This window comes from Mangrovibacillus sp. Mu-81 (assembly GCF_036867415.1).
GTDB lineage: Bacteria > Bacillota > Bacilli > Bacillales > Bacillaceae_B > Rossellomorea.
This window is the reverse complement of the sequence record NZ_JBAJHU010000008.1, coordinates 57672-115071: the sequence shown is the minus strand read 5'-3', so window position 1 is coordinate 115071 and position 57400 is coordinate 57672. Positions and strand designations below refer to the sequence as shown.

65 protein-coding genes, 1 other RNA gene and 1 pseudogene (1 of these 67 running past the window's edge) are annotated in these 57400 nt (G+C 41.1%); 13 read left to right on the top strand and 54 right to left on the bottom strand.

Annotation, left to right across the window (positions count from 1 at the left end; translation table 11 throughout):
- A protein-coding gene (locus V6B33_RS16055) for an aspartate aminotransferase family protein (protein WP_334218764.1) crosses the window boundary here: on the bottom strand, positions 1-646 show its start. The gene continues 674 nt to the left of window position 1, outside the view; the window shows 646 of its 1320 coding nt (coding positions 1-646); its start codon is at positions 644-646; its stop codon lies off the left edge, out of view.
- Between the two features lie 457 nt (positions 647-1103).
- Between V6B33_RS16055 and V6B33_RS16050 the strand changes: the two genes are divergently transcribed.
- A complete protein-coding gene (locus V6B33_RS16050; RefSeq protein ID WP_334218763.1) occupies positions 1104-2903 on the top strand; it encodes a methyl-accepting chemotaxis protein in 1800 nt (599 codons plus the stop codon).
- A gap of 74 nt (positions 2904-2977) precedes the next feature.
- Here the strand turns inward: V6B33_RS16050 and V6B33_RS16045 are convergent, their stop codons facing one another.
- The 5 genes from V6B33_RS16045 to rsgA all read right to left on the bottom strand — a co-directional run bounded on the left by V6B33_RS16045 (position 2978) and on the right by rsgA (position 6321).
- The gene (locus V6B33_RS16045) at positions 2978-3133 is read right to left on the bottom strand and encodes a YjcZ family sporulation protein (protein ID WP_334218762.1); all 156 of its coding nucleotides are present in this window, start codon (positions 3131-3133) and stop codon (positions 2978-2980) included.
- A 175-nt stretch (positions 3134-3308) separates the two neighbouring features.
- Entirely contained in the window at positions 3309-3809 is a 501-nt protein-coding gene (locus tag V6B33_RS16040; RefSeq protein WP_334218761.1) for a PTS sugar transporter subunit IIA, read from the bottom strand.
- Between the two features lie 108 nt (positions 3810-3917).
- A complete protein-coding gene (gene msrB, locus V6B33_RS16035) occupies positions 3918-4343 on the bottom strand; it encodes a peptide-methionine (R)-S-oxide reductase MsrB (protein WP_334218760.1) in 426 nt (141 codons plus the stop codon).
- The gene (msrA, locus tag V6B33_RS16030; RefSeq protein ID WP_334218759.1) at positions 4333-4881 is read right to left on the bottom strand and encodes a peptide-methionine (S)-S-oxide reductase MsrA; all 549 of its coding nucleotides are present in this window, start codon (positions 4879-4881) and stop codon (positions 4333-4335) included. Before msrA ends, msrB begins: the two co-directional genes overlap by 11 nt.
- Before the next feature lie 390 nt (positions 4882-5271).
- On the bottom strand, positions 5272-6321 hold the full coding sequence (gene rsgA, locus V6B33_RS16025) for a ribosome small subunit-dependent GTPase A (RefSeq protein WP_334218758.1): 1050 nt from the start codon (positions 6319-6321) through the stop codon (positions 5272-5274).
- A 355-nt stretch (positions 6322-6676) separates the two neighbouring features.
- Here rsgA and V6B33_RS16020 point away from each other — a divergent pair, with 355 nt between their 5' ends.
- Positions 6677-7420, top strand: a complete 744-nt coding sequence (locus V6B33_RS16020; protein ID WP_334218757.1) for a DUF4397 domain-containing protein — start codon at positions 6677-6679, stop codon at positions 7418-7420.
- Between the two features lie 436 nt (positions 7421-7856).
- Here V6B33_RS16020 and V6B33_RS16015 read toward each other — a convergent pair whose 3' ends face one another.
- The 5 genes from V6B33_RS16015 to V6B33_RS15995 form a co-directional block, all read right to left on the bottom strand.
- Positions 7857-8444, bottom strand: coding sequence for a YpmS family protein (locus V6B33_RS16015; protein ID WP_334218756.1), 588 nt, complete (start codon positions 8442-8444; stop codon positions 7857-7859).
- A gap of 30 nt (positions 8445-8474) precedes the next feature.
- Positions 8475-9269: an SGNH/GDSL hydrolase family protein gene (locus V6B33_RS16010; RefSeq protein WP_334218755.1), complete on the bottom strand. Its 795-nt coding sequence runs from the start codon at positions 9267-9269 to the stop codon at positions 8475-8477.
- Between the two features lie 255 nt (positions 9270-9524).
- On the bottom strand, positions 9525-10367 hold the full coding sequence (locus V6B33_RS16005) for a DegV family protein (RefSeq protein ID WP_334218754.1): 843 nt from the start codon (positions 10365-10367) through the stop codon (positions 9525-9527).
- Positions 10368-10526: 159 nt separating this feature from the next.
- On the bottom strand, positions 10527-10778 hold the full coding sequence (locus V6B33_RS16000) for a DUF2535 family protein (RefSeq protein WP_334218753.1): 252 nt from the start codon (positions 10776-10778) through the stop codon (positions 10527-10529).
- A 202-nt stretch (positions 10779-10980) separates the two neighbouring features.
- The gene (locus V6B33_RS15995; protein ID WP_334218752.1) at positions 10981-11634 is read right to left on the bottom strand and encodes an SOS response-associated peptidase; all 654 of its coding nucleotides are present in this window, start codon (positions 11632-11634) and stop codon (positions 10981-10983) included.
- Positions 11635-11790: 156 nt separating this feature from the next.
- On the opposite strand from V6B33_RS15995, the gene trhA reads away from it, so the two are divergent.
- Positions 11791-12429 carry a PAQR family membrane homeostasis protein TrhA gene (gene trhA / locus V6B33_RS15990; RefSeq protein ID WP_334218751.1) on the top strand — a complete coding sequence of 213 codons (639 nt, stop codon included), beginning with the start codon at positions 11791-11793 and terminating at the stop codon, positions 12427-12429.
- Between the two features lie 47 nt (positions 12430-12476).
- Here trhA and V6B33_RS15985 read toward each other — a convergent pair whose 3' ends face one another.
- The 12 genes from V6B33_RS15985 to V6B33_RS15930 form a co-directional block, all read right to left on the bottom strand.
- Positions 12477-12965: a dihydrofolate reductase gene (locus V6B33_RS15985; protein WP_334218750.1), complete on the bottom strand. Its 489-nt coding sequence runs from the start codon at positions 12963-12965 to the stop codon at positions 12477-12479.
- An 81-nt stretch (positions 12966-13046) separates the two neighbouring features.
- A complete protein-coding gene (locus V6B33_RS15980) occupies positions 13047-14000 on the bottom strand; it encodes a thymidylate synthase (RefSeq protein WP_334218827.1) in 954 nt (317 codons plus the stop codon).
- Positions 14001-14109: 109 nt separating this feature from the next.
- Positions 14110-14802 carry an anthrax toxin lethal factor-related metalloendopeptidase gene (locus V6B33_RS15975; RefSeq protein WP_334218749.1) on the bottom strand — a complete coding sequence of 231 codons (693 nt, stop codon included), beginning with the start codon at positions 14800-14802 and terminating at the stop codon, positions 14110-14112.
- 288 nt (positions 14803-15090) lie between these two features.
- Positions 15091-15681: a YpjP family protein gene (locus V6B33_RS15970; protein WP_334218748.1), complete on the bottom strand. Its 591-nt coding sequence runs from the start codon at positions 15679-15681 to the stop codon at positions 15091-15093.
- A 271-nt stretch (positions 15682-15952) separates the two neighbouring features.
- Positions 15953-16729, bottom strand: a complete 777-nt coding sequence (locus V6B33_RS15965; protein WP_334218747.1) for a class I SAM-dependent methyltransferase — start codon at positions 16727-16729, stop codon at positions 15953-15955.
- Between the two features lie 93 nt (positions 16730-16822).
- Entirely contained in the window at positions 16823-17257 is a 435-nt protein-coding gene (locus tag V6B33_RS15960; protein ID WP_334218746.1) for a BrxA/BrxB family bacilliredoxin, read from the bottom strand.
- A gap of 39 nt (positions 17258-17296) precedes the next feature.
- Complete coding sequence (locus tag V6B33_RS15955; protein WP_334218745.1) at positions 17297-18424, bottom strand: conserved virulence factor C family protein; 1128 nt, start codon at positions 18422-18424, stop codon at positions 17297-17299.
- An 80-nt stretch (positions 18425-18504) separates the two neighbouring features.
- Positions 18505-20397 (bottom strand): ABC-F family ATP-binding cassette domain-containing protein, encoded by a 1893-nt coding sequence (locus tag V6B33_RS15950; RefSeq protein ID WP_334218744.1) that lies wholly within the window; start codon positions 20395-20397, stop codon positions 18505-18507.
- Positions 20394-21041: an HD domain-containing protein gene (locus V6B33_RS15945; RefSeq protein WP_334218743.1), complete on the bottom strand. Its 648-nt coding sequence runs from the start codon at positions 21039-21041 to the stop codon at positions 20394-20396. The genes V6B33_RS15950 and V6B33_RS15945 overlap by 4 nt, the downstream gene beginning before the upstream one ends.
- A 103-nt stretch (positions 21042-21144) precedes the next feature.
- Positions 21145-22005, bottom strand: a complete 861-nt coding sequence (locus V6B33_RS15940) for a DegV family protein (RefSeq protein ID WP_334218742.1) — start codon at positions 22003-22005, stop codon at positions 21145-21147.
- A gap of 63 nt (positions 22006-22068) precedes the next feature.
- A complete protein-coding gene (locus tag V6B33_RS15935) occupies positions 22069-22554 on the bottom strand; it encodes a hypothetical protein (RefSeq protein WP_334218741.1) in 486 nt (161 codons plus the stop codon).
- 87 nt (positions 22555-22641) lie between these two features.
- Positions 22642-23316 carry a class I SAM-dependent methyltransferase gene (locus V6B33_RS15930; RefSeq protein WP_334218740.1) on the bottom strand — a complete coding sequence of 225 codons (675 nt, stop codon included), beginning with the start codon at positions 23314-23316 and terminating at the stop codon, positions 22642-22644.
- A gap of 162 nt (positions 23317-23478) precedes the next feature.
- Here V6B33_RS15930 and V6B33_RS15925 point away from each other — a divergent pair, with 162 nt between their 5' ends.
- Entirely contained in the window at positions 23479-23697 is a 219-nt protein-coding gene (locus V6B33_RS15925) for a DUF3892 domain-containing protein (RefSeq protein WP_334218739.1), read from the top strand.
- A gap of 55 nt (positions 23698-23752) precedes the next feature.
- On the opposite strand, the gene mntR is transcribed toward V6B33_RS15925, so the two are convergent.
- From mntR to V6B33_RS15900, 5 genes are all read right to left on the bottom strand, one after another.
- Positions 23753-24169 carry a transcriptional regulator MntR gene (gene mntR / locus V6B33_RS15920; protein ID WP_334218738.1) on the bottom strand — a complete coding sequence of 139 codons (417 nt, stop codon included), beginning with the start codon at positions 24167-24169 and terminating at the stop codon, positions 23753-23755.
- A gap of 79 nt (positions 24170-24248) precedes the next feature.
- Positions 24249-25127 carry a metal ABC transporter permease gene (locus V6B33_RS15915; protein WP_334218737.1) on the bottom strand — a complete coding sequence of 293 codons (879 nt, stop codon included), beginning with the start codon at positions 25125-25127 and terminating at the stop codon, positions 24249-24251.
- The gene (locus V6B33_RS15910) at positions 25117-26415 is read right to left on the bottom strand and encodes a metal ABC transporter permease (protein ID WP_334218736.1); all 1299 of its coding nucleotides are present in this window, start codon (positions 26413-26415) and stop codon (positions 25117-25119) included. The genes V6B33_RS15915 and V6B33_RS15910 overlap by 11 nt, the downstream gene beginning before the upstream one ends.
- 16 nt (positions 26416-26431) lie before the next feature.
- On the bottom strand, positions 26432-27178 hold the full coding sequence (locus V6B33_RS15905; RefSeq protein WP_334218735.1) for a metal ABC transporter ATP-binding protein: 747 nt from the start codon (positions 27176-27178) through the stop codon (positions 26432-26434).
- A 20-nt stretch (positions 27179-27198) separates the two neighbouring features.
- Positions 27199-28134: a metal ABC transporter solute-binding protein, Zn/Mn family gene (locus tag V6B33_RS15900; RefSeq protein ID WP_334218734.1), complete on the bottom strand. Its 936-nt coding sequence runs from the start codon at positions 28132-28134 to the stop codon at positions 27199-27201.
- 413 nt (positions 28135-28547) lie between these two features.
- Here V6B33_RS15900 and cspD point away from each other — a divergent pair, with 413 nt between their 5' ends.
- The gene (gene cspD / locus V6B33_RS15895) at positions 28548-28748 is read left to right on the top strand and encodes a cold-shock protein CspD (RefSeq protein ID WP_071459908.1); all 201 of its coding nucleotides are present in this window, start codon (positions 28548-28550) and stop codon (positions 28746-28748) included.
- A 70-nt stretch (positions 28749-28818) separates the two neighbouring features.
- On the opposite strand, the gene V6B33_RS15890 is transcribed toward cspD, so the two are convergent.
- Positions 28819-28995, bottom strand: coding sequence for a zinc-finger domain-containing protein (locus V6B33_RS15890; RefSeq protein WP_334218733.1), 177 nt, complete (start codon positions 28993-28995; stop codon positions 28819-28821).
- A gap of 70 nt (positions 28996-29065) precedes the next feature.
- Entirely contained in the window at positions 29066-29722 is a 657-nt protein-coding gene (locus tag V6B33_RS15885) for a reverse transcriptase-like protein (protein WP_334218732.1), read from the bottom strand.
- Between the two features lie 232 nt (positions 29723-29954).
- Here V6B33_RS15885 and V6B33_RS15880 point away from each other — a divergent pair, with 232 nt between their 5' ends.
- Entirely contained in the window at positions 29955-30344 is a 390-nt protein-coding gene (locus V6B33_RS15880) for a reverse transcriptase-like protein (protein ID WP_334218826.1), read from the top strand.
- A 77-nt stretch (positions 30345-30421) separates the two neighbouring features.
- On the opposite strand, the gene V6B33_RS15875 is transcribed toward V6B33_RS15880, so the two are convergent.
- The gene (locus V6B33_RS15875) at positions 30422-30688 is read right to left on the bottom strand and encodes a DUF6123 family protein (protein WP_334218731.1); all 267 of its coding nucleotides are present in this window, start codon (positions 30686-30688) and stop codon (positions 30422-30424) included.
- Positions 30689-30722: 34 nt separating this feature from the next.
- Entirely contained in the window at positions 30723-31211 is a 489-nt protein-coding gene (locus V6B33_RS15870) for a divergent PAP2 family protein (RefSeq protein WP_334218730.1), read from the bottom strand.
- A gap of 112 nt (positions 31212-31323) precedes the next feature.
- Between V6B33_RS15870 and V6B33_RS15865 the strand changes: the two genes are divergently transcribed.
- The gene (locus tag V6B33_RS15865; RefSeq protein ID WP_334218729.1) at positions 31324-31461 is read left to right on the top strand and encodes a small, acid-soluble spore protein L; all 138 of its coding nucleotides are present in this window, start codon (positions 31324-31326) and stop codon (positions 31459-31461) included.
- Between the two features lie 62 nt (positions 31462-31523).
- Here V6B33_RS15865 and V6B33_RS15860 read toward each other — a convergent pair whose 3' ends face one another.
- The 8 genes from V6B33_RS15860 to V6B33_RS15825 form a co-directional block, all read right to left on the bottom strand.
- A complete protein-coding gene (locus V6B33_RS15860) occupies positions 31524-32420 on the bottom strand; it encodes a 5'-3' exonuclease (RefSeq protein ID WP_334218728.1) in 897 nt (298 codons plus the stop codon).
- 143 nt (positions 32421-32563) lie between these two features.
- Positions 32564-33397, bottom strand: a complete 834-nt coding sequence (locus V6B33_RS15855; protein ID WP_334218727.1) for a sulfurtransferase — start codon at positions 33395-33397, stop codon at positions 32564-32566.
- The gene (locus V6B33_RS15850; protein WP_334218726.1) at positions 33394-33585 is read right to left on the bottom strand and encodes a hypothetical protein; all 192 of its coding nucleotides are present in this window, start codon (positions 33583-33585) and stop codon (positions 33394-33396) included. Before V6B33_RS15850 ends, V6B33_RS15855 begins: the two co-directional genes overlap by 4 nt.
- A 27-nt stretch (positions 33586-33612) precedes the next feature.
- Positions 33613-37245, bottom strand: coding sequence for a dynamin family protein (locus V6B33_RS15845; RefSeq protein ID WP_334218725.1), 3633 nt, complete (start codon positions 37243-37245; stop codon positions 33613-33615).
- 184 nt (positions 37246-37429) lie between these two features.
- On the bottom strand, positions 37430-37600 hold the full coding sequence (locus tag V6B33_RS15840; RefSeq protein ID WP_334218724.1) for a hypothetical protein: 171 nt from the start codon (positions 37598-37600) through the stop codon (positions 37430-37432).
- Positions 37601-37699: 99 nt separating this feature from the next.
- Positions 37700-38269 carry an isoprenylcysteine carboxyl methyltransferase family protein gene (locus tag V6B33_RS15835; RefSeq protein WP_334218723.1) on the bottom strand — a complete coding sequence of 190 codons (570 nt, stop codon included), beginning with the start codon at positions 38267-38269 and terminating at the stop codon, positions 37700-37702.
- Entirely contained in the window at positions 38266-39336 is a 1071-nt protein-coding gene (locus tag V6B33_RS15830) for a type III polyketide synthase (protein WP_334218722.1), read from the bottom strand. Before V6B33_RS15830 ends, V6B33_RS15835 begins: the two co-directional genes overlap by 4 nt.
- Before the next feature lie 219 nt (positions 39337-39555).
- Complete coding sequence (locus tag V6B33_RS15825; RefSeq protein WP_334218721.1) at positions 39556-40326, bottom strand: SDR family NAD(P)-dependent oxidoreductase; 771 nt, start codon at positions 40324-40326, stop codon at positions 39556-39558.
- Positions 40327-40752: 426 nt separating this feature from the next.
- On the opposite strand from V6B33_RS15825, the gene V6B33_RS15820 reads away from it, so the two are divergent.
- The 4 genes and pseudogenes from V6B33_RS15820 to V6B33_RS15810 all read left to right on the top strand — a co-directional run.
- A complete protein-coding gene (locus V6B33_RS15820) occupies positions 40753-40905 on the top strand; it encodes a cytochrome c oxidase subunit 2A (protein WP_442915550.1) in 153 nt (50 codons plus the stop codon).
- A 16-nt stretch (positions 40906-40921) separates the two neighbouring features.
- The gene (locus tag V6B33_RS22100) at positions 40922-41059 is read left to right on the top strand and encodes a hypothetical protein (protein ID WP_442915546.1); all 138 of its coding nucleotides are present in this window, start codon (positions 40922-40924) and stop codon (positions 41057-41059) included.
- Positions 41060-41119: 60 nt separating this feature from the next.
- Complete coding sequence (locus V6B33_RS22095; RefSeq protein WP_442915545.1) at positions 41120-41398, top strand: hypothetical protein; 279 nt, start codon at positions 41120-41122, stop codon at positions 41396-41398.
- A gap of 4 nt (positions 41399-41402) precedes the next feature.
- Positions 41403-42393 (top strand): annotated as a pseudogene (locus V6B33_RS15810) (cbb3-type cytochrome c oxidase subunit I); the annotation flags it as partial.
- 444 nt (positions 42394-42837) lie between these two features.
- Here the strand turns inward: V6B33_RS15810 and V6B33_RS15805 are convergent.
- The 11 genes from V6B33_RS15805 to V6B33_RS15755 form a co-directional block, all read right to left on the bottom strand.
- On the bottom strand, positions 42838-44349 hold the full coding sequence (locus V6B33_RS15805; protein WP_334218720.1) for a carboxypeptidase M32: 1512 nt from the start codon (positions 44347-44349) through the stop codon (positions 42838-42840).
- Between the two features lie 116 nt (positions 44350-44465).
- The gene (locus V6B33_RS15800; RefSeq protein ID WP_334218719.1) at positions 44466-46391 is read right to left on the bottom strand and encodes an ATP-dependent DNA helicase; all 1926 of its coding nucleotides are present in this window, start codon (positions 46389-46391) and stop codon (positions 44466-44468) included.
- A gap of 137 nt (positions 46392-46528) precedes the next feature.
- The gene (locus tag V6B33_RS15795; protein WP_334218718.1) at positions 46529-46708 is read right to left on the bottom strand and encodes a hypothetical protein; all 180 of its coding nucleotides are present in this window, start codon (positions 46706-46708) and stop codon (positions 46529-46531) included.
- An 87-nt stretch (positions 46709-46795) separates the two neighbouring features.
- Entirely contained in the window at positions 46796-47947 is a 1152-nt protein-coding gene (locus V6B33_RS15790; protein WP_334218717.1) for a THUMP domain-containing class I SAM-dependent RNA methyltransferase, read from the bottom strand.
- Between the two features lie 176 nt (positions 47948-48123).
- Positions 48124-48512, bottom strand: an RNA gene (rnpB, locus tag V6B33_RS15785) — RNase P RNA component class B.
- Positions 48513-48593: 81 nt separating this feature from the next.
- Entirely contained in the window at positions 48594-48899 is a 306-nt protein-coding gene (gene gpsB, locus V6B33_RS15780) for a cell division regulator GpsB (RefSeq protein ID WP_334218716.1), read from the bottom strand.
- A 91-nt stretch (positions 48900-48990) separates the two neighbouring features.
- Positions 48991-49548 (bottom strand): SLOG family protein, encoded by a 558-nt coding sequence (locus tag V6B33_RS15775; protein WP_334218715.1) that lies wholly within the window; start codon positions 49546-49548, stop codon positions 48991-48993.
- 198 nt (positions 49549-49746) lie between these two features.
- Positions 49747-50019 carry a CotD family spore coat protein gene (locus tag V6B33_RS15770; protein WP_334218714.1) on the bottom strand — a complete coding sequence of 91 codons (273 nt, stop codon included), beginning with the start codon at positions 50017-50019 and terminating at the stop codon, positions 49747-49749.
- 383 nt (positions 50020-50402) lie between these two features.
- A complete protein-coding gene (locus V6B33_RS15765; RefSeq protein WP_334218713.1) occupies positions 50403-51671 on the bottom strand; it encodes a ribonuclease H-like domain-containing protein in 1269 nt (422 codons plus the stop codon).
- 20 nt (positions 51672-51691) lie between these two features.
- Positions 51692-53956 (bottom strand): DEAD/DEAH box helicase, encoded by a 2265-nt coding sequence (locus tag V6B33_RS15760; RefSeq protein WP_334218712.1) that lies wholly within the window; start codon positions 53954-53956, stop codon positions 51692-51694.
- An 82-nt stretch (positions 53957-54038) separates the two neighbouring features.
- Positions 54039-54827, bottom strand: a complete 789-nt coding sequence (locus tag V6B33_RS15755; protein ID WP_334218711.1) for an alpha/beta fold hydrolase — start codon at positions 54825-54827, stop codon at positions 54039-54041.
- 134 nt (positions 54828-54961) lie between these two features.
- Between V6B33_RS15755 and V6B33_RS15750 the strand changes: the two genes are divergently transcribed.
- Positions 54962-55429, top strand: coding sequence for an Hsp20/alpha crystallin family protein (locus V6B33_RS15750; protein ID WP_334218710.1), 468 nt, complete (start codon positions 54962-54964; stop codon positions 55427-55429).
- 72 nt (positions 55430-55501) lie between these two features.
- On the opposite strand, the gene V6B33_RS15745 is transcribed toward V6B33_RS15750, so the two are convergent.
- On the bottom strand, positions 55502-55963 hold the full coding sequence (locus tag V6B33_RS15745) for a YppG family protein (protein WP_334218709.1): 462 nt from the start codon (positions 55961-55963) through the stop codon (positions 55502-55504).
- 203 nt (positions 55964-56166) lie between these two features.
- Between V6B33_RS15745 and yppF the strand changes: the two genes are divergently transcribed.
- Positions 56167-56349 carry a YppF family protein gene (gene yppF, locus V6B33_RS15740; RefSeq protein WP_334218708.1) on the top strand — a complete coding sequence of 61 codons (183 nt, stop codon included), beginning with the start codon at positions 56167-56169 and terminating at the stop codon, positions 56347-56349.
- A 37-nt stretch (positions 56350-56386) separates the two neighbouring features.
- Here yppF and V6B33_RS15735 read toward each other — a convergent pair whose 3' ends face one another.
- The gene (locus V6B33_RS15735) at positions 56387-56740 is read right to left on the bottom strand and encodes a YppE family protein (protein WP_334218707.1); all 354 of its coding nucleotides are present in this window, start codon (positions 56738-56740) and stop codon (positions 56387-56389) included.
- A 69-nt stretch (positions 56741-56809) separates the two neighbouring features.
- Positions 56810-57055 carry a hypothetical protein gene (locus tag V6B33_RS15730; protein ID WP_334218706.1) on the bottom strand — a complete coding sequence of 82 codons (246 nt, stop codon included), beginning with the start codon at positions 57053-57055 and terminating at the stop codon, positions 56810-56812.
- Positions 57056-57400 lie beyond the last annotated feature (345 nt).

The following is a 57400-nucleotide window of genomic DNA, read 5'->3' as shown; positions in this document are numbered from 1 at the left end:
AAATGGCACCCCCTGCAGCTCCGATGATCGGCTCAGAAATGAATGCCGCGATATTCTCGGCTCCTATTCTTGAAATCATCACCTCCAGCTGCTCTGCACAAGCTAAATCACAAGAGGGATAGGACTTGCCAAACGGACAAGACAAACAATAGGGAGGTTCGATTGCCGGCCAGTCCCCTATTACCGAATCGAATCTTTCCCTTCTGACAGGATGACCTGAAGCTGATAAAGCACCAAATGTAATTCCATGGTAACTTAGCCACCTCGACAGGATTCTTCTTTTTGCAGGCTTGCCCTTTTCCTGCCAATGTTGAAGAGCGATTTTTATCGCTGTTTCCACTGCTTCAGAACCGCTGTTTACAAAGAAACTCCAATGATAACCTGTTTTCTCATGAAGAAAAGCAGCGAGGTCTTCAGCTGGCTGGTTGCTGAATTGCGAACGATAAACAAAAGCCACTTTGCTGCCCTGGTCAACGATAGATTGAATGATTTCTTCCATACCATGTCCCAAATTTGCGGTGACAGCCCCCGAACATGCATCTAAATATTCTTGACCTGACTGATCGTACAAATAAACTCCCTTCCCATAATCAATCATCGGATAATGTTCACCAATAAAAGGTTTAATTAAATGTGAATGAGGCATATTCTCCCTCCCGAAGACTCAATATCGAGCTCTCCTTTCATTCGTCCTGTGTTTCACAAATGAAGGATCTCTTACTTACATTCATATGTCTTGAAACAAGAATCTTTCTTTGCTTTTCAAAAATTACCTGAAACTGATCATGATGTTTATAGTTGTCTGCATACCGGTACCTTAGACCCACATCATACACTTATACAATTAAATAACCGTTCGAAGAAAGTTAGTACTTATTGATGAATTCGTTCATTTGTGCATGAATAATCTTTTATTAACCCTTTAAAAGCGAACAAAAATCACCAAGTTAACTTTTTTGTACGACTTTATTTAAATTTGATAAAATTCTTAAAAATTCGACAAAAAAAGATAAAATAGACTAGATTAATCAGGACAATATAGGTAGAATAATGGTAAGTTCATCCTTTGATGCTACTTTTTTCACGTCCAGGAGGGGGATGCAGTGATAAAGAAAAAATGGAAGTCGCCAGTCAAATTGCCAAAAGGAAACAAAAAGAAAGAGAGTAAGGAAAAGACAAGGAATAATCGGGGATACTTTACATATTTTCGTACAATCCGTGGAAAAGTTGTTCTTTCATTTGGTCTGCTGACCATTGTCTTATTAATTCTGGCATCTACTTCATATTTCAATATGATGAAGCTGGAAAGCGAAATTAATACACTAATAAAATACGACATGCAAGTGGACACAAAGGTAAAGGACTTGTCAAAAGTCCTGAATGACATTGAAATTGGTGAACAAGGATTTGTCATTACTGGTGCTACAGGTTTTTTAGCTCCATACGGAAATGGGAAAAATCAGGTTGAACAGCACTTTTCTGATTTAAACACTCTATTAAAGGATGATCAGGAACAGCTTGATAAGCTTGATAAAATCGAAAAACAATATGAATATTGGATCCAATTTGTTGACAGGGTCATCGATACCCGAAAGGACGAAGGGCTTGAGAAAGCGGCAAGCCTTGTAGAATCGGGGACAGGGAAGAAATATCTTGATGGAATCCGGTCATATGTCGATATGATTGTAGTTGACCAGCAGAAAGATCTTAACAAGAGAATAGATTCATTGAATCAACAAGTTACTTTGTCCAAAATCGTTACAATCAGTTTATCTGCATTTGCCGTCCTGCTGGCTGCATTCTTTGGATTTATACTTTCAAAGAATATTAAAACCAATGTAGGAAAAATCAGCCGCTCCATTCTGGAAATCGCAAATGCAGGCGGTGACCTGACTAAGCGGATAAAAGTCAAATCCAAAGATGAATTAGCAGGACTCGCTTCAGATACAAACCAGCTCATTGAAGGCATCGCCGTCTTGGTTAAACAAGTTTCAGGAATGGCGGAAAATGTATCCGCCAGCTCACAGCAATTATTGGCTTCTGCCGAAGAAACATCGAGGACAATCACCTCTATCGCAGAAACCTCAAGTGAAATTGCAGCAGGTACTGACCAGACCACGATGAAGATGTCCAGCTCATTTGAGAAGATGAACAGCTTGGAAGAAGCAGCACGCTTTCTTTTCGAGCAGGCAGATCTAGTGAAGCAGACGGCTCATGATATGAGGGAAGCAGCCGAAAAGGGCGGAAAATCCGTTCAGGCATCTTCCACAAAGATGATGAATATTGAAGAAACAATGGCCAGCACCAGCGAAACAGTCGAAGCACTTGGAAAACGTTCAGCACAAATCACTATGATAATCGGCACGATTACTGAAATTGCGGAACAAACAAATCTCCTAGCATTGAATGCCGCTATTGAAGCCGCTCGTGCAGGTGAACACGGCCGTGGCTTTGCAGTGGTTGCAGATGAAGTAAGAAAGCTTGCTGAACAATCCCAGAAAGCTGCAAAAGGTGTCACGGAAATCGTACACAGTATTCAGGAAGAAGTGAATGTAATCATCAAACAGAACTCTGATGGTGTAAAGGAAGTCATCGCCGGAGTGGAAATAACCAACGAAACAAACGCTTCACTTGAAGGCATCTTAAGTCAGACGAATAAAACAACTGTCGTGGTGAATGAAATGGTGGATCATATTCAAGCCACACTAAACTTAAGCCAGGAAGTGGCCAATTCTTTCGCACAAGTAAATGAAATCGCGGCTGCCACTGCAGCCAATACTGAATCAACTGCAGCAGCTTCGGAACAGGGATCTGCTGCTATGCAAGAAGTCACTGCGAGCGCATCGGAACTTTCCCAACAAGCAGAAAAACTGAAGGAACTTGTATCCAGCTTCAAAATATAGGATTGGTCATTCAGTAAGAAAAGAGGTGCCAAAGCATTCGCTTTGGCACCTCTCTTATATTTCAGTATATTTCATTATTTCCCGCAGTAACAGACAGCCCCAATGATGATTAACAAAATGAATAATACAACAATCAAGGCAAAGCTATTTCCGCAAGCCACTCCACCAACAGGATAACCATACCCCGGATAACATTGAGTATAAGCCGGTTCAACAGCACCTTTATACATACATATCTCTCCTCATTTTTTATTTACATTGTCAATGTATGTCAAGTGCCCGGACACTGTTTGTGCATTTGCCCATTTTGCCCAAAAAAGAAACCTTTTCACACCTCATGGCATTATTACTATAAGGATAAAAAAAGGTGTGTCCTCCGCTTCATTGCGGGTACACACCTTTTTTCTATTTCGCTGATATTTCCAGAATATCCTCTTGTCCAGCCGTTACCGATACGGCATCTTTCTTAACTAATTCACCCATATCATCACCATTGGTCAAAATGATGGGGGTGATGGTGCTTTTTGCTTTTTCTTTTACTAATTCGAGATCAAACGTAATCAGGGCATCACCTTTATTTACTTTTGAGCCTTCTGCAACATGTGCTTCAAAACCTTCACCGTTCATTGATACTGTTTCGAGGCCGATATGAATGAGGATTTCTGCTCCATTTTTTGCCTTGATTCCTACAGCATGCTTAGTGGGGAACAATTGCATGATTTCCCCATCAACCGGTGAAACCACTTTACCTTTTGAGGGATCGATTGCGATGCCGTCACCCATCATTTTTTGAGAGAATACAGGATCCGGAACTTCTTCCAGCGATTTGACAGTACCTGTAAGTGGTGCAGCAGCCAACACTGTTTTAGGCACTTCTTCTTTTTTACCGAATAATTTTTTCAACATAAGTTCTTCACCTTCCTATATAAAATATATACACATATGTATAAATGAATAAACATGCAGATCTCATTGTAGCACATATGTGAAAGTTATCACAACATTTAAACTATATCAAAATAATTTTTTGTATTTCCCATACCCTTCTTCATCCAGCTTTTCATAAGGAATAAACCGCAGTGCAGCCGAGTTTATGCAATAACGCTGTTTGGTCGGACCCGGGCCGTCATCAAATACATGACCCAAATGGGAATCGCTCTCCTTACTTCTTACTTCGGTCCTGACCATGAAATGGCTTCGATCATCCTTTTCTTTTAATTCTTCTTCGTCAATAGGCTTTGTAAAGCTAGGCCAGCCGCACCCCGCATCATACTTATCTCTAGAACTGAAAAGGGGTTCACCTGAAACAATATCAACATAAATACCATCATTAAATTGATTCCAATATTCATTATTAAATGCAGGTTCCGTACCATTATTCTGCGTCACTTCGTACTGGATGGGTGTCAGCTTTTTCTTCAACTCATTTTTATTTTTCATCTTTATTCCCCCAGTTCCCCTCTATAAATGATGCACGGCCAGAGCCATGGCTATAGCGCTGATAATGTGCGGGATTCTTTTTATAATAATCCTGATGATAATCCTCGGCCTGATAAAATTCTTTAGCCGGCAGTATGGATGTAACGATCGGTCTGCTGAATTTTCCTGATTTTTCAAGTTCAATCTTTGATTTCTCTGCCAGAATTCGCTGCTCTTCGTTATGGTAGAAAATAGCTGTCTTATAAGAATGGCCCCTGTCAAAAAACTGGCCCCCGGGATCTGTTGGATCAATCTGCTGCCAATAGACTTGCAATAACCTGTCATATGAGAATTCCCGGGGATCAAATACAATCTGAACAGCTTCGAAATGTCCTGTCTTTTCAGAACATACTTCCTTGTATGTCGGGTTCGGAATCGTACCGCCTGTGTAACCGGAAGTGACACTTTCGATGCCTGGCTGTTCATCGAAAGGCTTGACCATACACCAAAAACAACCTCCGGCAAATGTAGCTTTTTGAACTTTTTTATCATTCGGCATATTAATCAACCTTTCTTAGTGATATATTGACTTTTCCCTATGTTGAAGATTTTAACTCATTAAGTGAAAAAATAAAAAGAATACAGAATAAATCAAGAAAAGCGGAGGCGGCTCGCTCAGGTCCGACAAGCATAAGCCAAATGGGCCGGGAAGGCGTTTTTTGCCTTCTTGGGCCGTTTGGCTTATGACCTCGAGGGCCTAGCAGACGGAGCTGGACAAAAAGAAAAGCGGAGGCGGCTCGGTCAGGCCCGACAAGCATAAGCCAAATGGGCCGGGAAGGCGCTTTTTGCCTACTTGGACCATTTGGCTTATGACCTCGATGGCCTAGCAGACGGAGCTCATAATGAAAAAAATTGACCCCTTTTCAAAGGATCAATCTTCCTTCTTACATTACTTCAGCTTTCTTTGCTTTCCGATATTTTTCCACTTTTTTCGTTCCAGTGATTCCAGCCTTTTATTCCCTCTTCTTTCCATATAAGCGATTTCCCTTTGCAGCTTTTGATACTGACTAAATCGGTTGGGATCAAGCTCACCAGAGAGAATCGTTTCCTTGACCCTGCAGCCCGGTTCTTCATTATGAGAACAATCCTTGAATCTGCATGAGTGTGCCAGTTCTTCAATATCACTGAATTGAGTAGACAACCCCTCCTGCCCCTGCCACATTTGTATTTCTCTCATTCCCGGTGTATCAATAATGGAAGTCCCATTTTTCAAAAGGAACAGTTCTCTATGGGTCGTCGTATGTTTCCCTTTATCATCACCATCCCTGATTTCATTCGTCTTTTGGACATCATCATCAAGGAGGAGATTCGTTAAGGTAGACTTGCCTACACCTGAAGAACCTACTAATGCAATCGTTTTTCCCATTCCAAAATATGGACTCAGTTCTTCTATCCCTTCTTTCGTAATGGAGCTGATGGTGAGCACTTTCACTCCGTACAACTTATCTTCCACTTCTTTTCGTTTCTCAGCTGCGTTTTTATATATGTCAGCTTTCGTCAGTACGACTACCGGGTTTGCACCGCTTTCCCAGCAAAGTAATAAATACCGTTCAATTCTTCCGATGTTCAATTCGTCGTTCAGTGAGGAAAGAATGAATACAGTATCTATATTCGTGGCAATTATCTGCTCATCAGCTTCCAATCCTGCTTTTTTTCTCGAAAATTTACTTGCTCTCGGAAGCACTTTCTCAATGGTGCTGCCTTCATCGTTTATCAGTACCCAGTCACCAATAGCCGGCAGATCCTCGCGGGTAACCGTTTCAAATCGGATTTTCCCCGTTATTTTACATAAATTCACCCCGGTTTTGGTCATGACCATGTATGCGCCTTTTTGTTCAGTCACGACTCTGCCTAGATTTTGCACGTTCATGTCGTTTACGTTTACTTCTTTAAATGATTCCAGCTTACTATTAAACAATTGCGTTCTAAGTGTATTCAAATGGTAATCCTCCCTAAAATAAAAAAACCGTTTGCGCTCTGCACGCCAACGGTTTTTAGTCTTTAGGGGTTAATAGACCTCTAAAAAGATTTTCCGAATAAAGCGGTTGGTTGACATGCAGAGACTTTTACTGGTATATACAGAAGTTGTTTATTGAAATTCATCAGTCTATTCATATCACATCACCCGCTTTCTTTAAGTTAAGACTATTATCTCTTAACCAAAACAAAAAAACAAGAAATTTTTTCTATTTTCAGAAGAATTCATCGTATTCTTTTATATTCATGGGCATTTTCACCATTTTACTTCTTGTGCATAATCTATTGTGGCGAGAAAGTTAAAAGGGGAGAACACAATGAGCAAACAACAGGATTTTCTAAATAAAGCAGCTTTATACGATTTATTGGCCGGTTATTATAAATACAGTAACCCTTCCATGCATGTCCATTATTATCAAAAACATTTGAAGTACATGAATTTCGCCTTGAAGGCACAAGAGAGGGAAATGAACCTTTCAAGCCAGCCATCATATGTCAGACTCCTTCATGCCGTACCAGATGCACCAAGTGTGGATATTTATGTGAATGCAAATCGTGTATTAAGAGATGTCGCCTTTAAGGATATCAGTGATTACCTGACACTTCCGGCAGGGAAGTATCACATAGATATTTATCCTGCAGGAACAGGAGTCTCTACGCTGATCAGCAAAAAAGTGAAACTGGAACCCGGAAAAGTTTATACTTTTGCTGCAGCAGGCACTTCAAATAAACTGCAGCTGCTGCCATACATCGATGACCCTTCTATTCCTGGCGGCGAAACGAAGTTAAAGTTCATCCATCTTTCACCTGATGCACCTGCAGTTGACATCGGGGTAAAAGGGGGAGACACCGTCTTTTCAGATGTTTCTTTCAAAAAGGCTTCCGACTATTTAATCCTCACGCCAATGACCGTTAACCTGGAAGCCAGGAAAGCAGGAACGAAAGATAAAATCCTGGAGATCCCGAATGTGAAACTGAACGCCAATCAACCCTATACCCTTGTGGCTGTTGGATTGGCCGGGGGTTCACCTGAACTTGAGGTCATGCTATTAAAAGGATAATTGAAAAGAGGCTGGGACAAAACAAAAAAATAACTGCCTAAAGGCGAACATTATCAGTGATGACCACTGAATATCGCTAATGATTTCCGTGCAAGACTTCGCTTTCCGCGGGTAGCCCGTGAGCCTCCTTTAAATTCGAGGAGTAATTGTCCAGCTGCAGGGCTTAGAGGCACATGACATAAGTCAAACCGACCAAGAAGGCAAAGAACGCCTTCGTGGCCGATTCGCCTTATGCCACACGCCTCTGAGCAAAGCCCTTCCGCTTTTCTGATAGGAGTCTTCGTCTTGCACTCCAATCAACCGCTCGAACAAGCTGTATGCAAAATGGACATTTGAACAAAGCTAAAAAAAAGCCGAACTTACTTGAACTTAGAGTTCAAATTAGTTCGGGTTTTATTCAGACCAAAACACTTTTGTCCCAGCCTCTTCCCTTGGCTTATTGAGCTTGATCCACAGGCACCAATAGCCGGAACATGATATTATCTTTTTCTAAATCGAATTCCTTTGCCCTGACTTTAATATCACTCTTCAGTTCCATATCCTGCAGTGACACATAGATCAATTCATCATTCGGCTGGATTTTTACCCATTCAGGGAAGTTATAAGAATCCCTGATGACTTTCAATACATAAGAAACAGGCAAGTTCAGGGACCCGACTGAGATCGATTTCTGCTTTAGAAGGATATCCCCGTTTTTTAACGCCTGAGGTTCGAATTTCAGATCAAAGTCGATGTTGGAAGTGAATACCGGGACTGACCCGTGTAATTCCACATCATCCTTTAACTGTACGTCATAATCCACCGGACCTTTAAGTCCTTCTTCTTCAATATAGTGCTCAATGATGAGATTGAGGTCATGTTTATTCGAGCGCACATCAAATCCGACTTCTCCATTGTTATTTGCTTTATTATCCGGTAACTCATCATCCTTAATAGGAGCAAACACCATCATAAGGATAATTACTGCACCTGCAGCCAATGCGCCTGACAAGGCAAAGAAAGCTGCCTTCCATTTGTTCTTCATGCTGGCTTCTCCTCTTCTAACTAACTATGATTAATTGGTCAGTCTTGCAATTGTTTCCCCTTGTGAAAGGCTCGTAAACATCCGTTCTGCGATTAATTTATATCCTTCATCGTTTGGGTGGAAATAATCTTCGTATAACAGGGTATCTCCACTGTCGATGAATAAATCATCAATCTTTATAAACAGTGTTTTGTCATAGCTGCTCAACACCTGCTCACTGGCACTGTTCCAATTACGGATGATTTGATTCACTTCATCGATATCGGAAAACCAGGTGTTGAAAGGATTATATAGTCCTACAAGAACAATACCTGCATCGGGATTGTAGCTTTTGATCGTTTTCATTATGTCATTCAGCCTATTTTGATACAATCGTTTTTCTTCTTGGAATACTTCCAGGCTTAAATGAGATAAATTTTCCCTGAAGATCTTCATTACATCGTTTCCGCCAATCGTGATCATGACCATATCAGCTTCTTCAATCGACTTTTTCACTTTGTCTTCTTTCAGCCGTTCAAAAAGCTGATCAGTACGATTACCCCTGACACCATAATTATGGAATTGAGCATTATTTATACCATCCAAGGCTTCGAGCTGATGCTCCAAATAAGGAACGTATCCCCCATTTTTCGTACTGTCCCCTACACCTTGAGTAAGAGAATCACCGATTGAAACGATTTTCAAGTTTTTTGGTATGAAGTTTTCGTTTGGGTTTTCTTTATCCCACAAGGATACTTCCCTTGTTACATGTTCCGCAGCCTCTTCCATTGAACAGCCAGATAAGAGAAGAACAAAAGCAAGCATGGAGAATGTTATTCTTTTCATCCGCTTCACCCCGCTTACTATATAATCTTATTATATCACTACTGGATATCCGTAAAACCTATGTTAATAATCCATAAACAAATTGTAAACTCCAGCCACTTCTGCAACAATTTCAAAACTGACCGGACAGCTGACACTTATACACTATAGTATATGTAAATAAATGAAAAATTGAATCATAAATATGGACACAGACCCATCTATTATCCAAAAGTTCAAAAACGGCGAAGGGCAAGCCCCCGCCGTTCAACTACTTTATTCTGTATAATACATGAATCCGATCGCCCCAATGCCTGTATGGGTGCTGATGATAGGTGTTGTATCGGCGATCTCGTAATCGTCGAATCCTGTTTTTTCTTTAATTTTATTCTTGAGACTCTGTGCCAGTTTCAGGCCGTCTACATGAACAAGCCCTACTCCGCGAATCGTTTTGCCCTTGACATCTTCAACGAATTGAGATGATAAGTATTTTACAACCTGTGAATGGCTCCGTACTTTTGCCACAGGAGTATACTCTCCTCCTGCTAAAGAAGCAATCGGCTTGATATTGAGAAGGGATCCGATCATTGCCCTTCCTTTTCCAATCCTTCCCCCTTTCACAAGGTTTTCCAGCGTATCGACGACTACGAACAAATTCGTATTGTTGCGGATGTTTTCAATGGAATGGAGGATCTCTTGAAGGGATTTACCCTCTTTACTAAGCTTTGCAGCTTCAATCACCTGGAAAGCCAGTCCCCTGGAAATGAACCTTGAATCAACCACCGTTACCGATGATGAGGACATTTCCGCTGCTGATTCTGCCGAACGTACTGTCCCGCTCATATTGCCTGTCATATGAATCGAAAGTACTTCGGAACCATCTTTCCCCAATTCATCGAACATCTCGAGAAAGGCACCTGCAGGCGGCTGTGAACTTTTAGGTAATTCTTCTGAAGTTCTCATTTTCTCCAAGAAACTTGAAGGGGTCAAATCAATCCTATCTAAATATGTTTCTCCATCGATCGTAATCGAAAGGGGAACAATATGAATTTCCAAGTCATTTATTTCTTTTTCTGTCAGATCTACTGTTGAATCTGTTACTATTTTTATTTTGGTCAAATTCGCCACATCCTTCTACCATATCCATTGTATTATAACGTTAAAGAGACAGGATTTAAATAGATATCATTAATTGATGCCGTCATCCACACGTACAAAAGAAAAAGGTCAGAGTCCAAAGTTTCGGATGAACTTTGGACTCTGACCAGGTGGATTGGATCATGCATTATTTCTCAATTCTTCACAGTGATAAATTTGCTCGTAATCTGACCATTTCATCGTGCGTTTTAAGTAGTCTCTGAAACTGTATGCCGTTTTGCGGGTTTGTTCTTCCAGGATTTTTGAAATGAACACATTCAGTTTAAGATTGACGCTAAAATAGAGCGGGCTGTCTTCCTTTAGTACAGGGACTTCTAAGATTTTGACTTTCCTTCCATACTTTGATTTGAACTCAATGGTTTTTGTCAGCAAAGTATCAATCCTCTTTTATACCCGTTTATCTCATTATACCGCATATCACGTGCATAATATGTCTAATCCTGCAAAAATATTATTTTTTCTATGTACGGGGAATCGTGTTGTTGAATCCCTCTGCATACCACTCCGATTTTCAGTCATGTGCAATACCAGATATTCTAAGATACCCGATTAGCATGCCTCATATAATTCATATTCAAGCAGGGTTGATACATTCCTCATTGTCATTTTTAGGAGAATTCACCAGTTTGGATACATTGTAACTTTTCATTTCTTCCTCAGGAAATGATTTCAGTATGCTGGACGCTTCTTCAAAGGAATATTCGTCAGTGTTGAGCCATTTTTCTATCTCTTCATCATCTTTCAGCATGACAGGCATTCTATTATGTACAGGTTGTACGAGGTTATTTGCTTTCGTTGTCAGAATCGTGGATGTTACCTTTCCATCACTGCTTCTATCCCAAAGTCCTGCGAATACAAATGGTTTTTCATTTCGGAGCTGGAAGCGGACGGGAACTTTCCCTTCGCCCTCCTGCTTCCATTCGTAAAATCCATCTGTAAAGATGACCATTCTCTTCTTATGAACCAGAGAGCGAAAGCTTGGCTTTTCCAGAAGTGTTTCACTTCGTGCGTTGATAAGTGGCTTCCACTTACTCTTATCCGCCCACCCCGGAACTAGCCCCCACAATGTTTCACCCGCCTTGCGTGAACCCTTATGAGAAATTAAAGATAATACTCTCTGAGATGGTGCAATATTGTATCTCGGAGTTACGTCATCGATGTAATCATCTATTAAAAATTGTTTAATCAATTCTTCAAGGGGAGTCGTCAGCGAAAATCTTCCACACATGAGATCACCTCTAAATAGAAATTTTTTCTTATCAAGACATTAACTGAAAATAAATATAAATACAAGCATACTCCTCATATTAGTTGCAGGATTTGGAAAAGAGGATTACGATAAGTACACACTATTTACACACGTTAACTGAAAGGGTGTATTTCCTTGACATATGACTTTGATTATTCAAATTGGAAAGAAGAAATAGCCAATGCCATTACTCACGGTATCGGTTTGTTATTAAGCATCCCCGCTTTGGTCATGCTGATCATTTTCTCTTTAGATAAGGGATCGCCATGGCACATAGTCAGCTTTTCCATATTCGGCGCTTCGATGATCCTTCTATATTTGTTTTCTACACTGCTGCATAGTTTTAAACCGTCAAAGATCAAAAATCTTTTCGCCATTCTAGATCATTCAGCGATTTACATTCTAATTGCAGGCACATACACCCCTCTTATGCTTGTAAGTGTACGAAGTGCCTTGGGCTGGACCCTTTTCGGAATTGTATGGGGACTTGCGGTCATCGGCATCGTGTTCAAATGTTATTTCGTTCAGCGATTCCAGATTGTATCGACTCTTTTCTATCTGGTGATGGGCTGGCTTGTCATTATTGCAATTAAACCTCTTTATGCAAGTTTGACGGCTGAAGGATTTTTGCTTTTATTAGCAGGGGGCCTCATGTATTCGATTGGTGCAGTCTTCTATATATGGAATAGACTTCCTTATAACCATGCCATCTGGCACTTATTCGTTTTGGCAGGAAGCAGCTGCATGTATTTTTGTATTTTGTTATATGTGTAATTGACAAGAAAGGTACTGTCCGCGGACAGTACCTTCTTTATCCCTATTCATTGCTTGCGTTCATAGATCATGAAGTAATAGTCATACGGATTTTTATCATCTCTGGGACCTTTTTCTTTCCGAACCAATACCCACTCCTCTTGGTTGAATGCAGGAAAGAATGTATCTCCTCCAAAGTCCTCTTCAATCGTGGTGATATATAGACGGTCGGCAAACGGAAACATTTCCCTGAAAATTTCCGCTCCGCCAATCACAAATATTTCCTCTTCCAAACGATTTTCAATGTCAGTAATCTCTTTAGGTGAATGAATGATGATACAATCTTTTGACTCGTACCCCTTGTCTCTTGTAAGGACAATATTCTCTCTTCCCGGCAGTGCTTTCCCGATTGATTCATGAGTTTTTCTTCCCATCACGATCGGGTTACCCATTGTGACTTTTTTAAAAAAAGCAAGATCGGCAGGAAGGTGCCAAGGAAGCTCATTGTGTTTCCCAATAGCTGATTTCGAATCCATTGCTACAATAAAAGAGATCATATCTTCTTTTCCCCTTTCTATAAACACCAGGCAAATCCATCCCGGACTTTCAATAAGAATGACTGACTTATCTTTTGCTTACTAGACAGCAACTGGGGCTTTGATGGAAGAATGAGGGTCATACCCTTCCAATCCAATGTCCTTCATTTCAAAATCAAAAACCGATTTCACCGCACTGTTCAACTTCAATTGAGGAAAGGTTCTCGGTTCACGGTCAAGCTGGGTGTTAATTTGTTCAATATGATTGGTATAAATATGTGCGTCTCCTATAGTATGGATAAAATCCCCTGCTTCAAGTCCGCATTCGTGTGCGATCAAATGAGTCAAGAGGGCATAGCTTGCTATATTGAATGGAATTCCAAGGAAGATATCCCCACTGCGCTGGTACAGCTGACAGCTTAACTTTCCATCCGCCACATAAAATTGAAACAGTGTATGACAAGGCGGTAAACCCATCAAAGGAACAAATTCCGGAGACCAGCTGGACAGTATCAATCTTCTGGAGTCAGGATTGACTTTTATCTCTTCGATCAATTCTTTTAACTGATCGATCGTCCCTCCTCGGGTCGTTTCCCAAGCTCTCCATTGTTTACCGTAAACCGGCCCTAACTCTCCGTATTTAGAAGCAAATTCCCCATCATTTAAGACACGCTCTTTAAAGTGCTTCATTTCCCGTTGATACTGCTGATTAAATTCTTCATCCTGCTGGCTTCTGAGCCCAAAATCATTCATATCTGGACCGGAATACTCCGAACTTTCCACCCAATTTTTAAAAGCCCATTCATTCCAGATATTGTTGTTGTGCTGAAGCAAATAACGAATATTCGTGTCTCCTTTGATGAACCACAGCAATTCACTTGCCACGAGCCTGAATGGAACCCGCTTTGTTGTCAGCAGCGGGAAACCTTTGCTTAGATCAAACCTCATCTGATAACCAAAGACCGAGAGTGTGCCGGTCCCTGTTCGATCCTCTTTTTTGAAGCCATTCTCCAGGACATGCCGGCACATATCCAGATAAGCGTTTTCAGGATGCATCAACTTCATCACTCCTTCTTTCTTTTACTTTTTCTAGTATGTATCTTATAGTGCTTACAGCAGAAGATAGATCTTCTGCTGTCTTTTCAATTCAAACCGCCTTTTGTTTTCAGTTAAGCGACTTAAAATATTGATAAGTGGATGGAGCTTTTCTTTTTAATAGATTCCTTGAGTCGGAACTGAAATAATACATGGCAAATGTTTCGGCATAATATTCTTCCTGGTAATCAATGAAGTATGATTGACCGGGGAATAAGAGAGGGGCTTCCCTTTTCCAAACCTGCATAAAAGCCATTTCTGAATAAGGATCATTGACGATATATCTGTCGATGCTGTGGGCAAGTTCATGTAATTCCAGATTGATGGAGTCATGGCCCATACCCCTTTGGCTATGACCGATTTTTATAAGGACAAGCTTAGATCCACCGATACCCGGCAAGTCATCCCACGTAGTACTTTTATTAGTGTACCCTCTAGGAGTTACACCTTTCAAGTGGCTGGTGGAAGAAAAGTCGGTTAGTTTTTTTTCGAACAATCTCACTTTTATTTCCTGGTTTTCTACCGCACTCAGTAAATGTGGCGGGATATGATCGAGCCTTCCTATAATGCCTTTCGCCTCGCTTTTGTCAAAGTCGGTCTCCGGAAGCAGGACAATGTTTTCCAACTGTTCTTGTGAATGCAGCTGCATAGTGGATTGTATGGAAGAGTGTTTTAATAGAATTCCGCTGTAACTTGCCTGTGTTTGCTTCCAGATAATGAAAGAACCTGTAATAATGAGGAGGAGAATGGATGCACGTTTCATGTAAAGAACCTCCGTAATCGAGAAGTGCTTAGATAATACTATTCTACCATAATATCAACCGGACTTTTAGGATGGATTCCTTCCAATTCCGAGCTTTATGGATACAGTAACCATTCTTTCTATAAGAAAAGCGAGAGCGCCTTTCTCTGCCCCGGGGAGCATTGGCTGATTAGAGAATCCGCTCTTTTGCTTCAATGGGCGGACCGAAACACCTCGAGGGCTTGGCGGCTGGAGCTGGACAAAAAAACAAGCACACAAAGGAGTGTGCCTGTCATATGTATAGGTAGATTATGATACACTCATCCACTGCGGCGGAGTGTTTTTAGCCCAAAAGATGCTTCCTAAATCATGGTGTGCCTGAAAATCATCATGAACAGTATGATAGTGAAAGTTAAAATAATATCCGGCTTTAGGCGGATGATCCTTTCTTACATGAAAGCGGATGATATCCTCACCTGATCTTTTATCATAAATGTGAAAGATTTTTTCCGTCTTTGCATATTGCGGCACTTCTGAGATCACCAGATTTGATAGATCATCATCTCCATACTGCAAAGAGGTTTGCTCTATTGCATATTCCATCTTTGGAAGGATTACGGTCCTAAATTCGACTTCTATTGCCGGCTTGATCTTCGTACCAAATTTCATATAGGCATTTTGTTCTGCCTGCTCCATGATATGCTCCAGAAAATCCTCTCTGGTAAAGAGGGACTCTTCTTCCATAACATCTTCTTCTGCTCTTTCCACTGTAGAGGCTTTTCCACTGCTTTTTGCAAGGGCCTGTCCTTCTTCATTCAGGAAAGCTTGAGAGGGAGTAACCAGTCCGAATGTAAGGATCGATATAAGTACAAAAAACGACTTTTTGAGCCAGATTGCCATAAATAACGTCCTTTCCTATGTAATGCTTCTATAATTATACTATTTATTACGGTCAAAAAGTGAAAAAGGTTTCATTTTTTTGTAGGATATAAAAATATTTATGTGGTAGTATATTATAGAGGATATTTCGTTAGGAGGATAACTAAATGGATACTGGAATTATGATAAATATTGGTTACTTACTTCTATTAGGTTATTTCGTAGTATTAGGTTTTACAGACTAATCTAAAAGGCAGACAGGCTCATCCATGTGGCCTGTCTTTTTATTGCTTTACAACTTAATAACTCCGAAATGAAACTTGGCTGATGGTCTTTTTATCACTTCAAAACCGTGTTGCTCAAAAAGTGGCGATTGATAATGATTTTTCATAACTACCTTATACCTGGCCACCCGTTTTGCCTCTGCAATCACTTCTTTTGTCAGTGGTGTATAGGAAGCCCAATTTCTGATTGGATTTATTCCCGTTGAATCAGTCAGACCTTCTTCAAACATGGGATCGAAATAGACTACATCATTTGATTTATCGGCACTTTCCCTTAAAGCATTTTCAAAATTCCCCTGCGACATTTCTACTCTTTTCATCGCTTCGTTTAGCTCTGTAAGAGGCGACGTCCAATTCTTCAATCCCTCTGCAATGATAGCGGCAATATACTTATTTGCTTCCATTCCTTTAATAGATCCTTCTGGGCCGATAATGTGACTGGCGATAATGCTGTCCGATGCAAGTCCAAGTGTACAATCAAGGAAGCTCATTCCTTGCTTGAGTCCTGCAGCTTCCACCATCGGATCATTTTCCCCGCGCATTAATCTTTTAATTCTGAATGAGGCTGAGTTCGGATGAAAGAAAAAAGGTTCTTTATCCTTTTCTTTCTTATGAAGCTCCAGTCGCGCTTTACCGACCATAAGGCAATCTTGATCTTGTTTTTCCATAAGATAAATGAGAGATTTTATTCCCCGTTCTATATATGGAATGTTCAGTTCAGAAGCGATTCGCAATGCCTCTTGGATAACATTCCCGTTTGCTCTGCCACATGTCGTTACAAACACAATTGTTGTCTCCTTTTTATTCTGCTCATTCTTTCCATCATACCATAGAAATAGGGAACCCATTAAGAGTTCCCCATGTGATTCTTCTATTTTTCAGCAATGATCGTCAAATGCAGAAGTCAAGTTTGAGATAATGGCTGAAATGTCATGATCCTCGATTTCTTCTCTTGGAATGAAATGAACAACTTTACTTCCTCTTAACAATGCCATTGAAGGTGAAGAGGGCTCATAACCATCAAAGTATTCTCTCATTTTCATTGTTGCTTCTTTATCCTGACCTGCAAATACAGTCACAAGCTGATCAGGGGTCTTGTCGTTATTCATTACGGATTGAGTAGCTGCAGGGCGTGCAAGTCCGGCGGCACAGCCGCAGACAGAATTCACGACGACCAATGTCGTTCCTTCTGCATTTCCCATAAATTCCACCACATCTTCATCTGTGATCAGTTCCCTGAAACCTGCTTGCGCAAGCTCCTGTCTCATCGGTTTTACCAGTTGTCTCATATACTCTTCATATGCCATTGACATCCTGTATTCCTCCTTATATCTTATTTCCCTGAAATTCCGTCAGTCTTGCATTCGAGCTTCCGTCATTTGTTTCCATACAGAGCCTTTTGCTTCTTCTCCGCCTTCAATACGTTCGATAGCCATTTTAACTTGTAACTTCACTTCAAATTCCGGGTCGTTTTCTGCATTCTTCAAGCCAGGAATCACGGATTCATCGCCTTCTTCGTACAAGAACATCGCTGCGCGCCATCTGACCAGTTTACTCTTGTCTTCCAGGGCATGCACCATTGCGTGCATCGCTTGCTTGAATCCGAGATCGGATAAGCAGTCACCTGCTGTACGACGTACAGAAGCAGATTTATCCTGCAATCCCCTATATAAGAGCGGCAGTACTTTCTCGTCTTCAATCATCCCTAGATAGACTACTGCCAAGCGCCTGATAGAAACTTTTTCATCTTCCAGTGCTTTCTCCAAAAGCGGCAGGTCCCCGATGGTCGGGTCTTCCATTGCTTCAAGCTTCTGATATCTGGTTTGCCAGTCGGGTGCATGTAAATCATCCAATGTGATTTTCTGCTTTTTGCGCCGAACAGGTTGTGAGTCAGAACGGCTTTCCCCTGCCTGATGAGCCAAGTCTTCCAACCTCGAAGCAGGGTAGGAAGCGATCAGTTCATCCACGACATCATTGCCGATTTCATCGAGATCACCATACCTTACTCCGTGGTCTTTCCACTTTCTTAGAAGTACGACATTGTCTCCTTCCTGCTGGGCATTCGATAAAGCTTCCATAAATGCCCCGGGCAAAGAAAACCTCTTCTCTTCTTCCCCGTCAGTCACCTTCACTTGCATCGGAACCCCTTTAAACATCTGCACGGCAACATTCACTTCGCCGTAATGCTCTTCCATCCTGGACTGATTCGCTGTATCTTGAGTTTCTTCCCCAAATGCCTTTCGAACTTGTGGAAGGAGCTCCTGCCAGTCAAATTTTGCATTCCGTTCAACTGCAAGGAAATCTGCAACGTGATAAACTCCTTTGATTCCTTCAATTCCAAGTATCTCTTTAATGATGGATGGTGCACCTTCCATCTGATCTTTTTTATAATTATTGCTCTTCCCAGCTTCAAGCTCCCTATCCAGGAGAACCTTCATTGTATTCGGGCTGGGGGTAGGTTCAATCGATTTGATTTTCACATTGAAACCCCTTTCTGCCAACACTTGTTTATTTCATGATAACACAGATATTCCACTGCAAAAAAACAAAGGGCTTTAATTTAATCAGCATATTCCGAAAGATAACTCCATCTTTCTATTAAATGTTCAAGCTCATCGTTTAATCTTTGGCTTTCATTCATCAATTCCTGTGCGAGCTCGAAATTACTCCCGACAGATTGAAGTTCTGCTTGCACATTTTCCAATTTCTCTTCTATTGAAGCAATATTACCTTCAATTTCATCCCACTCACGCTTTTCCATATAGGATAGCTTTTTTTTCTCTTTTTCTGGTTGTGGAGAAGTCTGTATAGAGACTGTGTCCTGCTTCTTCTCAGAAGCCTGCTTTTTACTCTCAGATACAACTTCTTCCAAGTACGTTGTATATTCCCCAAAATATAATCCAATCTCACCTTCCCCGTTAAATACAAGCAGCTGCCCGGCAGTCTTGTCCAGGAAATAACGGTCATGTGATACAGTCACTACAACTCCGGAAAAATCATTAATATAATCTTCGAGTACCGTCAGTGTTTCTGTATCAAGATCGTTTGTTGGTTCATCGAGCAGAAGGACGTTCGGTTTACTCATTAACAACTTCAATAAAAAAAGTCTTCTTTTCTCTCCTCCGGATAATTTGCGAATAAGTGTACCATGAGTGCTCATCGGAAAGAGAAACCGCTCAAGCATGGAAGTGACAGAAATTCTTTCCCCTTTATCAGTGGTGATGAATTCACCGGCTTCCCTTATATATTCAATCATTCGCATATTTTCATCCAATTCCTCATGATTCTGGGTGTAATATGCGATTTTAACGGTCAATCCTTTAGTCAGCTCTCCAGTATCGAGCACATCCATGCCAGCAAGCAGGTTTAGGAATGTCGACTTTCCACTTCCGTTTTTACCGACTACACCAATTCGGTCACCGGGCTTGATCAAGTAATTGAAGTCCTTCAAAATGACTTTTTCAGCGAAGGATTTAGTGGCATTTTTTAATTCAAAGACCTGTTTTCCGAGCCGGTCACCGCCGATGGCCATCTCAACTTGGGCATTATTCGACCCCGATGTCATATTATCTTCCAGGTTTTCGAAGCGTTGTATCCTTGCTTTCTGCTTTGTTGTCCTTGCTTTTGCCCCTCTTCTCATCCATTGAAGCTCTCGACGGTAGAGGTTCTTCTGTTTTTCTGATATCTGACGCTCGGTTTCCTCCCTCATCGCTTTAGCTTCAATGAACGAAGCATAATTCCCGCTGTAGGAGTAAAGTTTGCCTCCATCCAGCTCAAAAGTGCGATTCGTGACGTTATCCAAAAAATACCGGTCATGAGTCACAATCAATACAGAACCAATATATTTAGACAAATAATCTTCAAGCCATTTTATGGACTGAAAATCCAAGTGGTTGGTTGGTTCATCGAGTATGAGCAGATCAGGTGTTTCTATGAGTACACTTGCGAGGGCAACCCGTTTCTTTTGTCCTCCTGATAATTCCTTCATTTTTTTTGTGAAGTCATGTATTCCCAATTTCGTCAGAATCGCCTTGGCATTTGCATTCGCTTCCCATGCATGCAGAAGATCCATTTGTTTCTGTGCCTCAAATAACCTTTCTTGTGAGGATTCGCTTTCAGGATTTCTTTCCATTTCCACTAAAGCTGTTTCATATTCCCGCATTGCTTTTATGATTTTTGCCTCTCCGCGGAAAACTTCCCCGATGACGCTCAAATCTCCAATGAATTCCGGGTCCTGGGATAAATAAGAGATATGATAATCACCGGGAGCCATGATGTCTCCGCTGTCATACTCTTCAATTCCCGCAATCAGCTTTAACAGACTTGATTTTCCTGTCCCGTTGACACCGATCAGGCCAACCCTTTCCTTTTCAGTGATGGAAAATGAAATACCATCAAATAAAGTCTTCTCTCCATATGATTTTGACAAGCTCTCTGCTGTTAACATTCTCATCCTTGACCATTCCATTCCTTATTGAATTGCTCTAAAAATCCCTGCATATACTTATGCCTTTCTTCTGCAAGGTCTCTTCCCATATCTGTACACATCAGATTTTTCAACTTTAATAGTTTCTCATGAAAATGATGGATGCTCGTACTTTTTCCGCTTCTATACTCTTCCAGGGTCATATCTGACCTTATCTCGATGTCCGGGTCAAATAAGGACTGACCCCTACTTCCCCCGTAAGCAAATGTCCTGGCGATCCCGATAGCCCCAATGGCATCCAATCTGTCGGCATCCCTGACGATTTTTGCGTTGAATGATGTCAGCAGTTTTTCGTTTCCGCCTTTATAGGAGATGGAGTAAATGATATCAATTAACTCCTCTTTCTCATCATTTTCCAATGATAATGAGGAGATGAATCCATTCAGCATACGGTTTCCTTCTTCTTCAGAGGATGCAAGCTTTTCATCAGGTACATCATGAAGTAACGCAGCCAGCTCAATAATATATGTATTTGTTACCTTTTCTTTCTTCGCAATCAATAGAGCATTCTTTCTGACACGTTCAAGGTGATACCAGTCATGCCCTGTCGATTCATCCTTGTATACTCTTTTCAATGCACTCATTAACTCTTCGACTTCCGGTCTGACCATGTCATCATCACCTTTCACCCCTATTGTATCAAAAAATCCTTCATATAAAAGAAAATAGGAGGTGACATATAAGAATGGAGCTTATATGTCACCTCAATATCGACTACCCTTCCAACTCCTCGGACCAGCTGATTCCGATTGTGTTGGCACCTGCATGAACATCGATGACAGTCCCGAGTGGATAGGCACCGAATTCCATGTCTGGATAGTCCGCCTTTAATTGTCCCATCCATTCTTCGGCCTCGTCATGATTCAAACCGTGCAATATCGAAACCTTTTTTATATTTTTTGTTTGCGAAGCATCCCGAAGCACTTGGCTCATTTTGCTCAACCCTTTATTGATGCTTCTAACTTTATCTTTCACCTCAAGCTTCCCGTCTGCTATTGAAAGAATCGGTTTGATATTCAGCATGCTCCCTAAAAAGAAGGATAAGCCGTTCATCCTGCCGCTTTTATGGAGTTGTTCAAGGCTTCCGACCATGACAAACACTTCCCGTGTCCTGATCTTATCTTCCAGTGCGCCCGTAATCTCTTTGATTGATTTTCCTTCCTTTTGAAGGCTTTGACCATATTCAATGAGTTCGGTCAATGGGTAGGTCAAAGTCTTCGAATCGATGCATGTTATGGAAGGCACTTTTTCTTTGAGTAATTCAGCAGCCTGGTGTGCAGATGATAATGTCCCGCTGAAATGGGATGAAACATGAACGGAGAATATGTGATCATAGCTTTCTGCAAGTTCTTCATACAATTCCTTAAACGTTCCGATCGATGGCTGTGACGTTTTCACTTCGACTTTTTCTTCTTTCAACTTATCGAATAATTGTTGAGGTGTAAGATCGATTCCGTCTTTAAATTCTTTATCTCCAAACAGTATGATCATAGGGACTACATATAGATCTTTTCCTTTACATGCAGATAAGTCTTCAATATATGCAGTACTATCGGTCACCCAAGCAATCCTCATCAAATATTCCCCCTCAATCGGTTATACTATTTCTTTTTTATTATCAACTTTTACACAATAACCTCAATCTAATATATCAAGTGTCTCTGCGGAGAACGATACCATTTGAAGTATGTCATCGACCATTTCTTCTGTAATGACCCGGTTGAACCGGAGAATGCCTTGTACACTCGGGGGACGAAGGGAAGAGGAGATATTCATCCACTCCCAGCTCTTATCAGCACCCCAAGCGGATTCAAGCTCTTTTTTCGAACCAGTCAGTTTATCGCTTCCTTCGTATGTAAATTCGATTTCTGCACCTGCCCGATTCTTATCAGCAAGCCCTTTCCTCTCGGCAATAAAGTGACTCATATCCGCTTTCAGATGAAGGGTGACTGAGCTTTCTGACTGATTCAGCAAGCTATATTGGATGAGATAGGTTCGTTCATAATGGGCAAAATCGAATAAATCTCTTCTGTCAAGGATGTTAATTTCACCAGAGAGGTCCAGGTCATACACTGCCCCCTCTACGACCACTTTCAAATTGTCAAATGCCGTTGGATCAAACATGTTAACTCTCCTTTCGTCAAATTAACCCTGTCTATGCTTCATATCAATTTACACTTGAGTGAAGCGAGAGAGATTGCTTTTTTCCCCTTATAGTCTGTACATAAACAAGGTCATGAACGTAAGTGCCTGTTTCAACTCACTGGGCAGCGTCTTTGTCAGAGAAGGAGAGACACCTTTTTTATAGACCCATTCCTCATCTACCTTTATCCACCCTTTATCTTTTGCCAGTCTTTCTAATTCCCAAGGCATCATCGTGTTACAGATCGCTTCTTCTCCCAGCAGCCGTGGAAAAGCATTTTCCCGTGGATGTGCCGTAGGACCGAGCAGCCCTATACATATGTATCCGTCCTTCATTACCACTCTTTCAAGTTCATGCAGTGCCGTTAATGGTGATTCAGTCCATTCAATGGAGTTTATCGCCATGACAGCATCCAGTTCATTGTCCCCGAAAGGCAGCTTATTAAGATCACCTTGAATGAATCGTAAGTTGTTCATTTCGTGTTTTTTTGCTATTTCAACCATTCTATCAGAGAAGTCCATACCTGTGACGTTATACCCATTTTGATGAAGCAAATAGGATCCGTAGCCGTCTCCACATCCCAGGTCCCCTACGATTCTGCCTTTATCAACGGATTTAAGAAAAAAAGGGATGATGGCCTTTCTGCTTCCGGTTAACCACATGTCAACGCTTCTTGAGTGCCAATTATCTGCGTTTGTATCCCATCGCGATTTTGCATTTGTATGCCATTCAGATTGGCTCATATTACACCTCTGTAAATTTATTCTCTTTTCTCTATTCTTAATTTAAATGAAAAATCCTTCTTTTTACCTGCTTAATTTCAACATCAAGTTGATCTTTTCCTTATTAAGAATGTTATTTCTGATAATACTACTAGTATAAATCTTTGAAAAGGAGTTTCAATTATGGAGGAAATCACAAGAGTACAGCGTAACTATCATGGAGATATTATTAGTTTCCAAACTTCAGGAGGAAGGATCATTTCTTACCGAAAAGCGGTTATGGAAGCTTCAGAGGGTCTGCTCCAAGGTGTCGACCTCCACGAAAATGAATGGGGGGAATATGAAATTTCTTCATCCCATGGCACGGATAATAGCTTCGATGGGTATCCGACCATCTTTTGAACAGCGAAAGGGGAAAAGAAAATAAGGGCTGCACCGTTATGGTCAGCCCTTATTTTCATTCGCTTCGACTTTGCACATCTCTAAGATCTTCCAGCCTTTTCGCTTCTTCTTCAAAAAACTGTACGAGGTCTCCGATTCGGTCGATGGAATCCCAGCTTAAATGATGTTCGATGCCTTCAACATCTTCATATATATGCTCTTCTTTTACACCGATGACCCTGAGGAATTGTTCCAGCAGTTCATGTCTGTAAACTAAGCGTTTTCCGACTTTATTTCCTTTTGGAGTCAGTACGAGCCCACGATATTTCTCATATATCAGATAATCATCTTTATCTAATTTCTGAACCATCTTTGTCACTGAGGAGGGGTGTACGGATAAAGCTTCTGCTATATCTGACACTCTGGCATACCCTTTATTCTCAATCAACAAATAAATCTGTTCTATATAATCTTCCATACTTGGTGTAGGCATTCTGCACCCTCCAAATTCCCATGAATATCAATAAAAGTTTACTATAAGAACAGAATGAATACAACCCGAAGACTTTAGATCATTCTTCAGTAAGTCTTCTGTGATTCAGGAATTTAAATACCAGCCCATACTTTGGTGATACCATCCAGACGATGAGAAATACGATGCCGGCAGCCACTGCCATCGCTCCCGAAATGGATACATCGAACATCTTTGCACCGTAATATCCGGCTGCACTGTCGAAGATACCGATACATCCGCTTAACAACAGCATTACATTATATCTGTCTGTCAGTAAATACGCTGTAGCCCCGGGAGCGATCAACATGGCAACAACCAGAATGGCACCGACACTGTCGAATGCAGATACAGTTGTCACTGAAACCAGCCCCATCAGGATATAATGAATGGCTAAAACAGGTATACCGATCGCAGCTGCCATGCTTGGATCAAAAGAGGTTAGTTTAAACTCCTTGAACAACAGCAATATGACTGCAACATCAATAATAAGGATAGAGCCAAGCATGACAACTGATTTAGGCACTGACCCCAGAAAAGGTAAGGAGAGTGTATTCCACGGAACAAATGCAATCTCTCCCATTAATGCATGCTCGACATCCAGATGAACGTTCTTAGCGAATAGGGAAATGAGAATGACACCTAAAGCAAACAGAGAAGTGAACACCACTCCGATAGCTGCATCTTCCTGGATCCCGCCAGAGTTTAATAGCTGGACGATGAAAGTTGTCAATAATCCAACAGCGGCTGCTCCTATCAGCATATAGAAACCATTCATGCTTTGGCTGACGATAAAAGCCATAACCAGACCAAGAAGAACCGTATGGCTGATTGCATCGGCTAACATAGACATTTTCCTCAGGATCAGGAAACAGCCGACCACCCCGCAAGATAGTCCTACTAGACTTCCAGTGAGAAGAATCCAAAGTTCATAGCTCATATCCCTGTCCCCCTCTTCCTGCACGCACTTTAATGTTTAAAAAAGGATTTTGACTATAAACCTCGGTCATCTTCAATTGAAGCTTTTTAAGTTGGTCGCCCGAAATGGCCCCTTCTTCTTGGTTTTCAATCCAATTGATGTCAAGGGAGCCCAATTCTCCCGGATACATTTCTTTCAATTCAATCAATTCATCTACAAATCTGAATTGCTCCGCTTTTATTGAACCGGAATCGGTAATGGTAATGACCCCACCAGGGTTCATAATATAGCCATTCTTAACAAGTTGTTTCATTACTCGGGTGAAGCGCATCTTTGAAATGGCGGATATCCGCCAAAGATTTCTTTCATTTATTGATTCTCCGCCCATTTCATAGACTTTTTTCAATATGAAACGAATGGCCAGGCGATCATCATTCCTTGCTCTTCTCATAAAAATTGAAATCAATCCTCTATTTGGCGAAAACAGCAGAGAGACGATGAAAATGGCAGTAGCGGTCAATACGATGAAAGGACCGGTCGATAAACCCTTTCCCATAGTACTGATCAGCGTCCCCGTTGCACCCGATATACCTCCGATTACTCCCGAAATGAAAACCATCGTGCTCAATGAATCCGTCCAGTATCTGGCTGATATCGAAGGTGTGATCAGCAAGGCTGCCATTAGAATCACCCCTACGGCCTGAATACCGATGACGACGGTAATAACTAAAAGTGAAACGAACCAGAAATTCAGGAAACCAACTGGAAGCCCGATTCCCTTTGCAAATTGCGGGTCAAATGTACTGACTTTAAACTCTTTGAATAACAACGTTGTGATGATGATCAATGCAGCAGCTGTCAGCCCCATCAACTGAACATCCCTTCCCACAAGCGAAGCAGCCTGACCGAAGATAAAATCATCCAATCCGCTTTGGTTGCCAGTTGGCATCTGGGCAACCTTCGTCAGAAGTACGATACCTAATCCGAAAAATACTGATAGTACCAAACAAATTGCAGTATCTTCCTTGATTCTCGTGGTATTGGTAATCAATTGAATCGTATAAGCTGCAAGCAATCCGGTTGCAGCTGCACCCGTTAATAATACGAAGAAGTTCTTCTCACCAATGAACATAAAAGCAAAACAAATTCCGGGGAGAGCTGCATGGGCTACGGCATCCCCTATTAAACTCTGCTTTCTTAATAGGGCAAAACTCCCTAATACCCCGCTTGCTATCCCCAATAATAATGTGCTGAATAATACCCATTGAGTATTTCCGTCTGTTGCAATCGATTGCCATAAATGATTCACCTTGCTCACCTCTTTCTTATGGTTGAATCAGCATTTTATCCTTTTCGAGGAAAGATAACTTTCCTCCGTAAGTCAGTTGTAAATTATCAACATTGAATACTTCCTCTGTCGGTCCATATGCGATGGTTTTTCTGTTAAGGAGCAGTGTCCAGTCAAAATATTCTGTGACAGTTTGCAGGTCATGATGAACGACTAAAACTGTCTTTCCCTGTTCTTTTAATTCAATCAATAAAGAAATGATCGCTTTTTCTGTTGCTGCATCCACTCCTACAAAAGGTTCATCCATGAAATAGACCTCTGCTTCCTGTGCCAGCGCCCGTGCAAGGAACACCCTTTGCTGCTGGCCGCCTGAAAGCTGGCTGATCTGCCTTGATGCAAATTGGGTCATTCCTACTTTATCCAAACATTCCATTGCATACGCAGCGTCTTTTTTTGATGGTCTTTTAAACCAGCCCAAATGTCCATATCTTCCCATCAGGACAACATCGAGGGCATTTGTCGGGAAGTCCCAATCGACGGATCCACGTTGAGGAACATACCCTACCATTTTACTCTTTGATGAATAAGGTTTATCGAATATTTTAATATCTCCCGAAGACCGGGGAACCAATCCTAAGATCGCTTTTATCAAGGTAGATTTCCCTGCTCCATTTGGACCGACGATCCCGATGAGTTTACCTTTAGGCACTGAAAATCCCACATCCATTAGCACCGGTTTTCTATGATAGGCAACTGTCAAACCAAATACGTCCACTGAATTCATGTTATTCCCTCCTCCAACCTTTACTTTAATGCATCAACAATTGTATCTACATTATGGCGGTACATGCCTATATACGTACCTTCATCTGTTCCATCTTTCCCCATGGCATCCGAGAATAGCTCACCGCCGATACTTACTTCATGGCCTTTATCCTCTGCCCCTGCAATAACGGCATTGATTGATTTCTCCGAGATGCTTGATTCTACGAATACAGCTTTAATATTTCTGTCAACCAGCGTGTTCACAAGTGATTGAACATCTCCCAGGCCATATTCTGCATCTGTACTTAAACCTTGCAGTCCCTTCACTTGAAGGTCATACTTTGCGCCAAAATAATTGAACGCATCGTGAGCTGTGACCAGTACTCTCTGTTCCTCAGGAATCTTTTTCATCTCTTGCTCAGCATATTTTTTCAATTCATCTAATTCGGAAAAGTATTTTTCCGTATTTCGAATGTAGTCTTCTTTGTGTGCGGGATCTTTCTCGATTAATCCGTCCCGTACCTGCTCTAAAGCTATTTTCCATAAGTCTATGTCAAACCAGACATGAGGGTCCATTGCCGTATTATCTGCTGCATCCTTTCTTAATTTATCCTTAGGGATACTGTCGGCAATAGCATATGTTGGTTTTTCTTCATTCATCTTCTCAAATATTTCAAGCATCTTACCTTCTAAATGCAATCCGCTGTAGAAAATGATATCTGCTTCTTGCAGTTTTCCGATATCCGATTGCTTAGCTTTATATAAGTGAGGATCTACACCAGGTCCCATTAAACTGTGAACTTCTACATGCTCTCCTCCGATATTTTTTACAGCATCACCAATTTGGCCGATTGTTGTGGTGACAATTACTTTATTATTCGGAGTTTCACTCACGGCCGCTCTACACCCGGAAAGAATAAGTCCTCCCATTAAGATCGCAATCATTCCTATCAGTGACATTACTTTTTTGTTCATGTGTACTCTCCTTTCTCACGTTTGATTTTCGTTAATTCAATTCTATTCAATAATTTTACATATGTTCACCTTTTTTTACATAAGCAACTTATTTTTAATTAAGTAATATTTTTTACCTTATGCAATAAAAGTTTCCTTAGTGCAAATTTTATTTCCTAATTCAATTATTGTCAACCATCTGAGGGGATATAATTTCAAATTATCCTGCAGCCACAGTCAGCTGAAACAATTTTTTAAAAATTCCACTAAATTCATTTTGATGATGTTGACTCTAAAATCTCCATATTGTATAGTAAAGACATCATTGAAGTGGAGCGATTTTTAGTGCTGAAGCATTGGATATCACCATTTCATTGAAAACTATTTTCCATAAGCACCATGGTGCTTGATCGATTTAGGAGGATTAGAAGAATATGCAAAATGGTAAAGTTAAATGGTTCAACAACGAAAAAGGATTCGGCTTTATTGAAGTGGAAGGCGGAGACGATGTATTCGTACACTTTTCAGCAATTCAAGGCGATGGTTTCAAGTCTTTAGAAGAAGGTCAAGAAGTTTCTTTCGAAATTGTGGAAGGCAACCGCGGGCCTCAAGCAGCCAACGTAGTTAAATTATAATCAAACCCATATAAATGAAAAAAGCGGACGATTTGATCGTCCGCTTTTTTCATTTATATTTTGTTATTGACTACTTTAATTGATTTCCGTAAAGTTTGATTTGTTCACCGACTGTACACTCTGCGATACAGAAACGATGTGCTCTTGATTTACCGTATTCTTTACGAAAATATGCCTTAAGCAAGCAGTCGCTGCAATAGGTGTCGATCAACTCATCCACTTTATCAACCACTTGTCTGCGGTCCATTTCATCACTCCTAATCTTCCTCCAACAATCTTTTGGTTTGTATTTATAGAATATATAATGAGGGCTGAAATTATTCTATGCGCTTATGACTGTGAACTTCAGTCCCAAGCAAAGCCTGATTAGCGAGCTTATCTGCTTCCTTGTTAGCATTCCTGTTCACAGTGTCTACCGTTATCTTCAATTGCCTTTTATCGATGATCGACTCAATGCGATCAAGCCATCTGTTTAATCCTTCATCAAAGCATGGCCACTCCCCTTCAAGCTGCTTCAGTACAACTTGGGAATCCCCCTTTATCGTACAGGTTGAGTTTTTCACTCCGATTTCATCCAGCAGTAAAAGAGCATTGTGCAATGCAGCATATTCTGCTTCATTATTATTTTCAAGTGCCGTTAGTTTTTCATTTTTACGTATTCTGAATTTCTCATCACCTTTATCGTAATAAATGACAATTCCTATGCCGGACAGGAACCTATCTTTATCAAACCCTCCATCAAAATAGACGACGATATTTTCAGGTTCTTTATCCAGTTGTTTATTTAATTTGACAAATTCTTTACGTGTCCAGGAATTTTCCATTTCGTCAATGATTTCAAGGTCAGCGACTCTGCCCGTTTTCATTATATCATCGACGTGTATCATCGTTTCCTTCCTTGGAAACCATGATGATTCGAACCAAATGTCGCTGCTTGTTTTACTAACATATTTAAACTTTAGTTTCATTTTCATATTGATCACTCTCTTCCATCTGTAGTCTTCATATTGTTCAAGCTTCCTTTAGTCAGTATAATGGAGGAACCACTTGATAAAAATTTTATTTTGACTATTATTATGCTGCTGCCCAAGCTAGTTCAACCACAGAATGAAATTATTTGTTAAGGTAGATTATTTGATTGAGGTTACTTCATTTGGTAATAATGCAATCGAATACCTTAAGACATCCAGAAACGAGGTGAGTCCTATATTTGAAGTAAATGTAGATGGAGCAAGCGCAGGCAATCCGGGTCCAAGCGGGGCAGGAATCGTGATCAAACAAAATGGCCGGTTGGAACATCATTCCCTGCCGCTCGGAGAAATGGATAATCATCTTGCCGAATTCACTGCTTGCATGAAAGCGTTGGAATTATGTATCGGACTGGGTGCACAGACGGTTTGGGTCCGCAGTGACTCCCAGGCTCTGGTGCAAGCAGTGGAAAAAGAATTCGTCAAAGGTGCTGCTTATAAATCAGTGTTACATGAAATATTAATCCTGTCCCAACAAATCCCCCTGTTTTTCATCAAATGGATTCCAAGTAAAGAGAATAAAATGGCTGATGACCTCGCCAGGAAAGCCATTCATCAGAATGAATGAAAACAAAAAGGAGGCCTGCATCGGGCTCTCCTTTTTTATTTGATACATAAGCATTTATTGTCAATTTCAGCCTTGAATTATGCAAGTCCTTGATGATCCATCCATCTTAGCGCTTCTTTCCTTGAAGTGATCTTTTGGGAATGCAGGCGTTCCAATATAGACATATAAAAGCTTGAGTCAAACTGTTTTTGCGCTTTTAGTGTGATCTCGATTGCGCTGTTCACCAATTCATCAGGAGCATCGGTATACTTTTTTCCGAAATAGATGAAACCAATCGCATCTTCCTGAAATTTAAATCCCCTGTTTTCCAATTCTATGAGAAAATCTTCAGTTGTTTTTTTCACTTTTCTCCTCACCCTAATTACAACATTGTCTTTTTCATCTTACAAAAAATCTATTTCTTTGCCTATCTTTTTTTGAAACCAAAAATCCCAGTGCCCCCATCACCAGCCCTAATACAGCACCGCCGACTACTTCTTGAGGCTGATGCCCAAGCATTTCTTTAAGGATTTTAGGCTTTTTTTCCTCAAATTCAACTGATTCTTCCTCGTGCGCTTTTCTGACAAGCTCATCCAGGCTATTCACTTTAAGCGTCAATTCACCCGTCTGTCTTCTAATCCCCTGGGCATCATACATCACGATTAGACCGTAAATAAAGGAAAGGGCAAAATCAATCGTTTTGACCCCTTTTTTTAATGCGATAAATGTAGTTAAAGAAGCAACCCCTGCACTGTGAGAGCTTGGCATGCCCCCTGTCTGGAAAAATAGTTCAGGTTTCCATTCCTTCTTTTTCATATAATGAAGGGGGATTTTGAATCCTTGAGCTAACACAATACTCAACAAGGCTGTCAGTATACCTTTATTCACCCTATACACCTCCCTTATCAATAGTCTGTCCTAAAATTCCTGGTTGCATGGGATAATTTATAGGACAAAACGTAAAATAATCATGTATGTATCTACTTTAGGAGGCGTTACGATGAGCAAAAATAATAATAAAAACAAAGGAAAAGCAGCAGGCAGTGTCAATCCTCAAGGCAATGCAGCGGATACGGAATTCGCTCAGGAACCAAAGAGCAAATTAGAAAATGCAGCAAAAAAAGCGACCAAAAAGTAATCCCGTGTATCATCTGTTATCTAATAAAGAGTCAGGGTTATATAACCTGACTCTTACTTTTCTTAACTGGATGCAATCAGGGATTCTGCACTCAATAAAAACCTTCTGAGCACTTTCAATTCCAGTTCCTCTATAAAAGATATGGAAGAATCCGAAACATGGCTCCAACCGGCATTTTCGATTGAGAGAGGCAAAGGAACTTCACAATGAATCTCGGCCAGTTTCCTTGAAACATGCAGCATCTCCAGTCCGGCTTCAATTTTCTTTCTCTGAGAAGGTGTTAATTTATCGAGATTGTTTAATACACCTTCAATATCCACATATTCCTGTATTAATTTCACAGCAGTCTTTTCACCGATTCCTTTGACACCCGGGTATCCGTCACTCGTATCACCCATTAAAGCTTTTACATCGATAAACTGCTTTGGAGTGATCCCCCGTTCCTCGATGAACAGGTCTGCTGTGTATGTCTGATAATTTCCAAATCCTTTCTTCAATAACATGATTTCAATGTTTTCATCAAGTAATTGAAGTAAATCCTGATCGCCGCTCAGAACCGTCACTTTCCGCTCTTTATGGTGGGCTTTTGCCAGAGTACCGATACAGTCATCCGCTTCATAGCCCGGTACTCCCACATTTGCCAAATTGAATCCTTCTGCGACTTCTTTGGCCAGATCGAACTGAGGAATCAATTCGACCGGAGGAGCATTTCGATTTGATTTATAAGCCGTATACACCTCATTTCGGAACGTTTGGCTGCCCATGTCCCAGCAAACCAGGATATGAGTTGGCTTGACATAATCGACAGCCATAAGCAGGTGCTTCATGAACCCTTGCACACCATTGGTAGGCAGCCCTTTTGAATTCATCATGAATTGGCCAGTTACGGCAGTAGCAAAAAAAGACCGGAATAAGAGAGCCATTCCATCTATTAATAATATATGTTCGTTTTTCTTCATTTCATACACTCCTGACTGTCTGCAATTGGCATCGTCTTTTTCTTTCTTAAATCATTCCTCTAAAAGTATAACATATTTTCTTTCTCTCCCTATTGGTAAAGAAAACAAGCCTGTAGTCCTACAGGCTTGTTGTTCAGTCATCCTCATTGTTTGTCCACCTTATGATGTTCATACGATACCCAGTCGCTGTAGCTGCCGGCGTATAGTTTCACATCTTGGAACCCTTCTTCCAATAGTGTGAGGATGTTAGGGGTGGCAGTTACGCCGGAACCGCAATATACAACGATAGGTTTATCCTTGTCAATACGTAGAAATCGTTTTCTCTGTAAAGCGGCATCACCAAAGAATCCTTTATCGACCCCTTCGGTCCAAGGGATATTGATCGCCTTCGGAATATGTCCGGGGATACGATCGATCGGCTCTTCGATACCCTGATATCGTTTTATACTCCGTGAATCAAGTAAAATCGAGTGACTCTCTCCTTTGGAAATAAGCTCTACTTCCTCTAATGAAGCAAGCATGTCTTCATTGAACGAGGGGGTATAGCTGCTTGTTCCGTAGTCAGGAATGGTTGATTCGGAATCGAACCCGCTGTCCTTCCATGCCTGAAATCCTCCGTTCAGCACGTAGACCCGCTCATGTCCAAGATAACGAAACAGCCACCAGCACCTGCTTGCAAATGCCCCCTCCTGCTGGTCATAAGCTACAAGGATGGAATCATTGCCTATGCCCGCATTTTCTATTTTACGGAGAAAATTTTTCATATTTGGAAGGGGATGCCGTCCCCCGTGCTCTTTTACGAGACCGGACAAATCTTTCTCAAGATCGAAGTACACCGCTCCAGGAATATGCTCCTGCAGATAGGCTGTTTTGCCGGCAGAAGGATTCCCCAATGAAAAGCTGCAGTCGATCACCTTAACACTTCGATCATTTAGATGTTCTTTTAGCCAATCCACACTTTTAATAAAACGCATCATAATATCCCCCTCTTTTTCATCAATTCCTTTACGGCTTCTTTCGGTTCCCAGCAGGAAAATTTATACGCTGTCTTTGTTTCATAGCCGAGCCTGGAACAATAATAACTTGTCCTTGGATTCTTCGATGATTTACTGGAACGGATGTGAATGCAGGTGGCACAGCAGTGAAAAGGATTATTGTCGCTCATCTCAATCACCCTCTTTCAGGACAGTATTCAGGATGACTCCTCAAGCCACTTAAGTTCTTCTCGAAGTTTTGCAATATCCTGAACGGTATTCAATGCTTCGATCGTCGAATCCATTTGTTCAAAGGTATGTGCTTTTGCCTCTTCGATCAGAATCGTGAAACGGGTCTTTATCAATTGCTCACTCCATGCTTTCAACTTTTGTTTCTCACTTCTTAGATACTCGTCGGCTGGTTCATGGAGTTCCTTCACAAGATCTTCCTGAACCTCTTTCTTCCCGCCTTTTTCAAGGAAATGTTTGGGGTTCTTGAAAGCGGAAAAAGCCCTTGTGAACCTCTCCAAATCGATCTCCTTGAAAGCTTGTTCAAACTTGATGGTATCGTCATTTTCATATTCAGACGAAGACAGAATGATCCGGCTGTCCCATCCACGAATGACGGTTTCAAATTCTTCCCATTCTGCATCAAGCAGACTCCCGATGAACTTACGGATTCTTAAGGATGTAGCTCTCAGTTCCTGTGACAGGTCGAATCCTGCACTGGATATAAACTCCTTCAATCCTTTTTGCAAAGCCTTTGAATAGTTCGGTTCATTCATGAAAAGCCCCGAATGAAAGGCTTCTTTATAAAAGTCGGATAAGCGGAAAAAGACACGTTGTTTCAAGTAGTAAATCAACTCATTTATTTCCTGTTCCACTTCCCGTTCCAATGAGTCCGTGCTTCTTGTATTCAGAAATTCATTCACTTTGGATTTTGCCTGCTGCAGGTCAGCGATCTGCTTCTCTTTACTTGATTTATCACTTGAAGCGGAGGCAATGTAGTTCTGGAATCGTTTGATGCCCTTTTCCCATTCGTTGATTGCGGAATCCACGCTCATTCGCACGAGCTCGTTTTGAATAAACAAATCGAATTCATGTTTGAAGTTTTCCATTCCACTCTTTTGCTTTTCTTTCTCCTTCAGGGCTAGTAAAGATGAGACCCCGAAAAGCCTCGGAAAGCGAATTCCATATTGAATCAGCTGATTCTGTACATATTCCATTACCTCATCTTTTTCTGCTTCATTTTCAGCAAGGTCGATGGCATTAACGATAAAAAACATTTTATCGAGCTCAAAGGCATCTTTTACCCGTCCCAATTGTATAAGGAACTCACGGTCTGCTTTTGCAAAGGCATGATTATAATAGGTAACAAATAGAATGGCATCTGCGTTTTTAATATATTCGAAAGCGACTCCCGTGTGGCGGGCGTTAATCGAATCTGCTCCCGGTGTATCCACCAGAGTGATTCCTTTCCGTGTTACATCGCAATCGTAATACAAATCGATGGATTCAACAAAACAAGACTTGTCTTCATCTGCGACATACCTTCTGTATTCATCCAGGTTCACAGTGATTTCTTCTCCCAGAACCTTTTTGAATTCATTAAAACCTTTGTAAAAGGCACGCAGAAACGCAAGGTGGATTTTTTCTTTTGCATCCCCTCCTGTTTCCTCCAGCAAGGCTGGAATGACCTTAAAGGCATCCTCTACACTTGATATGTTTCTATCAAAAAAAGACAGGGAGTGGGAAATGTCCTGCAAAAGTTGTACTTCGGTTTTAATTTGTACATCCGCTGTTTCATGGTGATGCAGACCGGTTACAGGTCTGATCCGGTTGATTGAAGCGGTCGTCGGATTCGGGCTGACCGGTAACACCTTTTCACCGAGAAGTGCGTTTGCAAAGGATGATTTCCCGGCACTGAAAGCACCGAATAATGCAATCGTAAAATTCTGATGAGAAAGCCTCTCCATCTTTCCTTCCAATATATTGGCTACCTTACTGAAGCCATGCAGGTCTTTGAACACCTTTGCCATACGCCCCAGCCTGTTTATTGCCGTTTCTGCCGATACCCGAGAGCCATCCGCCGGTAGTTGTGGTGTCACTTCTACTTCAGAATCCTTGATTTCTGATACAGGGAGAGTCCCGTCTTCTTGTATGTCGGATGCTTCAGTAAAATGATTATCCTTTACTTCCCACCCACTTATCCAATTAGAAATTTTCTCTTCATTCACATCCGATCCCGTAACATTATTCAACTTCTCTATTTGCTGCTGTTTTTCCTCCTCCAACAGATCCCATTTATGCACATATACTGTTTTCTGACTGATTGTCTGGAGTTTATCCTCGAGATGCTTCTGTTTGGTTTCTGAATTTAGTTTAATCTGTTCCAATCCGGTTTCTAGTAACTCATTCGTTTGCTTTCTGGCATTCTTCTTTAAATCTTCTGACAAATTATCGCAATATTGCAATACGTAATCACCGGTCACTTTGGCACCCGGCTTGATCAATGAAGTTAAGTATTGCTCATCAACCTTCAATGAAAACTTTTCCCATGCTTCAAACAGTCCTGGAGTAGAGATATTATTTTGTTTTATTATTGATTTTCCAAGTGTTTTCAAATGCCAATCAAGCTGCGTTTCAATTCTGCTATTCACTTCTTCTTTAAACACTTGGGCTCTTCTGGACTTTTCCTCTTCCGTTTTTTGCCTGGAAAACAGTAAGCCGATTTTAAAGTCAGCCTGCTGGCTATCTAAAAATCCCTTTGCAAGATCCCTCGTCTCAAATGGCATTAGATAGGCATTCTTTAGAATTTTACTTCTTTCATCTTCAAATACCTGCTTGATCTCACTGCTGTCAATCTCAGATAATTCGTCCAAAACCTGTCCTTCTTCCAGAAGCAATGTGTCTTTATTGCTCCAATCCTCTTCTGACAAGCAGCACATGCTTTCTTCTTTTATATGCTGCTTCTGTTCTTCATACCAGATTTCATGCTCATGCAAAAGCTGAGACATCGCGGACCTTGCGGATGATTTGATTAAGTCTTCCTTATCAGTCACCTGCATCTTGATTAATTCACGCAGGGTTTCCGCCTCATTATCCGGGTGATCCAACTGTTTTAAACTGGTATAGAAAATTCCGTCCGGAACCACTCCCCATGAAGCAAATGAATCCCTTACCCCATCTTTGAATTCATGAAGGGGGAGCTCCTCTTCTTGATGCTTATCAATCTGATTCACTACCAGATAAAGCTTCACCCCATGCCGCTTCATTTCTTTGGTGAATTGAAAGTTCACCTGTGATTGAACATGGTTGTAATCCATCACATAAAACACCGCATCGGCCAAGTGGATGGCTGACTCCGTGGAAAGTCTGTGCGCATCGTCGGTACTGTCGACACCTGGTGTATCGAGTATGGACACTCCTGCGGGCAATGATGTTTCATTTTTCCCGATTTCAACGGAATACACATCTTCCCCGTTTCTGCAGAATGCTTTTATAGTCGAATACTCAAAGGGTTTTCTAAAATAAACCGGCTTCCCTGAATGGTAGTGGATTTTCGCATAATCCTCTTCAGAATGATGCACTTTCACCAGGTTTGCACTGGTTGGGATGGGGCTTGAGGGAAGAATCTCTTCCCCCATCAGATAATTGATCATCGTGGATTTACCTGCAGAGAAATGTCCGCAAAATGCAAGAATGAACTCCTGCTTATAAATCTTTTCTGCCAATCTTTCAACTTTTCGGGAACGTCCTTCATCTCCCTTACTCCTGAATATGTCGTCATAGCCTGCCAGTTCCTGCAGGATTGTATGTAAATTGGTACTCTTTTGGTCAATGCTGCTCATGTCGAAGATCCTTTCTATTTCAAAAGATGGTAACGCATATATTTTATCGTATTTATTTCGAATTCTCTATTGTTTATTAATCTCACTTCAGATCTATCAGTCAATCTCAAATCATTATACTAAATTAACCTGAAAAAAATTTTAAGACTACACAATAAAAAAAGCCTCCTTGTTGTGAAGGAGACTATCTTGTCGATTCTGTTGTGATGAGGCTGGATGGGGCAAATGATTGAGGACTTTTTTGATAAGGGACTTTTTTCCGGACAGGATGTCGATCCTTCATGATATTCGATAAGACGTGTTTCATGATAAAGCCGTATGTGACCACCGTTAACAAAATAAGAAACCAAACCATTCCATTCCCCACCTTTACTATATTTGGACGTGCAATTGAGAATAATTTTCATGTTCAATTACATCGTATCAAAAACGATAATCATTTTCAATGAGAAATTCATTTTTCTTTTTTGACAGTTCCGATCCATCCGGGTGTCTTAACGTGTACAAGTTCGTAATCTGTTTCAATACTAAGGGCATGTTCTTCTATCGGAATCCTCGTGAAGAGTATGAGTTGGTTGAGAACAGCAAAAATAACCATTGTCCAATAAGCATTGAATAGTAATGGAACAATGATCAATTCGATGGTTACGATAAGATAATTCGGGTGTCTGAACAGTTTATAAGGTCCTGATGCCACTACTTCAGCATACGGAAGAACGATTATTTTTGTATTCCAGAACTTGCCCAGGGAAGAAATGACCCACATTCTTCCCGCTTGAGTGAGGAGAAACACGGAAAGCAGGTATTCCCAAAGAGGATGGATGGCGGTGTGGAAAATTCCTGCCTCTATATAAAGTGAGACAAAAAAAGCAATATGAATCAGCACCATTGCATGATAATGCTTTTGACCGTATTCTTTCGCACCCTGACTTTTCATCCACTTTTCGTTTTTCCTTGCCAATATTAATTCAACGAGCCTCTGTATTGCCAGAACGACGAAGAATACATTGAAGAATACCATCATTCCCACCTCATCAATACTAATTCAGAGCTGAATCCCGGTCCTAATGCAGCACCCAGTCCGATATCACCGATTGCGCAATTATCCTGCAGAAATTCCTTCAACACATAGAAGATCGTGACTGATGACATATTGCCGTATTGTTTCAGGATTTTCATTGCATGCTCAGTCATACTCTCACCGAACCCCAACGCTTCCTGGTAAGCCTCGATCACTTTCTTACCTCCGGGATGCGCAACAAAATGTTTTATCTCATCGATTCCGATCCCCTTGGAATGGATGAATTTCTCCACGTTCGGCCTCAGCCAATTTTTGACGAGAGTTGGAATATCTTTAGAGAATACTACATACAGACCATCATCTTTGATAGTCCACCCCATGACATCGATCGAGTCCTTCAAGGTGGTGGATTGAGTGGCAAAAATGGATGGAAGCGGATTTGTGATACCTTCTATCACCGCGCTTTCATCTCCACATAGGAGAGTGCAGGCCACTCCATCCGCAAATAACGATGTCCCAACCAGATTACTCTTAGAACGGTCACCATGCTGAAATGTCAATGAACATAATTCGATGGATAGGATCAGCACATTCGATTTTGGAAACGCCTTACAGTATTCATACCCCCTGGATATCCCGGCAGCTCCGCCTGCACATCCCAAGCCCCAGATAGGAATTCGCTTTACATGGGGGGAGAAAGGCAGGAGATTCATAATCCGGGCTTCGATGCTCGGGGTTGCCAGTCCCGATGTACAAATAGTGAATATTGCTTCAATATCGTCATAGTTGACGTGATTATTAGTCAAACACTTCTCTATCGCCCTGCTTCCCAACTCTACAGCATTACGGATGAAAAGATCGTTTTTTTCCTGAAATGAATGCGAACTTGCAAACCATTCAAGATCATTTACGAAATACCTGCTTTCAATTTCTCCATTTTCAAATATGGGGAGCAGACGGTCAATATCCTTAAAGCTTTCCGAGAACAGATTGCGGGCAAATTTTGCTGCTTCAGTCTGCGTGATTTTAAAAGGGGGTATTTCCGTCTCAACAGCTACTATCTTTGGCATAACAACCATCCTCCTTATCTCATTCCATATAAGGATAGGTTTACCAGTATGTGAAATAACATGTACTCAGATTCTACTGATTAATAAATTTACAAGATGGCCCTATTCGGAATTATTAACATCCGTGGGCGAGTTTCTCATCCTATTAATAATTGAAGAATGACTGGAACAAAGAAGAGCGGAACAATAGGATGTCCGCTCTTCTTATCCTCTAAAAGGTTAAAAACCTTGAATTGTCATGCCTCCATCGACAAATATTGTCTGACCGGTTACGTAGTTCCCCGCATCAGAAGCAAGAAATACTGCAGGGCCGACCAATTCCTCCAATTCACCGATTCTTTTTAAAGGCGTAACAGATAATATGTCTTCTACATAATCTTTGTTGGTCAGGAGTTCTTTTGTTAACGGTGTTTTAAAATACCATGGACCGATACTGTTTACGTTAATATTATGCTGCCCCCATTCAAATGCCAATACTTTAGTCATTTGAATCATGGCTGCTTTCGTTGCCGCATAAACCACTCCTGTGCGCAGAGCTACATGTCCTGCAACTGATGCAATATTGATGATCTTCCCTCTTCCATTCCCTTTCATAAGATTTCCTATTTCCTGACTCATCATAAAGGCAGATTTCAAATTGGTATCCATGATTGTTTTCCATTCATCATCTGTCACTTCAAAAGCATTTGATCGTATATTCATCCCTGCATTATTAATTAATATGTCAATAGTCAAACCCTGACTTTCTATGTATTGTACAACTGCCCGGATTTCCTCTCTTGATGTAACATCAGTGGGGAGTATATATGCCTTCTGCCCCAATTCATGGATGCGGGCTGCCGTCTCTTCCAAATTTCCCTTCGTGCGTGACAGCAGCACTACATCCGCCCCCGCTTCTGCCAGTCCGATACTAAGTGCCCGTCCTATTCCGCGCCCGGCCCCTGTAATGACAGCTGTTTTATTTTTCAGTGAAAAAGAAGGTAAATACATCCTTGACACTCCTCTCTTTTTTGAATCTTCTATATTTTATCACAACTTCCAGTCTAACAAATAGTGACCTATTCTTTCTTTACCGGTTGTGTATGGACGATAATATGGATCTTTGTGTCAGCCTTTTCTCCGCAAAACGAACACCTTCTGCTCTCATTGAATAATTGACAGCACTTTTTACAATAATATCTTTCCACCGTTCTTCCCCCTGACAAATAAACATACTTCATACATTGTATGTAACACTTTTTTTATTGGAACCGGATCTTTCTCCCGAGTTATTTTCAATTTGTCTTTATGTGAAATACTTCATACTTATTTCACAAATAACCCTTAAAGGTGTGACATTAATCACAGATGGACGGTCGCTCATGGAATTATGATTGAGGTAATCCAATACATCATCAAGAGGTGAAAGGAGTGAGCATGATGACAAATCCTGAATTGAATAAGAAAGCTCATACCAAGGTTGAAGATCAGTCTTCCCTTAAAGGGACGTTTACTTCCGTGTTGCTGCTGGGAGTGTTTCTGGTCCTATCCTGGATTGGAGTTTTTATACTATTCATCAATCGTTTTTAAAAAGGAGCGAATGAACATGCATATGCATCGTTATGAAAAATGGTGGCTGACCCTCGGTACCGGCTCTCTTATTATCTTTTTAATCATTCTCGGGATCAGTGCCTTTCATCAAGGTCATCAACTCCCGAGGGGCGAAGGCTTATATCAACCCTGAACAAGTAGATGATATCGGACCTTTCAATCAGCCGGGGCTGAAAAAAATCGAAGGTGAAGAATGGGATTACGAGCTGGTTATGGTCGCGTCCACCTTTTATATAACCCTGGCGAAGTGGAAGTTCCTAAAAACTCGAAGATAAAAGTTATTGCTACTACAAAGGACGTAATTCATGGCTTTGAGGTAGCCGGAACGAACATCAACATGATGCTTGAACCTGGATATATCAGTGAATATACAACAACACTCGATAAGACTGTTGAATTTTTAATAGTATGCAATGAGTACTGTGGAGTTGGTCATCACACGATGCAATCCATGATTAAGGTGGTGGACTGAAATGTATTTTGGAGATCCATTGGTTTATTTCTGGTAATTGCCGGCCTATAAGGCATGGTATGCGATTATCCCAAAGGTTATTGGAGGTAAAATTTTCTCTGATTCACTGGCAAGATTATCTTTTGTATTATTTCTCTTATTCTCTATCCCCGTCGGATTTCACCATCAGCTGGTGGAACCGGGAATTGATGCATTTTGGAAGTTTCTACAGGTAGTCCTTACATTTATGGTTGTTATCCCTTCATTGATGACTGCCTTCTCATTGTTTGCAACGTTTGAAATGTACGGCCTCTCAACAGGAGCTATTGGTTTGTTCGGATGGTTTAAAACGCTTCCCTGGGGAGATGCACGCTTTTCAGTACCCTTCATCGGGATGGCTGCGTTCATCCCGGCGGGAGCAGGGGGGTTGATCAATGCTTCCAACCAGATGAACCAGGTTATACACAATACAATCTGGCTAACAGGTCATTTTCACTTAACTCCCGCAACTTCTGTGGTGTTGACGTTCTTCGGGATTTCCTATTGGCTGGTCCCTCATTTAACAGGGCGTGTCTTAACGAAAGCGATGACAAGATGGCGATCGTGCAAGCAGTCGCATGGTCAGTCGGAATGGGAATCATGTCAGGTGCTATGCATGCTGAAGGATTATTAGGTATACCAAGACGTTCTTCCTTCTCTGCTTATGGTGGTGCACAGCTGGCCATTGACTGGATCCCTTATCAGATTGCACAAGCAATCGGTGGTACAATTCTGTTTATAGGAATCCTCCCAGTCCTATATATCTTTATTAATCTCGCTTTCTTCGCTCCAAAAGGTGAAGAAGAATTCCCGGTTGGGGAACAAACGGAAGGGGCAAAAAAACTCCTATGGTTCTTGAAAATTGGAAGATCTGGCTTACAGTCCTTGCCGCTCTCATTCTTGCAGCCTATTCTGTACCGTTCATGGATATGTTCCAAAATGGTCCTCGGCCTTCAAAAGGGTTCAGGGTGTGGTAATAAATATAAAAAAGAGTCTGGGACAAAACAAAAAAACAACTGCCTAAAGGCGAACATCATCAGTATTGACCCTGATTACCGCTAATGATTTCCGTGCAAGACTTCGCTTTCCGCGGGTAGCCCGTGAGCCTCCTTTAAATTCGAGGAGTAATTGTCCAGCTGCAGGGCTTAGAGGCACATGACATAAGTCAAACCGACCAAGAAGGCAAAGAACGCCTTCGTGGCCGATTCGCCTTATGCCACACGCCTCTGAGCAAAGCCCTTCCGCTTTTCTGATAGGAGTCTTCGTCTTGCACTCCAATCAACCGCTCGAACAAGCTATATACTAAATGGACATTTGAACAAAGCTAATAAAAAACCCGAACTAATTTGAACTTATAATTCAAATTAATTCGGGTTTTATTCAGACTAAAACACTTTTGTGCCAGCCTCTTTCAACTTTTATCAAAGTGAATATACTTTCGTATACTTTTCAATTAAATATTCAGCCAGATAGGAAGCATTCAAGCCTTCCCCCGTCACATCTTTCAGGATTTCCAGCGGCTTTTTCATTTTTCCCCATCTGTGGACATGGTCTCTCAACCACTCTTTGATAAGGCCAAGATCTCCTTTTTCGAGAAGTTCATCAAAGTCGGGAATGTCTTTTTGCATCGCTTTTCTAAATTGGGCTGCGTACATATATCCCAGCGCATAGGAAGGGAAATACCCGAAGCTGCCGCCTGCCCAATGAACATCCTGAAGGACGCCTTCACCGTCATGAGCAGGCTTGACCCCCAAATACTCTTCGTACTTTTGATTCCAGATTTGCGGAAGGTCCTTCACCTCAAATTCATCATTGAACAATCCCTTTTCAATCTCATAGCGGATGATGATATGCAGCGCATAGGTTAGTTCATCTGCCTCAATTCTGATCAAAGAAGGCTTGGATTCATTGATCGCTTTGTAGAAATGGTCAATATCCACTGAATCAAATTGACCATCGGTGTAACGTTTAAGCAGATCGTAATTTTGTTTCCAGAAAGAATAATTTCTCCCGACAAAATTCTCATAAAACAGAGACTGTGATTCGTGAATTCCCATTGACGTTCCCGTGCATAATGGGGTGCCAACTAAATCTTTTGATATATTTTGTTCATAAAGCGCATGACCGCCTTCATGGATTGTACCGAATACGGCCGTTCTCCAATCACTTTCATCATACTTGGTTGTTACCCTTACATCACCGGGGTTCAAACCTATAGCGAAAGGATGAACGGTTTCATCCAGTCTTCCCGAGTTGAAGTCATATCCCATTTGCTCCAGTACTTCTAAACTGAACTCTTTTTGTTTTTCTTTAGGGAAATGTTCGAACAAAAAATCAGTATGAGGTTTGTTCTCTGATTCTGAAATTTTATGGACTAAAGGTACGATTTTATCCCTCAGTTCGCCGAATACCTTGTCCAGGACATCAACTGTCACACCAGGCTCATACATATCGAGAAGTGTATCATATTTGTTGTTATCATAACCCCAATAATCGATGAATCGCTTAGTGTAAGCTACCAACTTTTCTAAATAAGGCTGAAACATCTCGAAATCTGCTTTGGACTTTGCTTCTTCCCAGATGGTTTCCGCTTTTGATTGAAGTACAACATATTCTCTATATTCAGAAGCTGGTATTTTTTTATTCCTGTCGTATTCCTTCTGGCATTCTTCAAGCAGTTTCTGTGTCCGTTCATCAAGCTGCGCTCTCTCTGGTGACAGCTTCGCCAGATATGCAGCCATGTCATTTGAAGTGGACATTGCAAATAACTCGGATGAAAGCATTCCGATCACCTCTGAACGCTGTTCTGCACCATTCTTTGGTGCACCGGTCCGTAAATCCCAAAACATCAAACCGAGTGCTTCGTTATACGCAGTCATTTTTTTCACGTATTCTAGAAAATTGTCTCTCATTTCTACTAATTCTTCTCTCATCTTTAAGCCCCCTTAATAAACACCTTCTCTATTTTATCATATTTTTCTGACAAATCCTTCTAAAAAGATTCAGGTATTATATACAAGAAAATAGCCGCCACGGGGACGGCTATTTCTTAGACTTTCATCGTATTCACTTGAACAGGAAGAATCGATTTAAGCACTTCTCTGTATGACGAATCTTCTTCACTTAATAAAATATGGATCTTTCCGTAATCTTCACTTGTCCGGATCAATCGTCCGATGCCTTGTCTCATACGAAGAAGCATGTAAGGAACATCCACTTCATCCTCCGGGTTCAATGCATGTTTGCGCTTTGCATCAAACACAGGATCTTTCGGAGGGAATGGCAGAGATGCGATCACTACTTGCGTGAGAGATTCCCCTGGTATATCAAGGCCTTCCCATAAATGATAGGAACATAATACAGCAGATCGGTCATTCTGGAACTCTTCCACCGTATGACTGATTTCCTTGTCGCCTTCAAATATGACCTTCCATTCCTGTTCGGATTCGTTTCGATAAAATTCCCTGAATGCATTCATCTCCTCTTTAGTAGAGAAAAGCAAAAGTGACTTACCATTATTTCGCTTCAGTTGTTCCACTGCATAACCGAACTTCGAATCAAGCCCATTCAAGTTCTCAGGAATGTATACGTTCATCATCTCATCGTATTCGTACGGTGAATCCACTGAGAATTTTTCAAATTCCTCGATCCCCAGTGACTGTGCCACGTATGAGAAATCTCGGTTATACGATAAAGTAGCGGATGAAAAAATGAATGGAATATTTTGAGAAAACACTTTCGTTCTGAGTATTTCTTCTACCAGCCTTGGCATGACGACAAATGTATGTTCATCTTCTGTTGCCTCCAGCCAGTAAATGCCTTTCTCATCTTCGAGGAACAGCTTTAGCGAATACTGGATTTGTTCAAGATATTCCTCGACAACTTTTAATAAATAGTCATCCATTACATACATTTCCGACTCGAAAACAAGTTCGTTCAATAGGTTTTCAATGCTTTCCGTCAAGAGCTTTCCTTGATCCAGGGTCGAGGAAGAGCGGGTAATATACTGCCTGTCCGTCCCGCTCCCAGTCTTCGCCCCCTGTTCCAATAATGTAAACCATTTTTCGTTCGAGAGCATAATATCTTCAATCTGGTAAAGTGTCGATTCCCTCATGTCGGAAGCCGATAACCGTTCAAGCAGGCTTTCCAGCGTTTCCATTCTCATGCGATAAGTCATCGCCTTCTGAGAGGCATATTCCAATAAATGGCCTTCGTCAAAAACGACCGAGCTTGCTTCTGGTAATAGAGGCAGTTGTCCTTCTCGTTTTCGGGAATCCTTAGTCCATATATGTTCCATATAAAAGTCATGAGAACACACAATCAAATCTGAAGAGTTCCTGTAATGTTCCCTGTGAAGTGTTTGTCCGCAGCGGTGCCGGTACACACAAGACATACAATCCTGCAAAGAATCCCAACCGATTTCGTTCCACTCCTCGTCGGGTAAATGTGCATACTCCTTGCGATCACCGTAGTGGGTGAACCTGTTCATTGAGTTGGTTTCATGAACGAATGGGGGCAGCCCTTCCCAAATATCATGGAAACTTTCGTTGATATTCAATTTTTCTTCAAGCTTTTTGATACACAGATATTGTTCTCTTGATTTGGCTAACCGTACATCTATATTCAACTCGAGTGCTTGTTCGAGTTTTTGGATGTCACCGTCTTTTTTTACAAGTTGTTCAATAAGCGTTTCATCTGCACATGCAATGATGGCAGGTTTGCCTGTATACCGCGCATATGACAATGCATATAACAGATATACCAATGTCTTTCCCGTACCGACACCGGCTTCTGCAAACATGACTTGTTTCTGTTTGTACGCCTGGTTTAATTGAAATGCCATGAACACTTGCTCATCCCGAAGGTCGAATCCTTTTTCAGGTAAGATATCATAAAAGACATCTCCCACCCAATCTGATAGTGCTTCATAAAAGGATTGATCCTTAGTTAAATTAAAAGGTAATTTACTTTTCATGCTGATCTCCTGCACCCCTCTATACTGATAATCTAGTGTATGTGGAATAGATACACTCTTCCAGTGTTCATTATCCAAAAAAAAGAAACACTCTATACAAAGGGGATAAATGCCATTTGTATGGAGCGTCCCTGGAATTAGTCGTATATTCTTTTCTGTCTCAGCAGTTCAAATTGAAATGCTTTATTTAAATTGACTTTCGCATTCATCAAGCTTTGGTGTATGGTTTCTCTCCCTTCATGTTCAAATGAAATCGAAGTCAGAGAGCCTTCCAGCGCCTGATAAATTTTGTGATAATCCGTCAGAGAATGTTCCATTGCCTCTTCACTCCCATGAAAAATGATAGCACTATTATACGCCGGGAATGAGAGGAATATTCTTCTGAAGGGTTGATTACACACCAATCATGCTTCGTGCTTATCTTTCCTTGGAGGACGGGGTCCAAAGTATTGATAATAGTCTGTCCTGATGAATCCGTTGAAGAGCTTGCGTTTCTTCGTGGCAGGTTTACCATAAAACTGCTCGAAATCCTCGTGTGAAGTCAGCATATATACTGACCATGTATCAAGCTTATTAAATGCCTGGCCCATTTCTTTATACATTTTTTCAACTTCTGGTCTTTCCCCCAGTCTTTCCCCATATGGAGGATTGCCGACCACTACTCCGTATTCCAAATCGGTAACGAAATCCTTCACTTGCATCTGTTTAAATTTCACAAGATCACCGAGTCCTGCCTCCAAAGCATTTTCCTTAGAAATATTTATCATCCTGTGGTCGATGTCTGTACCGAATATTTCCAAAGGCTGATCGTAATTAGCCAAGTCTTCTGCTTCCATACGTACTTTATCCCAGATATCTTTCGCAATAAAAGACCAGTTTTCTGATAGAAATTCACGGTTGAACCCGGGGGCAATGTTTTGTCCGATCATGGCCGCCTCAATTGGTATCGTACCCGATCCGCAGAAAGGATCAAGGAATGGCCGTTCCGGATTCCACGTTGTCAATTTAATCAGTGCAGCCGCCAGGGTTTCTTTGAGGGGAGCCTCACCCTGACCGATCCTGTAGCCTCTTTTATGAAGACCCTGCCCGCTCGTATCCAAGGTGATGCTGGCTGTATCTTTAAGGATGGCCACTTCGATTTTAAACAGCGGGCCAGTTTCATCCAGCCATGAAGTCCGCTTATACGCTTTTCTTACTCTTTCCACTATTGCTTTCTTCACGATAGCCTGACAATCAGGAACACTATATAGTTTGGATTTCACAGATTTCCCCTGTACAGGGAATTCTGCATCTTCCGGCAGATAGTTTTCCCAAGGAAGTTTTTTTGTGTTTTCAAAAAGTTCATCAAAGGAATACGCTTTGAACTCCCCTACCAGGATCTTGATCCTGTCTGCAGTCCGGAGCCACATATTTGCTCTCGCAATTGCTGTTTCGTCGCCTTTGAATATGACCTTCCCATTTTCCACCCGGCAGTCATAACCCAGGTCCTTCACTTCTCTTGCCACGATTGCTTCCAGACCCATCGCGGAAGTAGCGATTATCGTATATGTACCCATATATTACACCTCGTCCGTTTCAATTCTCTTTCTTATTATAGTCAATTTCATGTTAATAACCGGCCTTCAGAAAAGATTTAAAAATAAAAAGGACTGATACCAAAGGTAATGTTTTACCTGAATGTATCAGTCACTGGAGTTTGTAATCAAAAAATTTGTCTTCTCCTGAAATAGCGCTCTGTAAGCCATGTTTTGTTCCTTTGTACTGCAAGCGACTTGTCATCTCGTACTCAGGTGGTAATCATCTATCTACAAAGCTGTTATACACCTTTGTCCCTTTCTTCGTTCGTTTCCTCCGAAAGGGTTCCCCTACCAAATTTGGGTTTCTCGCTCGTGGGGTTTACCTCGTTCCACTCCTGACATTTCTAACAGGACTTCGTCACTGTGGCACTTTCAAGGTAGTCATACCATATCCCAAGGGACTTAGGTACTTTCCCTGCCGTCAACTCAGAACTTGAGCTGCCCTAGCTTATGAATTGGCTAGGCACGAACACTACAGGCATCTCAGCACTGTGCGAGCATGGACTTTCCTCTACAGCTAATGCTGCAGCGATTACCCAAACGCTATTAAGGATCAGCAATTACTAATTATATAGTAATGGTTTATTCATTTCAACTAGTATTATTTGTAAAACACAACCGGGGATCAATCGTAAAGTTTATTACCAAACACATGCTTTTCCAGATTTGATAAACGTTTGAGAATATCAAAGTTGGTCGTTCCGGATGCTTGCGGTTGGGCAGCGGGGCGCTTGCTTGCCCCTTCTGCCTGTTTCTTCAGACGCATATTCTCCTGTTGAAGCTCTTCGATTTCCTGATGAAAAGTTTCATAATCTTTAATAATCAAATCCAGAAATTTATCTACATCTTCAGGCTTATAGCCTCTCATTCCACTTTTGAATTCTTTTTCCAGAATATCTTTTGCCGTTAATTTCACTTTATCTGAGATCATCGCATTCACCTCTGCATTTATCTTTTTTATTTTTTCAAATTACCTTCATTTTGTCAAATCATTTAGATGGACGCTTCCTGAAACAAGTATTCTACTCATTTTTCCATTGCTCTTCTTCCACAACCCATTGAAGATCATGAAATGATATTGTCCTGATTTCAAAGTGAGGATTACTCTCCTTGTATTTTAAGGCTTCCTGATAAAAGTACTTTGGCGAACCTTCTTTTTCTTCGTCAAATAAAATAACAAGAAATTGACTTTTATTCAGGAACAAAAGGTTACGATTTCTAAATTGCTGCGGACTTTTATACGCTTCTTTCGAAACAGAATCAACAAAGTCAGCTTGTGAAAGAATCATTTCATAATATTCTTTATTATTTTCGTTCCAGTTTTCTTCCTGATTAAGGAATGGCGTCAGTACTGCGAGTTTTAAATCGGGATATTCTATCTGCAGTTCAAATACGACTTCAGCACCCCATAACTCTACACCAAGCTGTCCACTGATTGTCACCCATTCCAATCCTTCATCAAGAAGCGAAAGCAGCTCTTTTCTTAATGCCTGTTTTATGTAGTGAATGGCTTTATCGTCTTGCTTGAAAATTCCCAGCTCAAAGGATTTATAACCTGTTAAGCATGCAACCTTGCTCAAGAAGCAAAACTCCTTTTAGCAGGCAAACGATATGAATATGTTATAGTCTGCCCTATACTTTACACACTATTGTATCACATTTTCAGGAAGTGTTCTTTTTCATGACTGAAAAAAGAATGGTGACCCCAATAGATCCTCAATCCTTAATGAAGAATCTTTGAAGTCACCCTTTTTATTGATTAACTTGCTGGTTGCTAATTAGTATAGTCCGAATGGAGGTCGAGGGCGCGGGCCAAATCCCTGTCCCCCTTGACCACCGCCGCAGTTAAATTGCTGGTTCGTCACACTGTCTACTGCCGATTGAGTTTGAGGAAAGTAGTGTTTATGCTGATATTGAATATTATTCACTGTCGTTGTATGCTGCGGGTGGATATGCGGCACCTCATAGGTAGTGAAAGTCTGGTTTACGCAATTTTTTGCAGGGTGCATAACTGCCGGAAGCACTTTATTGGGTCTTGGTCTACAAAACATAATCATGTTCTCCTTTCATCATGTAATTGATACATTAATAGCCTATGAAAAGGGTAGAGAACATGTACTAATGAAAATACCTATTTTTGATCACTTCATTTGTAATGAATGCAACCGAGTCCTGAAATTAGTCAAGACTGATCACATATTACATGAAGCTGTATAAAGTTTCAGAGTAATTCGAAAAGAAAAACGCCGTAAAACCAATGACGAGAAAGAATAAAATTAAGATCGCACGGTTCATTTTCATCATCCTATCTAAACATAAATAATTTCCACACAATTATTTATTTTACATCGACTTGTGAAAATTCTCAATATATAAATAAGAAGAATGGACCACGAATTTACGTTTTTTACTAGATTCAAGAAAGAGATTCAAATCAAGTTAATTTCTTCCTCTCGATTTTCGATCTCACTCGATTAATACGGGTATATAGTAGTGCTATACAGCGTTCCTTTTTCCCGTTTTTAAAATCGGTTTGGTTCAAAAGCTCTTCGAGTTCGAAGCATTTCGTCAATGCTTTTTCAAAGTCTTTCGTTTTATGCTCATAGATTTTCGCCAATTCTTCAAGGACGGCTACTTTCATATGAGATGAACAGTCATTGCTGATCCTCTCCCATAGACCAGCTGCCTTATCGAATTGTTTCTCCTTTTTATATCTCAGAGCCAGATGATGAACTGCTTCAACATGCTGCTTTTCGCCATTTACAATATGTTCAAAGCGTTCTTTAGCCATGGCAGTATTACCTGTATACTCAAGCCACCTTCCAGCCTCAAATGTTTCCTGCTCAGTGGATGAAACGGAAATGTCAAGCAGCTGAAACGTTAAATGTGTATATAAAGTAATCAATGACAGAATGTCCATCTCATTATGTTCCATCACCTTCAAAATGCCTTCGGGATCTCCTCTTTCTATGAAATCAAAATAAATCATGGGAGCAAGGTACCCGGGCACATCATCCACTCTTTCAAACTCCAGAACATACCTTTCCACATTTGTCAGCTTCACCGACTCCATTTTATGTTTAAACAGCCTACGCGATCCATGATATAAATCAAAATGTCCAAACGAAGGCAGCTTGGGAACGTGTTCCTTGATTAATGTGTGCCTTGTTTTAACCTGTGGCCAATCAAAGGCTTTCCCGTTATATGTTACAAGGGTGTTATAATCGACAGTATTCAAGAAACTGTGATAGAGAGGGATCTCACTGCCAGGTTGAGGAAGAAAGTGCTGTGTAATAATTACTTCATCTCCTTCAATTCTTCCGTGCCCAAGTAAAAAGATGGTATTGCCGACCCCTCCTCCGAGACCTGTTGTTTCGGTATCAAAGAAGAACAAATCGTCAGGTGCCAGTCCCTTTGAGGATAAAGGATGGGAACCGTGAAATTGCTGCCAGGCTGCAACCGCCTTCACAAGATCTTCAAATGTATATTTGCCGTGCCGGTGCTTTAAAGGGTACCTTTTTTCCCTTATAAGGCAATAATCTTCATCCACAAAATAGGTTGCAGTCCCATTTTCTTTCCATCTGTCTTTATGAGGAAGATCAGCTTTCGAAAGATCAACCGAACTTCCTTTTTCCCTTTCATTCTCTTCGTTCTCCCTTACAATGTGTTTTTTCATTCTGTTCAGTTTGTTTTTCAGGGACACTGTCTCCCTCCTCCCTTCCTCTAGTGGATGAATAAATCGAGCAGTTTCAGCGTATCACTTTTTGCCGTTTTCATGGAATATTCTGTGCCAATGCATGATGGACAGCCTGATTGACATGGACAGATTTCAATGAGGCTTCTTGCTTCAGAAAGAATCTGTTCAATTTTCTCATATACTTTTTCGCTTAAGCCGATGCCGCCCGGATATCTGTCATAAATAAATACCGTCGGTTTATCATTGTGTGCGGCTTTCACCTGAGGGACGACGAAGATATCACTCGGATCGCACATTACATAGAGCGGAATGATGGATTTTAAGCTTTGAGCAGCCCCGATCAACCCTTCTTCCAACCGTTGCTGTGTGAAAGCTGAACTGTCGCTCAGGGAAATCCAGCTGGAGTTGGTATGAAGTTCTTCCTCTGGTAAATGGATTGGTCCAGATCCGATATTTTCATGCGTATCGAACTTTATTTTCTTGAATATCGTTGCCATCGCCTGTACAGTGACATCACCATAAGCGATTTCGCAGGAGCCGGTATCTCTTTGTTTATCCGTTTCCAATACCCGCAGCTGTACGGCCAGGTTGGCATCTGTAAAGTAATCGACATCCACTTCCCTGACAAATGCCTTCTTTTCTTCCCAATCCAGTTTTTCCACCTGATATTGAATGCCCTGATGCAAATAAATGGCTTCATCATGGAGAAGTGTCATGGCAGAGAAGCGATCCATTTCCCCGATTACTTTCACCGCTGCACAATCTGTTTGATCGATAATGATCACATTTTCCTGTGAAGCTGAACGAAGGCTTATGTTGTGAGCAGGGAATACGTCATTCATCCAATACCACTTATCCCCGTTCTTATGAAGAAGCTTCTCCTCGGCCAGAAATTCAAGGATGTCTTCCACATCATGTGACCCGAATCGCTCTCCATCCTTAAAAGGAAGCTCATAAGCTGCACACTTAAGGTGATCGATCAGGATGATTAAGTTATCAGGATTGATCCTTGCTGTTTCAGGGGACTGTCCGAAGAAATAATCGGGATGATCGATGATGAATTGGTCGAGCGGACTGGAGCTTGCCACCATGATCACCAGTGATTCACCATGTCTTCTCCCCGCTCTTCCCGCCTGCTGCCATGCACTTGCAATCGTTCCCGGATAACCCGTCATGATACATACCTGCAACTGCCCGATATCCACCCCGAGTTCAAGTGCATTCGTGCTGACTACGCCATAAATATCGCCGGAACGCAGCCCTTTCTCTATTTCCCTTCTCTGAGTAGGCAGGTAACCGCCTCTATATCCCTGAATCGATTTCGCTCCTAAATGTCCCTTTACCAACTCCTGTAAATAGGTGAGGATGATTTCCACCCTGACCCTGCTGCGAGCGAATACGATCGTCTGTATTTTATTCTTCAGAAGTTCACCGGCAATCCTGCGCACTTCCAGGGTTGCACTTCTCCGTATATTCAAGGGTTTGTTTACGATCGGTGGATTATAGAAAACAAAATGTTTCTTTGCACTGGGTGCACCATTCTTATCGATAAGCTCCATTTCAGATCCGGTAAGATGTTCAGCCAGTTCTTTAGGATTGGCGATCGTTGCAGATGTACAGATGAAAACAGGCGAAGCCCCGTAGAACTCGCATATCCGTTTCAGCCTTCTGATCACATTGCTCACATGGGAACCAAATACCCCTCTGTAGATATGCAGTTCATCGATGATCACATATTTAAGGTTTTCAAATAGTGAAACCCACTTTGTATGATGAGGAAGAATGGCTGAATGAAGCATATCCGGATTGGTGATCACGATATGTCCCGCTTTTCTGACCTTTTGCCTGATGTTGGCCGATGTGTCGCCGTCGTATGTATAGCTATTGATGGAAGCACCCGCGTCGGAGATGATTTCGTTCAGTTCGCTCTTCTGATCCTGGGCAAGGGCTTTTGTCGGAAAGATATATAGTGCTCTTGCGTTTTGATCTTCCATGACCGTTTGCAAAACAGGAAGGTTATAACATAATGTTTTACCTGATGCTGTCGGGGTCACCGCCGTAAAACTCTTTCCCTTTAATGCCAGCTTAAATGCATCATGCTGATGGGTGTAGAGCTTGTCGATTCCTCTGCCATTCAAAGCATTTTTAATTCTTGTGTCAACCTCTTCGGGGATATCCACAAGCTTTGCAGGCTTTTCATCTATAGTATGCCAGTGTATGATTTGTTTATTGAATTGGTCGTCTTTTTTGAAATGTTCTATAATTTCTTGAAGGTTGTTTTTTCTAAACATCTTCTTCACCTCTAAGACCATTTTATCGAATCTATGTTCGAATGTAAAAATAAAAAAATCCGGCTGCGCCGGATTTTTTTATTCATTGTTTTTTATTTATAAATTCTTTTAGTGTATAGGCAAGCTTTTCCGGTTCTTCAAGCAAACTCATATGTCCTGACTCTGACAGCACTCTGGTATGAGTATGGGCTGCTTCGTGGAAGACGTTTTCTTTCGGGATGATCTGGTCATGTTCACCTGCTATAAGGAGGACTGGTGTATTACTGTTCTGTATTACATGTGAACGGTCTTTTCTGTTTCTCATGGCCTTAAGGGTTTCAACGGCTCCCACCGGGCTTGTTTCGTTCCCGATCTCTTTGGCCAGTCTGATTTCACTTGCCAGTTCCTTCATTTTATGAGGATTGAACAACTTTGGCACGAGTTCATCCACAAAGGCATTCATCCCCTTTTCTTTGATCACTTCAATCGATTTCAACCGTTTTTCCTTTGCCACCTCATTGTCGGGCAGAGCAGTTGAATGAATAAGACCGAATCCTTTTAATTTTTCCCCATAAAGATCCGCAACAGCCAGGGTCACATACCCGCCCAAAGAGTGGCCGAATATATAAACATTATCCAATTGCTTCTGATCCATGAAATAATGTATATCCTTCGCCATATCTTCTATGCTGAATGGGGAATCGTTCATTCCCGATTCTCCATGACCTCTTAGGTCGATTGTGATGACGCGCGATGAATCCAGTAAAGGAACGACCTCCTGCCAATAGGCGGAACTTCCGCAAAAACCATGAAGAAGTATGACAATATCTTCCCCTTCGCCGCGATCTTGAAAAGCTAAATCAAATTCTCCTACATGCTGCTTTTCCATCATCTTTTCCCCCTTTACTGATATTGCTTATATGTTTCCTCCCTGACATTTTTTTAAACAATGATAGATAGGCACATATACTTGATGAGTTCATACATTAATTATGAAAAGATCTGTCTCGAAAGGAGATACCATCCATGCCAAAACAATTTTCAGATGATTCTTCAAAGAAAAAAGGGGGATTTGGGGACCTGATGCACTCAATGAATGAGTTTTTTCATGAAAAACCGATGAAGGGGATGCTTCAGAGTATTGATGATTTTTTCACCTCCTCCTCCAATCCATTCAATTCCTTCCCCGTTGATTTGAAGGAAAACGATGAATATTACCTGATAACCGCTGAACTTCCGGGGGTGAAGAAAGAACAAATCAACCTGGAGGTATTCCCTAATTTTGTCACGATCACAATTACGAATATGGAGCTCTATTCCGAAGAAAACGAAAAGAGACAAGTAATCAGGAAGAAACAATCCATGAACAGGAGCAGCAGGACTATCCCGTTTCCATTTGTGGTGAATGAAAAAGATGTGAAAGCTTCATATAAAGACGGTTTGCTCCAAATAAAAGTGGAGAAACAAACCGGCAGAAAAATCAGCATTGAATGATGCCAAATGGACTTAAAGTAATTTAACTGGCCGAACATGAAAAAGAGCAGCTGGGCCCAGCTGCTCTTTTCCCTATAGCTTAAACATTCCTCCCAGACCTTTTACAAGTGAAGACACTTGATTCACTGTACCCATCATTTGTCCTGCCGTATTCATCACTTTGTTGAAGTCGAATGAACCATCCTGGGATTTGAAGGAGTTCATGATGGTACCCATTCCAGAATTTGATTTTTTTGCCATAAATGATGCTTTGGGATATGGGTTTGCGTAGGACTGCTGTTGCATTGACTTCAATTGATATGGGTTATATTCTTCGTGCTGAAGAGGATTTTCAAAATATGGATTCGTATAGCCTGTTTGATTTAGTTGACTGATCGGCCGAACAGGTTCAGGAGAATAATGGAAAGGAGGAAAATGATGTCCTTCCCCGTGCTCTTGAAAGTTCCCCATTTGACTCATATTGTGACCGGCCTGATTGGGATACGGATAAGGATAATAATTCGGATAGCGATTAGGAAAACGGTGTGAATTCATACTATGCCCCCTTACTTTATAACAGTTACTACACAATATGAAACGATGGGCAATATGGTGAAAGAAGCTATAAAGCATTTTCGACAAACTCACAAAAAATGTCGGAAGTTACACTATTCTAACAACTTCATGAAAAGGCTTTATATGATAGGATGATTGGTAGAAGGCTTCTTACCTTGAAATCAAATTCGGGAGGAATGGGAATGAACTTTAGTGAATTGTTAAAAATGTATGAGCATCAGAAACAGCACCAGACAAGCGATGGGCACGAGCTTCTTACGTTGACAAAAAAACTCTATATTTCAAATGAAATTTCTCTGCAAAACTATAAAGAACTTGTAAGACAAATAAATCGACTCGGCAACGGTGCCGTTCCGACACTCTAAATGAATAAAAAAGGGCTCCCCTGGGGAAGCCCTTCTTTTATTCATTCAGTTCGTCAATGAGTGTCTGCAATACGTAATGAACGGATTGATGATGGCTGACAAAGCGGTTATAGCTCGATTCGGGAAAGAAGCAGTGTACAGAAAGCATTTCAATATTATCATACGTATTCATGATCTGTGGAAAGTGAAGATGCTTGGGGCGTTCTGCCCTGATCCATTCAAGACAAAGCTCTTTCCACTGATCATTTACGTTTTTAACTCGATCGGCGAAAGGTTTGACCTCGTTATAGAAATCTCCTTTTTCTTTCGTCCCGCGTCTTTCTTTATATTCATTCATCATTTGATCCACTGAGGCAAGAAGCTCTGCGGTTACATGTTTAAGTTGTTCCAAGAAAAAACCTCCAACGGTAGGTAAGTCAAAAATAAAAAGTAGCATAATATGCTACTTATATAAATAAGTTTATGATGTCTTATAAGATAATTCAAGCTTCTGCCTTACAAATGAATGATCTCTTCTATTTATGATGACATCTGACCTGCTTTCGACTGCAGAAAGTTTTCCTTCAAGCTCTTTGATCCTTCCTGCCAGTTTCGATCCCTCCATCTTTCCCTCCATTGAAATTCGATCATACACACTCTGCTCAAGCTGATTTAAACTTTCTTCAATTTCGGCTAGTTTTAGCATAATATCTTGTTTTGGAAGCATGTTTCTTCCCCCCGGTTTTTTGGATTTAATAAGGTATTCTCCCTCATAACCCCTTTACCTGCCTTACTGACAAAACTAGAAGGGTTTCGTCAAAGAAAGTGTCTTTAGGACAACCGCCCTGTTATTTTTCGACAGCTGCTGAATAAATCATGTCAAAGCTCAAATAATAGGAACGGAGGTGTTCACATGAAAACACATAAAAACAAGAACTCTAAACAATCAGCTGAATCAAACCAGCATCAGACAAAAGCATCGAAAGGCAACCCAAAGCTTGAAGGTGAAAATAGACCGTCCACTTAAATCAACACTTTTTAAACTAAAGAACTGTCCGCGGTAAGTGCGGGC

Bases quoted from the DNA above. Each gene is read 5' to 3' on its own strand.
- V6B33_RS15860 (WP_334218728.1), bottom strand. From the start codon at position 32,420: ATGAAGAAAAACGAACATATATTATTAATAGATGGAATGGCTCTCTTA.
- V6B33_RS15985 (WP_334218750.1), bottom strand. From the start codon at position 12,965: ATGATCTCTTTTATTGTAGCAATGGATTCGAAATCAGCTATTGGGAAA.
- V6B33_RS16020 (WP_334218757.1), top strand. From the start codon at position 6,677: ATGAGCAAACAACAGGATTTTCTAAATAAAGCAGCTTTATACGATTTA.
- V6B33_RS15730 (WP_334218706.1), bottom strand. From the start codon at position 57,055: ATGCTTCCAAAACAAGATATTATGCTAAAACTAGCCGAAATTGAAGAA.
- V6B33_RS16015 (WP_334218756.1), bottom strand. From the start codon at position 8,444: ATGAAGAACAAATGGAAGGCAGCTTTCTTTGCCTTGTCAGGCGCATTG.
- V6B33_RS22095 (WP_442915545.1), top strand. From the start codon at position 41,120: ATGGGATTACGAGCTGGTTATGGTCGCGTCCACCTTTTATATAACCCT.
- V6B33_RS15900 (WP_334218734.1), bottom strand. From the start codon at position 28,134: ATGAACAAAAAAGTAATGTCACTGATAGGAATGATTGCGATCTTAATG.
- V6B33_RS15770 (WP_334218714.1), bottom strand. From the start codon at position 50,019: ATGTTTTGTAGACCAAGACCCAATAAAGTGCTTCCGGCAGTTATGCAC.
- V6B33_RS15865 (WP_334218729.1), top strand. From the start codon at position 31,324: ATGAGCAAAAATAATAATAAAAACAAAGGAAAAGCAGCAGGCAGTGTC.
- V6B33_RS15790 (WP_334218717.1), bottom strand. From the start codon at position 47,947: ATGGGTACATATACGATAATCGCTACTTCCGCGATGGGTCTGGAAGCA.
- V6B33_RS15835 (WP_334218723.1), bottom strand. From the start codon at position 38,269: ATGATGGTATTCTTCAATGTATTCTTCGTCGTTCTGGCAATACAGAGG.
- V6B33_RS15750 (WP_334218710.1), top strand. From the start codon at position 54,962: ATGCCAAAACAATTTTCAGATGATTCTTCAAAGAAAAAAGGGGGATTT.
- V6B33_RS15850 (WP_334218726.1), bottom strand. From the start codon at position 33,585: ATGAGCGACAATAATCCTTTTCACTGCTGTGCCACCTGCATTCACATC.
- V6B33_RS15885 (WP_334218732.1), bottom strand. From the start codon at position 29,722: ATGAAAATGAAACTAAAGTTTAAATATGTTAGTAAAACAAGCAGCGAC.
- V6B33_RS15795 (WP_334218718.1), bottom strand. From the start codon at position 46,708: ATGGAACATTCTCTGACGGATTATCACAAAATTTATCAGGCGCTGGAA.
- V6B33_RS15760 (WP_334218712.1), bottom strand. From the start codon at position 53,956: ATGTTTAGAAAAAACAACCTTCAAGAAATTATAGAACATTTCAAAAAA.
- V6B33_RS15940 (WP_334218742.1), bottom strand. From the start codon at position 22,005: ATGAGGATTGCTTGGGTGACCGATAGTACTGCATATATTGAAGACTTA.
- V6B33_RS15980 (WP_334218827.1), bottom strand. From the start codon at position 14,000: ATGCATCCTGAAAACGCTTATCTGGATATGTGCCGGCATGTCCTGGAG.
- V6B33_RS15820 (WP_442915550.1), top strand. From the start codon at position 40,753: ATGATGACAAATCCTGAATTGAATAAGAAAGCTCATACCAAGGTTGAA.
- V6B33_RS15925 (WP_334218739.1), top strand. From the start codon at position 23,479: ATGGAGGAAATCACAAGAGTACAGCGTAACTATCATGGAGATATTATT.
- V6B33_RS15805 (WP_334218720.1), bottom strand. From the start codon at position 44,349: ATGAGAGAAGAATTAGTAGAAATGAGAGACAATTTTCTAGAATACGTG.
- V6B33_RS15930 (WP_334218740.1), bottom strand. From the start codon at position 23,316: ATGAGCCAATCTGAATGGCATACAAATGCAAAATCGCGATGGGATACA.
- V6B33_RS15970 (WP_334218748.1), bottom strand. From the start codon at position 15,681: ATGGCAATCTGGCTCAAAAAGTCGTTTTTTGTACTTATATCGATCCTT.
- V6B33_RS15975 (WP_334218749.1), bottom strand. From the start codon at position 14,802: ATGAAACGTGCATCCATTCTCCTCCTCATTATTACAGGTTCTTTCATT.
- V6B33_RS16040 (WP_334218761.1), bottom strand. From the start codon at position 3,809: ATGTTGAAAAAATTATTCGGTAAAAAAGAAGAAGTGCCTAAAACAGTG.
- V6B33_RS15840 (WP_334218724.1), bottom strand. From the start codon at position 37,600: ATGGTTTGGTTTCTTATTTTGTTAACGGTGGTCACATACGGCTTTATC.
- V6B33_RS15935 (WP_334218741.1), bottom strand. From the start codon at position 22,554: ATGTTTGATCCAACGGCATTTGACAATTTGAAAGTGGTCGTAGAGGGG.
- V6B33_RS15945 (WP_334218743.1), bottom strand. From the start codon at position 21,041: ATGGTCAGACCGGAAGTCGAAGAGTTAATGAGTGCATTGAAAAGAGTA.
- V6B33_RS15755 (WP_334218711.1), bottom strand. From the start codon at position 54,827: ATGATGGAAAAGCAGCATGTAGGAGAATTTGATTTAGCTTTTCAAGAT.
- V6B33_RS15825 (WP_334218721.1), bottom strand. From the start codon at position 40,326: ATGTATTTACCTTCTTTTTCACTGAAAAATAAAACAGCTGTCATTACA.
- gpsB (WP_334218716.1), bottom strand. From the start codon at position 48,899: ATGATCTCAGATAAAGTGAAATTAACGGCAAAAGATATTCTGGAAAAA.
- V6B33_RS16045 (WP_334218762.1), bottom strand. From the start codon at position 3,133: ATGTATAAAGGTGCTGTTGAACCGGCTTATACTCAATGTTATCCGGGG.
- V6B33_RS15890 (WP_334218733.1), bottom strand. From the start codon at position 28,995: ATGGACCGCAGACAAGTGGTTGATAAAGTGGATGAGTTGATCGACACC.
- V6B33_RS15905 (WP_334218735.1), bottom strand. From the start codon at position 27,178: ATGAATTCAGTGGACGTATTTGGTTTGACAGTTGCCTATCATAGAAAA.
- V6B33_RS15995 (WP_334218752.1), bottom strand. From the start codon at position 11,634: ATGTGTGGAAGATTTTCGCTGACGACTCCCCTTGAAGAATTGATTAAA.
- V6B33_RS15845 (WP_334218725.1), bottom strand. From the start codon at position 37,245: ATGAGCAGCATTGACCAAAAGAGTACCAATTTACATACAATCCTGCAG.
- V6B33_RS16010 (WP_334218755.1), bottom strand. From the start codon at position 9,269: ATGAAAAGAATAACATTCTCCATGCTTGCTTTTGTTCTTCTCTTATCT.
- V6B33_RS15830 (WP_334218722.1), bottom strand. From the start codon at position 39,336: ATGCCAAAGATAGTAGCTGTTGAGACGGAAATACCCCCTTTTAAAATC.
- V6B33_RS15855 (WP_334218727.1), bottom strand. From the start codon at position 33,397: ATGATGCGTTTTATTAAAAGTGTGGATTGGCTAAAAGAACATCTAAAT.
- yppF (WP_334218708.1), top strand. From the start codon at position 56,167: ATGAACTTTAGTGAATTGTTAAAAATGTATGAGCATCAGAAACAGCAC.
- msrB (WP_334218760.1), bottom strand. From the start codon at position 4,343: ATGAAAAATAAAAATGAGTTGAAGAAAAAGCTGACACCCATCCAGTAC.
- V6B33_RS15915 (WP_334218737.1), bottom strand. From the start codon at position 25,127: ATGAGCTATGAACTTTGGATTCTTCTCACTGGAAGTCTAGTAGGACTA.
- mntR (WP_334218738.1), bottom strand. From the start codon at position 24,169: ATGCCTACACCAAGTATGGAAGATTATATAGAACAGATTTATTTGTTG.
- V6B33_RS15745 (WP_334218709.1), bottom strand. From the start codon at position 55,963: ATGAATTCACACCGTTTTCCTAATCGCTATCCGAATTATTATCCTTAT.
- V6B33_RS15950 (WP_334218744.1), bottom strand. From the start codon at position 20,397: ATGAGAATGTTAACAGCAGAGAGCTTGTCAAAATCATATGGAGAGAAG.
- V6B33_RS15960 (WP_334218746.1), bottom strand. From the start codon at position 17,257: ATGTCAATGGCATATGAAGAGTATATGAGACAACTGGTAAAACCGATG.
- V6B33_RS22100 (WP_442915546.1), top strand. From the start codon at position 40,922: ATGCATATGCATCGTTATGAAAAATGGTGGCTGACCCTCGGTACCGGC.
- V6B33_RS15800 (WP_334218719.1), bottom strand. From the start codon at position 46,391: ATGAAAAGTAAATTACCTTTTAATTTAACTAAGGATCAATCCTTTTAT.
- cspD (WP_071459908.1), top strand. From the start codon at position 28,548: ATGCAAAATGGTAAAGTTAAATGGTTCAACAACGAAAAAGGATTCGGC.
- msrA (WP_334218759.1), bottom strand. From the start codon at position 4,881: ATGCCGAATGATAAAAAAGTTCAAAAAGCTACATTTGCCGGAGGTTGT.